Here is a 57,671-nt window from a genome sequence, read left to right as displayed (position 1 = left end):
TCTAGCTTACCGGTTAAACTTAGCACATTACCTGATTTAAAGATATAACCATTCTTTCCTTCCTGCACTAGGTCAACCGCACAACCTACATTATCACTCACTACTACAGGAAGTCCACAAGCCATGGCTTCGTTTACTGCTAATCCCCAGGTCTCACTTAAAGATGGCAACACAAAGACATCAGCAACTCTATAAATAGCAGGAATGATTTTTTGGTTTTGGAAAGGTAGAAAGTAAATATTTGATATCCCGGTTGCTCCTGATTTCAGTTCTTCCTCTAAAGGTCCATTGCCCACAAATAATAAACACAGGTTATCTTCTTTTAACTTCCGGAAAGCGTCTAACAGCAAAAGTGGGTTTTTAACAGTTTCAAACTTACCAATAAAAGCAAAAACAATATCAGATTCCTTGATTCCTAAATTTCTTCTTATCGATTTAGATTCGGACATGAACAGTATATCTTTACTAAACCTTTCATTGTCAATGGCGTGAGGTGCGAAAATCAATTCTTTCTCTTTTACCCCATATCTAAGGTAATACTGTTTATTATTTGTTCCTACGTAAAAAGCCTTATCTACAAAGCTATAGACCCAGGTTAGAAACAATTTTCTAAAAAACTTTCTAATCCCTGTTTTATCTTTAAACAAGGTAGAATCTCCCCTGAAGAAAACAGGTACTTTTCCTTTATAGTAACGCAGAACTTTTAAGTGACTGCTAAAACTCCAACCGTATACCAGAATAGCTGTTGGAGTGAAAGCATCAATTTCATCTATAATATCTGGATTGATTACTCCATTAAAATGAGCAGTACCAGGCTTAATAGAAGAATTTTTCAAAAACTTATAGTTATATCCATCCAGCAGCGGAACATCCCATTCAATTTTTTTCCCAAAACCTCTGTCTTTCAAATCAGCATATGAAGTACCTAAAGTATAAAAAACCTTTACATCTAGTATAGGTTGTGATGCCAACAAATTAAATAATGGGGCATTGTATTGGATGGGATGAGTTGAAATAATAGCTATTCTTTCCTGCTTCAAGTTATAAGTGATATTATAATTTATATAAATTGAATTGCTCCCTTACAGCCTTATCCACTAATTTTCCTTTAAGTATATATTTTAAATAGGTCTTAAGCTGAAACCTATTGATTATATCCGAAATAGCAGACGTATTATTTTTATGGATAGTGTACACAGTACCATAAAAAGGCAACACCTGTAAATGCAAATTATATAGGTCTATGATCCTTTGCCTTAGATATCCATGAGCTTCGAAAAAATTAAAATGCTTAAGCTTATTGACTTGTAAATCAGGAACAGGAACAAGATCACTTTTTATAATGTGTGTACTTCCATTTATTCCATGTAAATTATTCGATTTTATCAAAAAGTTTGACCCTTCTAGATAAATATAGCCTCTTTCAACAACCCAACCAGGGCATTTAGTATCAGATGAATTAATAAATTCAGCAATCTTATTAGATATTAGATCGTCACTGTCTATTGCCATTATATACTTACAACCGTCATCAATTGCATTCTTACAACCATATGTAATCTTCTTGCTTTTATCAAACATATACTCCGCATATTGCCTTCCATAGTACTTTAGAGCATAATCTTCCAAATCTTCTATATCTTCACTTAAAGTATATTCAAATGGGAAAAATATATACCTTATATTGGGATGTTCAAATTCCACAACAGGCTTTTCATGATAAATTACATATGCTATAAAATTATTATCAGTTTGATTACATATAGACTTTAACGTTCTAGATAGAAGTTGATTATCCTTTTCCCAGTCGTTTGAGTTAATTTTAGGTTTTATAGGTACTACAAAAGCTAACATTTTTCTTTTCTTCTAAAAATATGGAATTCTCCACTTGTGCTTACATAGAAATTATCCGAAGTAATTTTTATGATTTTGTTTATCAAGCCTGGTTTTAAATTCTCATGAATCTCTACAAATATCAAATCGACCTTTGATTGCCACTGATCATAAGTTTCCAAAAATATCTGTTCTTCACTACCTTCTATATCTAACTTAAGTATGTCTATCTGCTTAAGGTTATAATCTTTTATGATATCATTAATAGAGATAGTTTCTATACTGTCTACTTCAGAACTTCTAGTTTCTTGTACTGTAAACCCTGCATTTCCCCATCCATTATCTTTTATTACAATATGCCCTTTCTTGTTCCAGACAGCTTTGTTTATCAGTGTAACATTAGGGTATTTACTTAAATTTTGTGTAAGCATATTAAAGTTACCCATTTCAGGCTCTATTACGATATAGTGACTATACGGAAAATACCTCATAAAAAAGAGGGTAGCTAATCCTATATTTGCACCACAATCAATGATGATATTAGGTTCTATGGATGAATCAGTCTGATATTCTTTGTCAATGAAAATCTGACTGAATACTTGGAAATCTGAATGGTTATTTCTTAAGAACACCTTATGTTCCAAATTCTGTAGATTTAATGATAATATTTCTTTTTTTAGAATAAAACGCTGAAAGAGATAGCTGAAAGTAAATGAAAATCCAAGCCTACTTATATACCTACTTAAGATCAGGGGCTTTCTAATAAAATTATTATTCAATCTCATTCAGGTTAATTGGAAATTTTATTTTACAAAACGCATAGCGGCCAATATAATTATTTGCTAAGTGCCGGACGGCACATCTAGCATCTGTCTCATAATGGCCTGAATCATTTTTAATAATTGGTATAATGGTACCCTTATACCTACTCATGTTTATACCATGCCAGCCAATCGCTGCCTTTTCCCGAATTCCATAGTAATCAAATCTAAATTTCCATTCGTTACTTTTAACAAAAGTCCTCAATTCTTTTTTATCATAAATCCAGAACCCACAATAAGGATTGACATCATTTATTAAGTAAGGCTTTCCATCGAGTTTTAATATTCTGCCGGGATAGCCTGTAAGATCGGTAATGAAAGCTTCCCCGTTTCCTGTAGTTTCAATCCTTAAAAACCCCAGATTATACCCATGTTTTAGACAAATATCTTTATGCTCTAACCAATAATTCAATGAATTTACATCAAATCCTATATCATCTTCCAGGTATAGCTGTACATCAAAGTTTTCAATATTTTTCAGAACATGAGTTCGGCTTTCCCATGCCAGATAAAAAGGATGAACTAAGCTAACTAAGCCAATTTTTTTAAGATATTCATTATGCAACCCTTCTAACATGAAGAAGGCTCGCTTTTTATAATTATAATTTAAAAAAATGATGTTCTCATCCTGAATAAATTTATTTACCTTGCCATTTGAATAAATAAATATAGTTTTATCATGCGGTAACATCTGCAGGTTATGAACAACTTCCTTCAAGTAGCTAATGCGGTCTTCAACAAAAAAAAATGTTATATGGGCTGCTATATGCATATGCTAAATAGTAAAAGTCTTCTATATAATTTTATTAAGACAACTTATCAGCTCATAAGCAGATGCTCTGCCAGAGTATTTGTCTAAGTTATAAAGATTTGGTTGCCAGTGTTGTTCATTGTTGATCAACAGGTCCAATTTATCTGAAAGCTGTATTTCAAGTGCTTCGTTACTAATATCAGGATCATATTCTATAAGGTAATCAGTAGCATTACATTCCTTAAGTATAGTAACAGCACTACTTTCTTTATGAAATATACTAAATACTGGTCTTCTGCTTAGTAATGACTGAAATATTTTAGAAGCCGTATAATGCCTTTCTGTGCTGCCAATGGACATTACAGCAAAAGCACTTGACAGGAAATTCAGCACATGCAGGTAAGGAAAACGTTCCCTTGTTTCATGTACAATGTTTTTTATTTCATACTGATCCGCATAATCTGCAATTGTAGTACCAGTATAGTACCCTGTCCCCAAGAAGTACAAGTGCTTATTCATATCCCATTCCCCATGGGCTACCATTACTGATATAACTTTGAAAAGTGCAGTAACAAACAAATGAGCATTTGGTAAAAAAGCACCAGCATATACCAGTGGCTTACAACCCTCTATATCATCCCACGGAAGCTTAAGATCTCTGATCTCTACTGCATGATCTGCGGGATCGAAACCATACGGCATACCAACGTGAGCAATACTTTTCCTTTTAAAATTTCTTGTGAGTACAGGCTTATAATAAGCTTCTGAGACGCCCGAAATTAAAGAAGCATTCTTCACAGCTATTGGTTCCAGCCATTTAGCGGCAAGTAAGCTTAACTTTGACCGTAATCCTGGTCTGTTACTGATATCCCGAATCCAAGGATCAATGTAGTCAATACCATAAGGTACAGCAGTTTTTTCGTGCAACAGCCGGCCTAATAAAGCTGTATAAAAAGAAGGAATAGGAATCCAGATAAAATCTATCTTCTGCTCCGGAATAATTTTAAGGGCTGCCTTGTATAGAAATGGCATTGCCCTTATACCAATGTCTCCAATTATCCGTGGCTTTCCAACTTTTAAGGCTTTTGAATAAAAAACTTCAACATCAAAAGAAACTGTCCGGTTCAAGTCTAGGTCTGGTGCTTCTTCATAATATTCAGAAGATACAGTGAGCACATTTGACTTCCAGCCGAACTCTTTTGTAAAATTAGCGATCAGCCTGGGCCTGTGTACACCTGCTAAGTTAGAAGGTGGCCAGTGGGGGTATATGATAAGCAGGTTTTTCATGTTTACAACAAAAGACTCCAAGCGTTTAATAACTTCTCAGATTCATGTTCCCATGCCAGCTGTTTAGAGGTGGTAGAGCGGCTCTCTCGACCTCGTTTAATCTCATCAGCCTTGGCTAAAACTGATTGAATTGAAGTTTCGAATTCTTCTGCAGATTGTTTTACTACTTCACCTACATTTTGATACTGATTCATAAACAGTTGCTGTGCGTTGGTATCTGTTGCAAGAATATATAACCCTGCCTGACAATAGGCAAAAATCTTATTTGTAAGGCAAAGCTCCCTGTTCAGATCGACAGCACTTAGCTCAATGGCCAGCCCAATATCAAAAGCTGTTAAAGCAATATGCAGCTCCTTTTGAGCCATGGATGCAGTAAAAGATATTACTTCATCGTACTCTTTCAAGAAGCTTTGATAAAAATTCTTATTCAGGTTGCCAATCAGTGTCAGACTCAATTGGTCACGATATTGATAAAGTATGGGGACCACTAGCTCCAGTCCTCTTCCAAATGAAATGTGCTGCGAAAACCAAACAAAAGACAGCTTTTCTGAAGCAGGCTCCAGTGTGATATTGAAATCTTTTGAAAGAAAGGAATTATTAACCAAAAAATGTCTTTTCTTAAAGTTATCGGTAAAAAGACTCAGAAAAGCATCTCCAATTAGAGGACTAGCATAACTGACATACAATGTTTCAGGAAGAAGCTTTGCCATTAAGTATTTTCTTCTTGAGATCTCATTTTCAGGATTTGATCCTATCGATTCACCCGGATGATAATCTTCCAGATCAAAAGCAAAAGGAATATTATTTCCCATTGCAAAACTAAAAGCCGGATAAAGTGATGCCAGGTTATGAGCTATCACCAGATCGTATTTTTTGGTATGCCTCATTAAAGCAGTCCATAACAAGAAGCTTCTTTTAGAATGCGCAAAAGAATTTAATAAGAGATTGTTCCTGAAAAGCGGGTATAAAATCTGCGACAGTCTCACCGCAATCGAACTACAAAGCCAGGGAATCAGTGGTTTTCTACCAGCAGATAGCTCCCTGAATGCTACATTAGGAAAGAATGTCTTTATTTCATCATCCAGTGCATCACTCCAGTTGTAAAATTTAAAAGAGATTACCGTACATTCAAACTGCTTAACAGCCAGCGCGAGCTCTTTTACCAAACGCGGATTTGTTGCTAGACTATTAGATGTAAGAAAAAGTATCCTTTTCATATATTCTTTTCCCGCAAATAATACCTGATGAACCGGGCTGCTTTCCAGCCAAGCGTATACTTTATTGCTTCCACTATCTTGCCACCTAACTTAGGGACAATAGCAGGTGTATAAAGTAATTTATACTTCTTATAAGCAAGCTCTGAAAGCTGTTTATGCTTAGGAAAAACAGCTACAGCAAACCGGAGATACTGAGTGGCCATTGCCTTTTGTAGTGCAATGCTATTCTTATGCTGCAGCAGGTATTGATATTTAAGATCAATGGCAAGCAACGAATTCTGTAGATACTTTCTATTCGAATTGTTACTTAAGCGTGACTCACTCACAGATCTTCGGTAATAATTGAATATACCGGGTACATGTACGATACCTTTACTAGCCAATATTACGCGGGCAAAGAATTCGCCATCGTCATCAGGGCACCTGAATTCCCTCCAGCCTCCTGCTTTATCGATCAGGTGGCGTGGAGTTAACCATGAATTGGTTTGTATAAAGTTTGCGCTTCCATTTCCACCATACAGGTTTATAAGAAAATCTGCTGGTGAATCGGATGAGTGTATAAAAGCAGAATGATCGATAATTTTAGGTGCCTGTAACTCACTCTCTTCAAAAAATTCAATATAGTCGCATACGGCTACCTTGTCGGCATGCCCCTCTAATGCCTTAACTTGCTTTTCAATTTTGTCTTTAGATAAATAGTCGTCTACATCCAGAAATTGCACATACTCTCCAGACGCGTGTTTTAACCCGTTATTACGTGCAATGGCAGCACCACTGTTTACCTGCCTTACTACTATTAAGGTATCAGACTCAAAGCGCTTTGCTATTTCAAAACTTCCATCTACAGAGCCATCATCAACAATAATAATTTCCATATTAGGGTAGGTCTGCTCCTGCAAAGCAGCAACAGCCGGAGCTATAAAAGGCAGGCTATTATAAATAGGAATTATAACGGATACCAGTGGTTGCTGCATAAACAGTTAAATAAAAATTAGTGGAATATTGCTGCCAACAGATCTCTGATATTAAACTTTGCTGTTTTTAATGCTGCAGTTGTTCTACTCCAGTCTTTCGTTTCTAAATAGAAATTAACAATATTCGTCAGGAAACGGCGCTTATTTTTTTTAATAATAAACCTTTTTTCGGAAGCCTTAAGATGCAACTCTATGTTTCTTAAAGCATCATTCAAGTAAAGGTAATTATTATACAAATAAGCGTATTTGTTGTTAATCTCCTGGCCTTCATGTCTCCTATAATAAACCAGTTCAAAAGGGATTAATACTGTATGAGTTTGAGATGCCGCATTTAAATTATAATAGCCATCATTTGCCGGGCCATACTTGGTAGGAAATCCTCCCAATTGCTTAAAAAATTTATTTTTTATGATTGTACCTCCTGGACCAATAAGTAAGAGCGGCTTTTCAAAAAAATGCTTGGATATAGCCTGTACTGGGCTTAATAAATGATCTGATGAATAATTCGGACAGTATATTCCAAAAGAAGCAAGTGGATACTTTCTGAAAAGATTTAAGCATTTATCCATTGTACCCTTATGTAGCAGATCATCTGAATCTACGTTCATTAAATATTCTCCCTTAGCATAACTTGCAGCTCTGTTTCTATTGGGATAATCACCTAAGTTAGCTTCATTTTTATAGACCTTGATTCTCTTATCCTGTTGTTCATAACTCTGTGCAATTTTAAAAGTAGCATCTGTTGAACAATCGTCAGTAATAATAAGCTCCCAATTTACATAGTTAGAAGCTAATACACTTTTGATTGCCTCACCAATATATTTCTCCCGGTTAAAAGCCGTCATCAACACGCTTATTAATGGCCTTTCATGCATAGACTTTTAAATTGTGATCTTGCTAATCAATTCAGTTTTAAGAACAAAAGCAGACCTAATTAGAAAATGGAGCTAATCTGTTACTGCTACTAAACTCAATGGCTTTATAGAAGCTGTAATATCGATTCCTGCAGGAAAATAACTTTGGCTTTACTAAGGTGTATATCTGCACCTTTATCTATGTCTTTTGTTCTCAAAAACTTGTCTCCAATAATTCTTATATAATGCAGCTTTTTTAGCTCACAGATGTCTTGAAAACAGTTATTTATCCATTCCGGGGCTGCAATATCAAAAACTGTTGTATCAGGTTTACAAAAAACTATATTTGTTAAGGCACTCCCATGCACTCCGACTATAATTTGGGCATTTCTAAAGATCTCTGCCTGCTCACTCACTGTATGGTTTTCAGGAAATATTTCTTCAAAACCATGCATCATTAGAAATGGTAAAATATCCGATTCATTAAGTAGCTTTCTATTATTAGCCTTTGTCCGTCCTAAGTAAATCTTCTTGGGTAAATCTTCAATTCTGGAATTCGTTTCTAAAGAAGGAAAATGCTTTTCTATTGACAAAATAGTTAGCAAATCAGAGCGATTAGGCTCAGACACAAAGGATGGCACAATAAGCTGATCAAACTGATAATGTGTATTCCATATATCTTTTACCTGTATGGTTTTACTCAAGGGAATACCAATCTTATTTAGTACTACTAGTTGAAAATCTTTTTGTACTTCATTAATAACTAAGTGATCTATATTCTCAAATAAACCTGCCTCTTTAACTAATTCTAACCGAGGAAGGACATCCACCATCCAATGATAATAAACACTACCCCATGGTACTGCAACAACAACTGCACAACCATCTATTTTTACTGGCTTAATTATAGACTTTTGGTAGAAGATTATATTTTTACTACCATCATTTGAGTTTCTGTTTATTTCCTTGATAAAAGTATTATCTTCTGTAATGATAGTACCGTTGCTACTCCATACTCTGCCATTTGGTAAAGTAAGAATGAATTTATCTTCGCCTAAGTCTCTAATTTTGGATAACCTTCCCTTCTTGAGATATTCTTTAAGACTAATTTCTTTTGATGGGTAATAACGAAGCGAGGGCAAACGTAATGCTTTTAATGATTTAATAGCGCTGTATCTTAATTGATTCTTAAGTTTAGTTGTTGCCATCAATAGTTAAAGTTTTAATAACTTAAAAATTATCTTAATTTAGGAAGGTCATTTTACAAATGCATCTAACTTACTAAACTATAGCACGATCTATATTCTTATACTAGATCAAAATGGTTTATCCCAATCCCACTTCCTTTCATCGTCAGATACTTTTTGAAATACAAGACAATTATAATCAAGTCCTAAATCTATGTCACTCTCAAAATCCGAAGTAGGGTGGATCTTATCTTTAAAAGGTATAAGCTTAATAAATTTAGAGATTGCTAAATTAGCAAGCTTTTTCTTGAGAGTAAGATTACTTTTATTGTGAGCAGCCATCAGTTTATAATGTGGAAGAACATTAATAAACCTGGCAACTCTTTGTACACCTGGCCACTTTCCATTACAATCATCTAAAACTACAACACCTCCAACATCAAGGATCTTATCAATGAAGTAAAAATCTTGTAAGACAGTGTCAAAAACTTTTGTAGTATCTATATATGCAAATTGAATTCTAATATTATCGAAATATAACCTAGGCAAAACTTCATCTGATCTCTGATACCTTATCTCTACATATTCAGCGAGACCTTCCTTCTCAATATTATGTTCAGCTACACCTCCCCATGAAAATGGCTCAATAACTATATGCGACTTTGTCTTATTCTCAAACTCTCTATGTTTCTCTAATATGAATAATGTAGATATTCCATATGCTAATCCTACTTCTAGTGACCTCTGGGGCCTGATCTCCTCAAGTATATTCTGAAGAAACAGTCCTTGCTCCTTAGAAGTATGGGAATGAAGCGGAATATACTCACCTGATGGTGATTCTATTTTAAATTGATTATAAGCTTCTCTTAGAGTTAAAAGCATAAAGCACTATTGTTTAAATGAAAGAGACAAATATTTTTATATTAATTGAAGTAATGATAGATTAAACTCAGTACTAAAGGCAAGAAAAGGAATAGAAAGATAGGGCTACTAAACACCATTAAAGTATGGATTTTATAAGCTGGTTAATTTACTAATATTATAATTAGCATATTTCCCTATTTTCTTCCAGTTATAAGTAGTTTTCACCAATTTATAAGCTTGAGTTCGAATCGTATTAAATTTTATACTGTTGCTTAATAAATTAGCAATATGTTCAGCAAATTGCTCTGGGATATCTGCTATCAATAGATGCTCCCCTTCCTTATATAATATACCCTCCGCTCCTACTGTAGTAGAGACCACTGGATTCCCTAAGCTCATGGCTTCTAGTATTTTTAGACGTGTACCGCTCCCGCTTAGTAAAGGTGCAATAGAGATAGAAGACTGATGGTAAAAAGACACAACATGCTCTACTCGCCCCACAAAATTAACTGCGGTGTCTTCCATTAGTTGTTCATAGGCATCTGGTTGAGAATTACTTCCTATTACAGTTAAGCTAACACCAGGAACTTTGCTTTTCACCAGAGGAAACACATTTATATAAAACCAAAGCAGACCTTCTCTGTTGGGCAAATAATCTAGACTTCCACAAAATATGAGCTGCTTACTTAGATGTTTATCACTCCGCTCATCAAAAGAATTTTTAGCAATGTCTACTCCATTTGGAATAACAATACCCTGTATTCTATTCCCATTCAGGGATGTTAGTTTAATAAGATCTTCTTCACTGCAACAAAAAAAAGCATCTACTTTCTTATAAAGCATTTTTTCAAGAGAGAGAGCACCTTTTGCATATGATTCCAGCTTTTTACTTTTTTGTGCTTCAGCCTGCTGCAGCCATAACAGAGAATCAACATTATGGGCATCGTATAGATGGAAAACAGCAGGAACGTTCCGCCTGATAATATCCCTGAAGAGCCCCAGAGCGTTTAGGCTTTCATAAAAAATAATATCGAACCTTTGTTCATGAAGTAGTTTCTGCAGAGTAGAGTAAGAACTTAACAGCGTTTCATTGGCTGTAGCAGACACAGATCTTACAATATACCTGAAGTTCAAGGCATCGGCAACTCTGGCTGGCAATACATTGAAAATAGAACGGTATTTTTTAACACCATGAGTACTAACAACTTGAATATTTTCAGGAAACTCGGGCTCCGCATGTAGTTTAAAATCTTCGGATTTCTGAGTAGTGAGCACATATATGGTATGATACCTGGACATCTCCCTGAGAAGGTAGAAACAGCGTAGCGCGCCACCATTTACCGGGGGGTAAAATGAGTATGGAATAATGGTTAGAATTGTTGCCATCTGAAATTGAATTGATTTACCTGAGCGACTTTAGGTAAAGAAATGGGCTTAGCAACAGTTTACCAATTTTATATCGGGTACTGCTTTCATAGGATAATTTTAGCTTATTTATCTGTAAAATACTTTTCGTAAGAGCTTCTTCACAGGCCTCTAGCTCAACACGTTTCATAAAATCGAATTGAATAGGGTCTAGTACATCGATTCCCTTCTGTATATCATAATAGATAACCTTTGAAAGTAATTGCCATGAATAAGCTGCCTTAACATTCTTTCCGGTAAACTGCAAACTTGTTAATGAACCCTCTCTCACTCTGATATTATATAAAGTCTCTTCCACTGCAGACCCTTTATATCTCTTTAAGATTCGATACACCCAGTGAATATCTTCAGCAACTCTTCCGGTAAAATAAGGGTGATAGCCACATGTGTCATTCAGAGCTGCTTTGGTAATCATCATTGTTGCACACATTGTTGGTGCAAGGTGAGTAAAGCTTCGATTACCAAATTTCAAAAATTCGTCTTTTAATTCTTCGTCCGTAACGGAAATGCTAGCAGGCTCTGATGGCTTTGCACCAGTATATCTATACTTTGTAAAACAAATTCCGAGATCCTCAACACCAGCAAACCTAGATACTTGTTTCGCTATTCTTTCAGGTTCAGACCAATCGTCTGCATCCTGAAAAGAGATAAGATCACCTGTAGATAACTTTAAAGCCGCATTAACGGCTTCTATCTTTTTAGTATTATCCTGAAATTCTAGTATTTTGATTCTTTTATCCTTAAATGACTTAACCTTCAACAAAGTATCATCTGTAGAGGCATCATCTACTATAAGTATTTCCAGGTTTGTATAGGTTTGACTTAGAATTGACGATACAGCTTTCTCTACGTAATCCGAAACATTATAACAAGGTATAATTACAGAAACCAGGGGAGTACTTTTCATTATTCGGATATTGCTCTTATTCCTATTTTAATAAGACTCTTGAACATGAAATAATCGAAAGCAATATTAAGTAACAATTGTTTGGTACCCCACTTTGCTTTTTCTATGTTTCGATGGTGAAAATGATGGTTTACATACTTCCTTAAGAAATAGATCCGAAGCTTTCGTTTAGAAATAATATTTTCATTTACCTCCCATTTCCTGTTCAGATTTAAAAGTTTGGGAGTTTTGTAGACATGGTGAGACCAAAAATTTATAACTTCAGTGGGTAAGCCAACAAAACGTTGCAAATCTGTAATAATGCTGCTTCTTTCATACAAAAAGTTGTTCTCTACTGCATTACTAACCGTTTTAGACCCTTCATGCAGCCTGAAGTTTACCAATGGTTGAGAAATCTTTAAAAAGTACTTTTGACCGTACATTAGAAGGAACCTTACCCAGATTTCACCATCCATGATATAATGCATATCTTCTGGTATAGGGGCGATTTCTTTTAAGATGTTCATCCTAAAGAATGTGGATGGTTGTGCTATCTGGCACCACTCTATAGTTGCTTCGAGCGTATCTTCTAAGAAAGTACCCTTACATAACTCAGTTGTACCATCTTCAAACAGATGGTTCTCGAAACCTGAAACAACCTTAACAGAGGGGTTATTTATAAATTGGGTTGCTACTTCAAATAAAGAATTAGACATATACCAGTCATCACTGTTAAGCCAATTGAAAATATCACCTGTGCATCTATCTAAGCCTTTATTAATCGCATGGCTTTGTCCATTATCTGGTTCACTTATCCAATAAGATATCCAAGGTTCGTATTTCTTTATAATATCTACTGTTTCGTCTGTACTGCCACCATCAATAATAATATATTCTAGGTTAGGATAGTTCTGTGCTACCACAGATCTTATTGTTTCCTCAATGAATTTACCTTGGTTAAAAGAGGGGGTGACAATGGAGATTTTTGGCCAACAAACGTTCTTATCGCAACGGGATAAACTAGTACTAATATCCCAAGGCCATCCAGTTCTATCTTCTTCTGGTTTAGGTAGTATTTTTTTCTCTAAATTAAGCTCATTCACAATAAAACTCATCAAAAGAATTAAATCTTTAATTATGTAATTCTCTACTATGTAACTAAATAATTTTCATCGATATAATATCTCAATGCTTCCTCAAGTTAATAATTCTTCAAATCACTATCAATCTTTGCACTCTCTACTATGTTACTTAATATCTCATGAACATTAACGATGAAATCAGAATGTAAATTTAATATTTCATCAGATCGTTCCTTTAAGACACCATTGACTTTCACATAGTTAAGATTTTGTACCATTGAAATATTTTTATAAATAGAGCTTTCGGAATTTGGGGGGAATATTTCTACAACTATTGTGTTAGGTTTGGCAAAAGTAAGATTGGCTAAACCTGCGCCATGCGGTGAGACAATAATGCTTGAACTTGAAAATAAGTAAACTTGATCAATAAAGGGAAAGTCCTCAAGAAAAACCTTTTCAAAACCAAGTATTTCTAACTCTTGAAATAGTAATTCTTCATTTATTATTCTTCTTGTCGATGCTTTTTTTCTGCTAATGTAGATTTTCCTTTGCTCAGAAGGCTTTATCTTTTCATCATTTTCTGACATGAATATTTCTCTTAGAAAAGAGCTACTCCATGCTGTACTTAGTATGTTTCTATTAGGATGGCCTGTTGCAATAACGTAGTCTGCTTTTAAATGAGGACAGTCTTTAGAATCTATTATCTGTTCTTCTCTTATATTAAGTACTGATAATGTTTCCTTTTTAAATGATGCTGCGTAGTTAGGAACAACATAAAAGTCTACCATTTCTTTATATGGGCTTTCATTAAGGATTTTTAGTCTTGTCACAGATTCAAAAAGCCAATGATAATAATTATGATATGCCCCTCCACCAGATAATAAGGAGAAAACGACTCCACTTATAGTTTTAGGCCGTTTAGTTTTTTCAAACCTAGAAAAGATATTGTTCTTCCCTTCCGCAGTATTACTTCCACATGTATATGTTATATCATTTATCAATTCACCTTTGCTAGTAATAAAGCAGTCGCTCACACAATTATCAGTATTGATACTACCGTTTGATATACAATAAATAGGTATGTAAACTCTATTTTTAATTATTTCTATGTCAGACAAAATATTTTTAGGAAGAAGATCATTCTCACATACTAAAAAAGAACAGAAAGATATACCATCAGAATTATTTCCATATATTACTTTTCTTGGTCGATACTTCTTTCTATAAACTTTTAAGAATAGGTTTAGCATTAACTGCATTCTTCTCCTAAGAAATATTTTTATCCTTACCATAAAAGTTAATAAAATTAGTTCGTAATTATATGGGTCAAGTGGACAAAGAGTTCTGCGTAAATTCGTGCTATTCCTTTTTTTGAACACGATCAACAAATGTATCTAATTGCTAAATGACTTAATTAAGTCAAGAAACCTTTCAGCTGTTGCCTTTGGCGAATAATTTTCAAGCACCCATGCTCTTCCTTGCTCCCCAATTTTATGCAAATGCTCAATACCTTTAGCTAATTGTTTTTCAAAAGTTGACGGATTATTAAAATCAACACCCAAATAGTGTATGCCATTTATTGGCATAACAGGTAGAACAGCTCCATATCTTTCCAAATCTATATGAAAAGTACAGCATCCCGCCACTAATGACTCCCAAAATCTCCAAGAATCATATTGGTACACTTTATTAAAGCTAAATATCTTGAATTTATAATCTAGGTGACTAAGGAAATATCCTATTTTATTTTGTTGAAACGGAATAGACTTTTGAAAATATCCTCCAAAGCATGCACACGCTGTTGAACTATTTAACCTTCTATAGTAACTAGCATAATGCCTTCTGCCGGTTTGTTGCCAGAACAGCCGATCAAGATTTGACACATTTTCTGTTAATGATTCAGTTGCTTCATTAGGAGTTAAATACTTACCTATTACAGGTAAGATCCATTTCGATGCAATTTCTCTTGTAGAGTGCTTAACTCGAAAGTTCACAAGTATATCATTATTCCTTGTAGTAACTCTTTCCGGTAATGTAGCATTGATAATTCTGTTTGTTAAACCAAATTGCCAAGGCCTGAAGTTTCTAGGGTAATTATATTTTAAATTATAATGTGATTTTAGAACAATATCTACTTCATTATGTATATCAAAACCAGGGGTAACTACCCCATCAGCCTGATCAATGAATATCAGCTTATATTTCCTTCCTTTATCAAATAATTTTTTAGGCAGATTACCAATCCCTTCAGTAGACAAAAAATTTGAACTAAAAACTACTACATCACATTCCTTAAAACTAATGCTTGGATTATTTTTTATTACATAGCTACATTCAGACTCTCTCTCCCTCCAATAATTTATGTTGCAGTAGGACATAACTCCCAAACAATTCAATCCTTCTGCAATACTTAAAATTTGATGTTCGTATCCTGTTCTTTCTGGTTGACTAGGTGAGCAGCAAATAAAATATACAGATTTAACCATTCCTTATTTCTACTAACTGTTTATAATTATTTTAGTGCTAACCCCTAAAAAATTTCTCCAAAACGTTTAACAAACTAATAAGAGTTTAATAAAGATTTGTAGACATGCATGTATTGCTCCACTATATTTTTTTCAGAGAAATTTTCAACAATAAATTCTCTGATAGCTTCACTACAAAAAGATTCTTTGACTTCTATAAATTTCATCATAGATAAGGAAAGGTTTTCTGAAGAAATCTCATCCAAGAATATTCCATTAAAGCCAGGTTTAATAACATCAACAAGCCCTCCTACCTTAGTACCAATTACTGGAGTTCCGCAAGCCATTGCTTCTAGCATTACATTCCCCAAAGCTTCCTCCCTCGTTGGAAAGATAAAGGCATCAGAAGCGCACATCACTGTACCTAAGTCCTTTGTACCTAAATGTCCAAAATGCCTATGAATAACTTGCAAGGGAAAAACAGGAGGAGTACCGCCACCAAATGTTAATACCTCTACATCTTCTAACATAGGCAAGCGTAGTATTGCTTCATAAAGCAAATCCAGTCCTTTCCTAGGATTTAATAAATCGTCACTAGCAAAAGAAAAAATTATTTTATCCGCTTTAATATTTAGCTTTCTTTTCGCTTCAGCCTTTTCAAGCAGGGGGAAATCATCAACATTGATACAATTAGGAATCGTATGATGTGGGAAGCCTTCAAAAATTTTATTACTCTTAGATTGTTTGGTAATCCAGTTCGAAATTCCAATCACAGAGATTGGCACTTTAGCCCTTTTTATGGCATCTCTTTTATAAGATGTAAACATTCCTTCTACATCACCTAGCGTATCAATATTTCTAGTTATATCCTCTTCATAATGAAATATTCCCTGTAAAGGAGAAAGATCACGAAGTGTCCAGGCAATGGGTTTATTAACTTTTTTAAAAAAGGATTTGTAATCAAGAAAGTCTGCTATCCAATGTATATTAATAACATCTGCATTTTTGTAATGGATGGAGTTGGTAATATCATAATCAGAAAATGGAAATGTTATTATCTCGTAATTTGGGGAATGTGTTGAAGAGTAAAAAGACTTTTTTTGACAGAAAGTTGTCGGAAATCCTAGTTTTGTAGTAAGCCTGTTGAAATAGGTAGTTTTAACTTTTGGTGTATTATAAATATGTACATTATCCAAATTAGCATTTATAGGTTCATGATTCACAAGAATTTTTGAATCAATACCACTAGACAAAAGCGCTTTGTGTAGTCTATATGTTCCATTAAATGCACCTCCCCATGGATAAGTACTAATGTGTAATACTTTCATATCTGTTTAATGTCAATCGTCCCATTCTAATTAAAAATTAATTGTTTCTCATCTCAAGAAAATTAGGAAAACCAAATTAGAAGTAAAGTATCAATGTAAAAGTAGCATATATTAAAACATTATCTAATGTTAAAACCGTTGCCTTTGATACAATAGGAGGATTTACCAGAGTCAATAAAGTCTAGTTTAAAAGTATTTTCCCAACTTTTGATTATCTCACTCTCTCCTAATCTATCTGTATCATGTAGAAGAATAAAAGAATTAACTGCCAAACTTTCGTTTAATTTATATAGCGCAGGCCTTCTTGAATCTTCTATTTCTTTACTATATGCAGGGGGGCCGTCAACTATTAAGCAGTCAATGAAACCAGGGCTTTTATTTATATTTGCAATAAACTTTTCACAATACCAACCACTTATGAGTGGCATAAGCTGTATCTCAACTATTCCTTCAAGACCCTCATTTTTTAGTAATTCTTTTTGAAGTATTATCCATTCAGGATCATGTTCTATTGATAAGAATTTACAACTTAAATTATTTATTTGAATAAGCTTTGCTATAACTATTGTTGAGAATCCACTTCCTAGTTCTACAATTGATTTTCTCCTATTAATAACAATATCATTTAAAATCAATGATAAAGACAAGAAATCTATAGATGAGGAATTATGCGGTATGTATTGTTTAAATTTAGTTAAAATTTGACCTGTGATATTTTTACTAAAGAATTCTGTTTGAGGCTCGTTTATCATATATGAATTTGGTGCGCGAGATAACAATTTTGATGAGGCACTCTTTAAATATTTTGCTATATTATTTTTCATTAAATTATAATACCCTTTTTGTGATTCAGGATTTGAGAGAGTGAATTTATTAAAAACCTGCAAATCATACTCTCTGTCTACATAAACAAATTCTGGCTCTTTGAATGCTGAATAATTAAAATTATAAGTCATCAAATTATCAAATTTAGAGTCCTGCGTTATCGTATGGGTAGCATCTTCACCAAAACCAATATTTATAATTAAGTTTTTAGAAGGTAGAATAGACAAACCCGAGTTGGCAAGCCTATAGAACGTCCATTTATAATCCCATGTATCAATAACACCTCTAAAGGTTAAATCAGTTACATTCTCTCTATGAAAAGCTTGAGCATCAGTCCACATAATGTTCTTTAAAACCTCCTGTTTGAGTGCTGTTTCCCAATCTGATTTAGAGTCCATATTTAAGTTCCAAGCCCTTTTCCAAGTTGCCCACCCCCAAATTGATCCTAATTGGGAGAAGAAGTAATCAGCATTTTCTGTTTTCCAATTCCCTAAGTGGTTGAAACCACTTACCATCATTATTCTTTTATCATCCTTAAATTTGTTTAACATTAAATCACAGAAAGTAAAAAAGGAAGGAGTAGGTAAGCAATCATCTTCTAAAATAATTCCCTGCTCAACATTATTGAAGAACCAACTTATAGCTTCGCTTACAGCTCTACCACAACCAAGGTTTACATCCCTAAATAATGTTTCTACTTTACAATCCCAATCTATATCTGTTGCTATCTTACGTGCTAAGTTGCAATTTTCTGCTTCACCCTCTTTATCAAACCGAGGCCCATCGGCAGCAACAAATAAAACTTTAGGCTTGGCTTCTCGAATTTTAGCAAATACTTGCCGAGTTAGATCAGGCCGGTTAAAAATTAGAAATAAGACAGGGGTATCGAACATATTGATAGCTAAAACTTCAAAGTAGACGAAAGAATTCTTCTATATTTTCCTATATGAAATCTAGTTCTTCTATAAAGTGTAATCCAATGATAGCGTGGGTAATAGACTGTCATTCCTTTATAGACACTAGAGTAATGACATTTTATTGTCTTATAAAAATCATTCTTATTAGCAATTAAGTTCTTGCGGTAATTCTCAATAATTTCTTGTAAATCAGGTCGGTCATTAAAGGAAATACTAGAATGCTTATATACATCGTTTTCCTTAGCTTTTACACCACTAAAATGATAGAAAATTAACTCATGCTCTTGGTTAATGATATATTTACCATTTTCTTTAGATGTTACTTCTCTCTCATGCAAATTCCAGCCAGCCATGTTATAACCAGGGCTTTTTTCAATATATACCTTCTCAAAAAAAACAGGAGCAAGGTTTAGCCACTTCTGATCATAAAAAAGCTGCAGCTGCGCATTTGCATAGCCCTGAGTAAATAGCCTTTTTTTCCACCATTTTAAAAACTTTCCAGTTTCATCACACTTAGAAACAGCTATAAAGCCTAAATTGTATATTCCAGTTGCTAAAAAGCTTCTCTCCGGGAGACCTGATTTTTCATCGCTGGGTGTCAATATATGAGGAGTAAGGACTATAGAATATACTAGTAAATGCTTTATTAACTCATTTAAACTAGCCAGCACCATTATGTCTGGATCAAAATAAATAATGTTCTTTACCCTAAATTCAGTTTTGAATATATGATCGATGATATATGGTTTAACAGAAGTATTCAACTCTGTAATATTATATCGTACACACATATCTTCAAAGCCGGCTATTGGCACATCCTCTATTTCTACCAAGGAATAAGGTATAAGTTCTCTTGTAACACCACTTGTAGTGAGCCTATCTACTAAGTAAATTCTAAACTCAATATCAGGATTAGATTTTTTTAGAGAATCACCAAGAGTGATAGCTTGAGCGAGATAATTAATTGAACATATGGTAAATGCAACAGTAGTAGACACAGCATTAAAATTGTAAAGGGGGCCAATAGAAATAACTTAAATATACATCAGCAGGTAATTATATCTCCTAGCTTAATAATGATTATTTATTCAAGTAATGTGATTATAGATACTTTTTTTGATAGCAATTGTATCTGCACCTCCATTTGTACCTATTTTAAATCTATTTTGCTTTAAGAGTTTTACAGCTTGTTTATAGTCTGAGCCGTTGAGATGTTTGTGTTCAAACATAATAAACTCAATATTTAAGTCAGAAAATGGCAACATCTTAAGTATTTCATAATCGTACCCTTCTGTATCTATATGTACAAAATCTAGTCTATCTATATTATATTTTTCTAATAGATCTTTAAATGTAATAGCATTAACATAATCTTCAAAAAACAAATCGAAAAAGTATGGGATACAATTTCTATGTGTCAATACTACTTCTTTATTAAAAGAACCCAATTGATCATAATATTCAGGAAGTCCAGGTAAGTCACTCTTCTTTAATCTATAAAACTTTAGTTTTCCATTTTTATTTGCAATTGCACTATTTTCAAAAAGCAACCTGTCTTGGAAATTGGAATAATTATTTTTCAACTCTTCGAAAAGATAAGGAACAGGTTCAATCAATACCCCTGTCCAGTTATTATTTTTTATGTAATCAGAAATAGGATCTCCAGTAATTCCATTATTAGATCCTATTTGAATGAACTCTACTTTACCTCTGTATTTTGCATATGCATTTACAGCATCAAATTTCCAAGGCTTAGGAAGCCAACGGTTTTCTAACGCAAGTAGTAAAGTAGTATTATAAGCTTTTATAGAGGCAACAGCTGTAACATATATTTGTGGTTTATAATTATATACAAACCTACATAAGCTGTAAAGTACACTATCTCTTGGCAGAACTCTTTTTAAAAACACTTTCATTAGCTTCAATATATAAGTAGCGAAAATCAAGCAAATCTGAATAATTAAACTCGTGATACAGCGCACATAACAGGCTTGTGGTTTATGCTGTTAATTGAATTATTCCCACTACTTATGAATGAAGTAGATTTTTGTATTAAATGTGTACAGCCGGCAAAGTGCATAAAGACAGATAGTTCATATATATTCTTCAGACACTTAACCTCTCTTTCCTCTAGTATATTTATTGGCTTCTGCTCTCTTGCCATATGTAATATTTTTTCTAGCAAAGATCTACTCCGAGCAGATGTTTCAGCCTTATTCTGTGGTTTCTCGAAACCTAATAAATCATCTGGATAATAAGCAGCAGCAACATATAAAACAGCAAAATTAAATCGGGGCGAAATCCAGTGCACCAAATTTGCTTTTACTAGCTCGAAGGATAACATTGGCATTTCATAGTTCCACTCAGCACCCCTTGCATCCTCATAATTGTTATATACATATTCAAAAATCTCCCGATGATACTTAGGAGAACATACAAACACGCCTGTATGTACAACTTCTTTTAAACTATTTTCAGGAAGGCCTCTATTTGTATAGTAACTTTTAGGCGTTCTATTGTCCAAATATTTTATATTTTCTCTGTCCCAATAACGATACATGCGCTCTAAAGTAATATCATGTATTTCTCGCGAAGGAATTGAATAAGCCTCAACTGCACCTACTTTATCTATAGGTACTCCTTCACAAATATCACTTGCGTAAGCATTATTAATAACAATGTCAGTATCAATCCATACTACCCTATCATATTCTGCAGACCAATCTTGAGACAAAATGAGTAACTTTTGCCATGCGGGAGATCTGAGATTTGCGCGTGCTGAACTGTCTAAAGGCTCTGTTATAACTATCAACTCATACCCAAAACGATCACAATACTGCTGCCAATTATCTTTGCAGTAATCTTCAAACATTCTCTCATATTTCTCCCCTATTGCTAGAGTTACAACAGCCTTTCTCATGATAGCTTATCTTTAACTGTAGTCTAATAAATAAATTAGCAGTATTTTTTATATTCCCTGAGAGCTTTTAATATAAATATCTAACAGTTTATCACTTAGAGTCTTTTGAAATCTCCCCTCCCAATATTAAAACTAAGTAGTTTAACCAAATACCTGTGATAACAATATTTCACGAAAAGACGGAAAGGATTCTTATGCTCCTTCTCGTAAAAAAGCTTTTTGTTGTAAAGTAAGTCATAATTCCGAAGGAGTAATTCCCTGTGTTTAATATGGAAATAATTTAATACTCTTTCCACTTTATTTCCTTCATTCGCATTAACAATTACAGAATTTTGCCTGATTCTATAATCATATAAAACTTCATTTATAAAATGAAACTTCCAGCCTTTTGCTCCTGTCATAATCCAGAAGTCCCAATCCTCATGACCTATTAATATCCTGTCTTCATCAAAACCACCTACACTATTCCAAACAATTCTTCTCACCACAGCGCACATATCGATGTTGTTGCCTTTATGTATGGTAAATAGATTAAAGTCTCCAGGGGTAAAGCGAGCTTCTGTAGAATCTCCAAAGAAGTTTGGAGCTCCATATACTACTCCAACTTCTTTATCTTGCTCCATAACCATTAGCGCCTTACTAATATAGGCAGGTCTAACTTTATTATCACTATCAAGAAACAATAGGAATTCAGACTGAGAGACTCTTACGCCTGTATTTCTTGCTGCTGCAGGACCTTTGTTTTCTTGGTGAATAACAGTGATATTTTCACGTTTGTACTGCTCTAAAAGGTCTTTAGTAACCTCATCAGTAGACCCATCATCCACTATGATTATGTCATATGGATGTGCACCTGTTTTCTGACGCACACTGTTTACTGCATCAGGTAAGAATTCCCCTGAGTTATAGCAGGGGATAATAACTGATATGACTGCTTTATCTGACATCAAGTATCTTATTTGGAATCAGCCTTCTGGCTCTTAAACCATACTTCTGAAGGTAGTCTTTAAATTTAATCTTATACTTTAGCCGATACCACGGATAGAGGAAAACAATCCTTTTAAGTTTAGGTAAATCTCGAGCAAAGCTTAAATACTCAAATTGAAGGTCATCATTTAAATTATCGCAAGTCATCCTTTTATAGGTTTTTGTATCTGTATGTAAGTCAAATACACCTAGCTCTTTTTGGGTCTTCATAAGTTTGGCTCCCCTGAATGCCCTCAACAAAAACCAATAATCCATGGTTTGATGATTATGAATGGGAAAGTCACCTGTTCTCTCTTGTAATCCTCTTTTATAAAAATAACTTACAGGATTAGCTGGAAACTTATGTAGCCAAAAATGTGAAATAAAAGTATAGTCATCTATAGGCTCTCTATATACAATATTATCATCTAAAAGTATTTTGAGTTTCCCACATACAACATCTGGTGAATCGGGTTTACTGAATAATTTGATTACTTCTTCGAACGCATTAATGCTATAATAATCATCTGAATTAAGGTAACTAATAACATCTCCCGTGGCCAGAGCAAAAGCCTTATTCATAGCATCAGATTGACCACGGTCTGGCTCAGAGATCCATTTAAGATGACTGTATTTATTTAAAATAGCTACAGTGCCATCAGTGCTACCACCGTCTACTACAATATGCTCCCAGTTAGTATAATTCTGCTTTAGCACAGACTTGATCGCCCTCTCAATATAGGCTTCTGAATTATAGCAGATTGTAAGAATGCTTATTTTCATACCACTGCGCTTTTATGTATAGCCGGTAAATCTTCAATGGAAGACATCACCTGCTGATACAAGTCCAGGTATGCTAAGGCCTGTTTATTTGCAGAATAGCTTTCTAAAAAGCTATCCCTTATCTTACTTTCACACCAGGAGTCATGCCGGTCAAAAAATAACCGGAGTGCTTCAAATAAAGATTCCGGAGAAGTGTCTTTTGCAAGTACACCATTGAAATTCTGAATAACTGCATCCGGGATACCACCAACAGGAGTTGCTACAACAGGTGTTCCACAAGCTAACGCTTCCAGCATAACATTTGGCAGATTATCCTCACGACTCGGAATTACAAAAACATCGCAAGCTGAATAAGCAATAGGCATTAAACGCTCATCTTTGATAATATCCAGGTAGACAACATTGCTTTGCGCATTATAATTATTTATTCCAACAGCACAGAACAATACATCCTCATAGCCCTGGAATATCTTTACAACCTCAAGTAATAGATCAAATCCTTTTCTAAAGACGCTTAGCTTTTCACTTACAAATAAAATTATATTTTTGTCCTGCGGCAGACCTAATACTTCTCTTGAGTAAGCTTTATCCAAAGGTTTATAAAGTTCAGGATCTATTCCATTTGGTATCAAGTAATGTGGAAAAGGCTTTAAGGCAGCACTTTTTGATGAAGCCTCTAATAGCCATCTAGACAAAGCAACAATATGAAGACTCTTTACTGATGATAGAGCAGCAATCTTCACTTTCAAATACTCCTGGTCAATGTCATTTAAATGTGGATTGGCATTTGCGTCGCCCTGATAATGAAAACCACCTTGGAACGGGTTCATATCATGCATTGTCCAGACAATAGGCTTTCTATTTTTGGCAAAAAAGGAAGGATAGTCTAAAAAGTCTGCCACCCAGTGCACGTTAATGATATCTGCCCTCTGATAGGCAGGATGTAATGTTATATCGTAGACAGAAATAGGTGAAGTGAAAGCTTCAAAATTTCCATCAACAGATATCTCGATCTTTTGACTTTCTTTCCGTTCAGAAGATGTCTTAAAGATCTTATTTATAACTCTTGACCAAACTCTCCTATAAAAAGGTAAAGGAGGTCGCGGTGCAGGCTCAGGCATTCTTGTAATATCCGCTGTATCAGCGCTCAGATATAGAAATTCTGATTCAACTCCAAGAGACTCCAGCCCTTTGTGAAGCCTGAAAGCAGCTATACCGGCCCCGCCAGTTTTATAAGTAGATATATGCAGGATTCTCATTCCTGAAATGCATAAATGTTCAGCTGCATGTCCATCCCATTATAAGTATTCAAGCCTACAAATGGCTGGGCAGAAGATAAACCTGGACTATTAATGTGGTACCTGAAGTTATTACGCTCCAAAATGCCAAGTAAAGTAGCTAAATCTTGGGTGCCTTTTACAAATGAATGATATTCTACGAAAATATTCTGTACTAAATGTAGCTTGCTTTCACATTCAGTTAGAACTTTCACCTCAGCTCCTTCAATATCAATTTTTAGAAAATCAACCTTTCTGTCCAGATAATGAGACAATTTTTCTGTAAGAATCTCATTTGTTTCTACTTTAGTGGGTAAAGCATTAACGCTACCCCCATCTGCACCTTCAGAGAAGAACTCCAGTTTAGTTTCTTCATTCCATAATGCTTTCTCTTTAATCTCTACATTTTCTAATTCACTGACATTTGCCTGCAGCACCTGGAATACTTTAGGATCTGGCTCAAACGCTAACATCTTGGCTCCTGGATATAATTGCTTAAAGTATAAAATACTTAAACCTATATTAGCTCCACAGTCAATTATGAACGGTTGATTATTTGTACTCCTAAAAGCATAAATCTTCTTCTTAAAAATCTCATCATACATAAAAAGAAATGATGCACTATCGACAAACCTTAGCTTCCTGTTTAGAAGATTTGTAACACCAGGTACATACCTGGGTATGCTTTTAATGCGCTCCAATTCATATTGTTCTGGATCAGGTTTTAAATACGGGTTTACCTCTCCAGATCCTAAAGATCTCTTAATTAGTATTTTTGCTGACTGAGGGATCAGTTTTTTGGATGATAAAAGCATCTGCCGAGATTTACAAGTCAAGCCATTATAATACTTTTGTATGAGAGCTAATACTGGTTCATCAGTATTCAAACTGAACACGACCCTGCTTGTATGCAAATCTGCTTTCTTATTTCTTTTCAAGATCCGGGGAGAAGTAATGCTCTTGAGTTCCTGTACTGGTAGATTACTGAACTTATTATTTACATCAAAGGTGTGCGTGGCATCAGGACCAAAACCTATATTTGATACCAAATTGACATTAGGATAAACACAAAGACCCTTATTAAGCCATATACTGAATGTCCATTGGTAATCCCAGAAATCCCACTTATGTTCAGGATGATTAGCTCTTCTACTAAATAAGGATTGATAGTAATCAAACCAACTTTCACTTATTTTTCGAGGGAAGTATAAATTTAGTGAGTGAACTAACCCATTTTTATTCAGTGAATGTAGATCATAGTTATACAGATTCCAGGCCCTGCGCCAGGTAGCCCATCCCCAAACATGATTATAGGCAGAGTAAAAGTAGGAATTACTCCCCCACCCCCTGCCAAGGAAATTATTACCCCCGATATGCATTATCTTTGGGTTATTTTTATACTTCTGCAGGCAGTATTCAGCAAACCTGAAAAAGGAAAGAGACGGCAAACAGTCATCTTCCAGTATAATACCAGCTTCTTCATTTTCGAAAAACCAAGTGATAGCGGATGAGGGTGCTACCCCACAACCTAGATTGTCTTCTCTGAGAAGCGTTTTAACCTCACATTCCCAATCAACATTACCTAAAACGATATCCCTGGTTACACTACAGAGATCAAAATCACCTTCTCTCCCTGCTCTAGGTCCATCTGCAGCTATGTATAGTCTAGAAGGCTTTATGGATCTGATTTGAGCGAAAACCTTTCTGGTAGTGTCAGGCCTGTTAAAAACTATAAATAGTATAGGAATGGCAAACATATTCTTAAATTAACCAGTCACCTTGTACTGCTACCATACCAGCAGAAATAGGACGGATATGTTTGTATATATTACCTTCTATTATATTAAAAGAGATGATGTTCTCTAATGCATCAACATATAAACCGCTGTTAACTAAATCACAGGATAATTTATACTCACCTGCTTTAAAGGGGAAACCTTTTAGAACAAAACATACCTTTTTGTTATTCACTATCTTCTCATTAGATAGCGATGATCCATCAAGGGACGATTGATGACAAAATAAGTGATTATCCTGTGTATCAAATAAATTAACAGAGAAATGCCCACCGGAAAAGTTGAAGTCTGGATCTAAGACTTCGTATTCCAGTTCTACTGTAACATCTTCACCTTGGGTAAAAATATCAGACTCAATGCCTGCCGTGTTCAGCAACCTTACTTTTGTAAACCTTAATTCTCCTGAACCTTCTCTATCAACTCTAGTATCTAGATTAGAATTAGTTACTGTAGTGTTTAATTGGATATATTTAGAAACAGTATCACTACTACTACCAGAAAAAATAATTGTACCATTATCCAGTAAAATACCTGTACTACATAGATTTCTAATCGAAGACATGTTGTGACTAACAAACAAAACTGTCTTACCTTCTCCTTTGCTTACATTTTGGATTTTACTAATAGCTTTCTTTTGAAACTCTACATCTCCAACTGCAAGAACTTCGTCTATAATTAATATGTCAGGGTCAAGATGAGCTGCAACACCAAAGGCAAGCCGCACATACATGCCGCTACTGTATCTTTTAACAGGCGTGTCAATATATTTTTCAACACCTGCAAAGGCAACAATCTCATCAAACTTATTCCTTACTTCTGCCTTACTCATTCCCATGATAGCTCCGTTCAGGAAAATATTCTCTCTTCCTGATAGCTCCCCATGGAAACCTGTACCAACCTCGAGCAGGCTGGCAATGCGGCCTTTCATTTTAAGAGATCCTATTGTAGGGCCAGTGGTACGTGAAAGAATCTTGAGAAGTGTAGACTTCCCAGCACCGTTACGACCAATTATACCTAACACTTCCCCCTTCTTAACTTCGAAGTTGATATCTCTTAAAGCCCAGACATAGTCTAATGTTGATTTACTTGTTCTATCATTTACTTCTCCGATTTTTAAAAAAGGGTCTTCCTTACCCATCATCCGGTAACGCCACCTTTTAAAATCATCTTTTAATGTTCCGGTTCCAACTTCACCTAAACGATACTGCTTACTGAGATTCTCGACTTTTATGACAACTTCACTCATCTACCTGGATTAAAGTAAAAATTTAATATTCTCATTTAATAAGTCTTTTTAGACGGTGTCCATAAAGTTTTTTTCTACCTTATTGAATATCACAATACCAACAAATAATAGAAAAACCATCCAACAAAAACTATACAGGAGAGAAAATATAGAAAATTCTCCAATACCAAACAAAGCAAATTTGAATGTCTCAACAGGAGCAACTAAAGGATTTAATGCCAGGTATTTTTTTAGCCCTGGATCTACGGAATCGTAGGAATAGATAATAGGGGTAGCATACATCAGTAACTGCATCACAAAAGCTACCAACATATTAAGATCACGATACTTGGTGGTGATGGCGGATACAATAATTCCAAACCCAAAACCTATACCGGCTAACAAAAAAAGTGATAATGGAATAAAGAAAAGCCCCCAACCTATTTCAGGCTCATAACCCTGTGCGACAATTACATACATATAAATCACCACAAATAGGCTAAACTGAATACCAAATTTGATTAGACTGGAAATAATACTTGCCAAAGGCATTATGAGCCTGGGAAAGTACACTTTACCAAATATTCCTGCATTTCTTACAAAAGCACCAGAAGAACTACTGTAGCACCCGCTAAAGAAGTTCCAGATGGCAAGCCCTGCATTGTAGAACAAGAAAGATGGTACTCCACCCGTAGATATATTGGCTATCTTATCAAAGATGAGCATAAAAGTAAGTGTCCCGGCTATAGGGGAAAAGAAATGCCACAGCGGCCCCATTATGGTTTGCTTATACGCTCCGATATATTCTCTCCGAACCCAAAGCCACAGGAGATCACTGTAAAGCCAAAGCTCCTTAAGTTTCAAATCTAAAAAAGAGGACTTGGGCACAATGACCAAGTCCCAATCTTCATCTTCTGTTAATTGAGACTGCATAAAGTATAACTAATCTATTATTCATGGTAATTCCAGTTTCTGTGATCAACTTCCAGCAAATAAGTGGCACGCTGAAAGAGTTCTATGTCAATCTGCATTATATCTATCACTAGTCCCTGCAGGTAACACTGCGGTTTCTAAAATATTTTAATCAATTAATATAAATTTAATAGTAGCATTATTTAGGTAGGACAGAAATAAATTGTATCCAGTCCAACACATTCGTGCCCTTGATAAACTGGAGCACTGGGTACGTAATAAAACACTTTGTCCCATCTAAAAACTTTCTATAATAAGTTTAATATTCTAACTTTTGCTCCAATCAACTTTCCATGAAGGTCTGTCACCTACTACAGATTGCAGATCACTTCTTTGATCAAAAAGAAAGTGTTTTGGACTAAAAGCTTTCATTTTTCCTTTTTTTATATAGTACCTAAATGTGAGATCGTCCGGAGCAAAAACCGGACTAAAGGCATCTATTAAAATTTTAGCACCTTCAAAAGAAACTCCATAAGCATACCCTCCATGGTGCTCACCAGCAATAAACCAGTTTTTGTTATATGGTCTCCTGAATGTATTGCGGATTTCTGATGGCTTTTTATGTTTCTTTCTGTTTAACAGATAACGTAAGGGGTATATAGTTAACATTCTTAATTTTATTCCAATAGGCATCTCCATAAACATATTAGTGTGTCCTAAATAGAGAAGATCCCAAGGAAATGTAACAGCAGAAAGAAGGCTTTCTGTATGTTTTATATTTTCTGATATAACTCTAATGTCGTCTTGAAGTATAAGTACCCTTTGTAAATTCTCTTTAACAATTTTTTTACAAACTTTCAATACTGAAAGAGAACAACCTAACTCTCCTGGTGCAATTGGCATTCGTGTAACTTCTAGATTCTTTTCTTTATCAAGCACATCGGTACCAATAGAATTTAAATCTAACTTCCAACCATCAACACCTTCAATAAAGCTATATTTAATATTATACTTACTAAGTTCCCGCGCAATTTCTTCATGCCTATCTTTTGATCGAGAAAGGGTAATTACAAAAATATTGTCAAAAAAGGCATTTAATGTTTCCCCAAAACTCATGTTAAAAGTGTTAATATGTGTTAAATATACAAAAGCCCCTGAAAAGTTATTCAGGGGCTTCCAAAATAAATACACAATCTTTAAATTTTACTCATGATAATTCAAGACCCTGTGTCCACCTTCCATCAGGTAAGTATCACGCTTGAAGAGCTCCAGGTCTGCCTGCATCATATCTTTTACCAGTGCTGGAAGATCATACTTCGGCTCCCAGCCCAACTTCGTTTTAGATTTGGTAGCATCACCAATCAAAAGCTCCACCTCTGTTGGTCGGAAATAGTTAGGGTCCACGCAAACAACATTCTTACCTATCTCTAATTGATATTCAGGGTTGTTGCATGCTGCAATATAACCTTTTTCCTCAATACCTTCACCTTTAAATTCCAGTTCAATACCTACTTCAGCAAAAGCCATTTTTACGAAGTCACGAACCGTAGTAGTAACACCTGTAGCAATCACGAAGTCTTCTGGCTCGTCCTGCTGCAGAATGCGCCACATAGCTTCTACATAGTCCTTTGCATGGCCCCAGTCACGCTTTGCATCCAGGTTACCGAGGTATAGATCATCCTGCAGACCCAAAGCGATTCTGCTGGCAGCACGTGTAATTTTGCGGGTAACAAACGTTTCACCACGTAGCGGAGACTCGTGATTAAAAAGGATACCGTTGGTAGCAAACATGCCATAAGCTTCTCTGTAGTTAACTGTAATCCAGTACGCGTAAAGCTTGGCCACCGCATAAGGAGAGCGTGGGTAGAAAGGGGTTGTTTCCGACTGCGGCACTGCCTGTACCAAACCGTAAAGCTCAGAAGTGGATGCCTGGTACACCCTTGTCTTTTTCTCCAGCCCAAGAATACGGATAGCCTCCAGGATACGTAGCGTACCCAAACCGTCAGCATTTGCTGTATACTCTGGCGTATCGAAGCTAACTTTCACGTGGCTCATGGCAGCCAGGTTATATATCTCATCCGGCTGCGTTTCCTGGATAATACGGATGATGTTGGTAGAGTCGGTCAGGTCTCCGTAGTGCAGCTTGAAGTTAATGTTCTTCTCGTGCGGGTCCTGGTACAGGTGGTCGATACGCTCTGTGTTGAACAAAGAGCTTCTACGCTTCACACCATGTACTTTATATCCTTTGCTTAATAGTAGTTCTGCTAAATAGGCACCGTCCTGGCCTGTTACTCCGGTTATAAGGGCTGTCTTCATTATCGAATTTTAATAAATGCTTTATTGTAATTTATCTTTCAAGTATGTCCCCCTTTGAAGGGGGCTGGGGGATGATTACACCTGAAGATCTTAAAGAAAACCTTAAGAACGATTGGCATCCCCCTACCCCCTTCAAAGGGGGACTTTTCTACCTATGCTGTTACGTATTTTACTTTAAAGTCGGCATATGCCAGAGCAATACCTTCTTTCAATTCAGTTTTATGCTTAAAGCCAAGGCTATGGAGTTTGCTTACATCCATAAGCTTTCGTGGAGTACCATCGGGTTTTGAAGTATCAAATTCTAGCTCACCCTCAAAGCCCACTACATCTTTGATCAATAGCGCCAGGTCCTTGATGGAAATATCCTCTCCTGTGCCGATGTTTACCAGTTCACGCTCACCATAGTTCTCCATCAGGAAAACGCAGGCATCTGCCAGGTCATCGGCAAAAAGGAACTCGCGCATTGGACTACCCGTGCCCCATACGGTTACAGCAGGTGCATTGTTTTCCTTTGCCTCATGAAATTTTCGAATGAGGGCCGGTAACACGTGCGAGTTGTTCAGATCATAGTTATCGTTGTAGCCATATAGATTAGTAGGCATTACGCTGATGAAATTACTGCCATACTGGTCGCGGTAAGCTTCGCAAAGTTTAATGCCCGCAATTTTAGCAATGGCATAGGGCTCATTCGTCTGCTCCAATGGCCCTGTTAGCAGGTACTCTTCCTTGAGTGGCTGTGGAGCCATTTTCGGGTAAATGCAGGAAGATCCCAGGAACATGAGTTTGGAAACCTGGAAGAGGTGCGCAGCATGAATGAGGTTCGCCTCAATCATCAGGTTGTCGTAAAGGAAATCTGCCCGGTAAGTATTGTTCGCGTGGATTCCTCCCACTTTTGCAGCTGCCAGGAAAACATAATCAGGCTTTTCAGCTTCAAAAAAATTAAAAACAGCCTTTTGGTTACGCAGGTCCAGTTCTTTAGATGTTCGTGTGAGTATGTTGGTATAGCCACTCTCCTCCAGCTTCTTAACGATCGCAGAGCCCACCATACCTCTATGCCCTGCCACGTATATTCTAGAATTTAATTCCATAGTTTATGTAAATGTAACTACTCAGTTAGTATGAATTTCAACCCAAGGCAGCTGGCGTAGTGCACTACCGACGATTTTTTGTCTGAGCGATCAGCGAGTTCAAAATCGTCTTGATTCTTTTGCCTACTTTTCTCTTAATCGAGGGCCCCTACCCCCATCAAGGAGAAAAGTAGGGCCCAGCCGGCAAGGCGAAAAGCCTATTAAATGTTAAAAGCTTTTAAATTACTACTGCTTATCTATTATTTTAAAACAAGTTAAGAAAACCCTTACCTAGTTTGCTAGAAATCTACTTGGCTTTATACTTCCCCTACTATATTTAGTTTTGCATATCCTCAGGAAGGATTATAAATTAAAAGTTATTCTGACTTTAAACCTTCGTCAACCTCTTCCACCATGGCTGAAGCTCCTGATCCTCGGCATAGTAACCGTACCCGTAACCGTAGCCATACCCGTAGTTTAGTTTTTTATAATCAACATCATTAAAAAGAATAGCCGTATTCTTTATCTTACCAGCCTCATACTGCTGCTGAATGTTCATCAGGAAAGATTTCAGGGTATAGTCCTGACGAACCATGTAAATACTGGCATCCGCTATTTGCATCAGTTCCATACCATCTGAGAGTATACCTACCGGTGGTGTATCCACTATAATGTAATCAAAGCTGGACTTTAACTGCTGCACCAATACGTTCATCCGCTGGCTTAACAACAACTCAGAGGGGTTCGGCGGAATCTCTCCCGAAGGTAGAATGTATAAATGCTCCTGGATCGTGGTATGGATAACATCTTCTATGGAAGTATGGCCTGCCAGGTAATTGCTTAATCCATGGTTACTGTTTACCCCAAAGTCAACATTATTGTTTGGCTTACGCATGTCGGCATTCACCAGTAAGGTACGCTCACCAGAGATAGCTAATATATAAGCCAGATTCTTCGCAGAGAAGGTCTTTCCCTCCCCACTTACAGAAGAAGTAATCACAATGATTTTACCCTCTTCAGCTGGGGTATCCACCATAAACTTCAAATTAGAACGTACAGTTCTGAAAGCTTCTGCTAAAGCTGACCTTGGACTTTGGTTAATTAAATTACTGCTATCCCGGCTGTTATGCCCCACCATTCCTAATACCGGAATGGTAGTATAAACCTTGAGGTCCTCTACGGTGGTGATTTTATTATTAAAGAACTCTTTTAGAAAAATGAGACCGAGCGGAATCGCTAAGCCCAGTAGAAAGGCAGTAAAGTAATTCTTGGAGGAATTTGGAGCAATTTGCCTGGCAACATAGGCATCACTTAATATAGTTACATCAGAAGCATTGGCTGCTTTGGCAATACCAGCTTCGGCTCGTTTCTCCATCAGGAACACGTAGAGTCCTTCGCTGATATCAAACAGGCGCTTCACATTCAGCATTTTCCTTTCTTCTGCTGGAATGCGCCTGAGTTCAGAAAGCGTCTTAGCGATCTTCTGATCCAGCTCCTTAATTGCCATATCATTTGTAGCCTTTATACTCGCCAAACTCTCAAGGATATTTCCTTTAAGTACAGCCAAGGCATCCTGCTTTAGTTTGATTTGGTTTATCAGCCTCGGATTCGCCTGCACTTCGTTCTTTTGAAGCACATTTATTTCTGATTGCAAGGTGATAAGCTCTGCGATCAAACCATTCAGAATCGGATCATTAATACCAAGACTGGACGGCACCACTACATGCTCCAGTTCCATCCCTTTAACAATATAATTCTTCAGGTATTTGTAATACTTGTCATTTGTAAGGATGGAAGCTCTGTCACTCTGTATAGCTTCCAAAGCTCCTGAAGCAGCACCTGCCGCAATATTACCTGCGGTAAGGCTTGAATTGTTCTTCTTGAGCATTTCCAGCCTGTTTTCAATGATGGCCAGAGAGTCACTTATCTCTGCTAACTGAGAATCGATAAAGTTTAGCGTATTTACGGCATTCGTGTTTTTGATAGCCAGGTTATTCTCATCATAGGTCCGCATATGGGCATTGAGAAAATCCATGTCTTTTGCTGGTGTTGGACCATTAAGCTTCATAGCCATTACCGAGGCACCTCCGGGCAGAGGCGACACATCTAAAGCCGAAGCATAATAACCTGCCAGCTGCTCGGGATCATTTACAATAAAGAGGATCTCGTTCTGATAAGCAGCCAGTCCCTCGCCATTGCTTTTTACAGTAAAGAAAAATCCGTTGATGTTATAGGTATTGCCGGTAACAAATAATTTATTGTCAAATAAAGGTTTCCAACCCGGATTCTCTGTGCTTATCTTGAAAGAATTATCGTTGGCAAAATCAACTTTGAACAGTACACCATAAGGAAAATTAACTGTAGCAGAGTCTACAACAACCTGAATTGGAGAGGTATTGTATGTCTCGGTTAACTTTACATTGCCTTGTTGGTAGTAACTAACCCCAAAGTTTAGCTTTTGGAGGGTTTTAGCAGCAAGTGCTTTTGTTTTCAGAAGCATAATTTCATTCTGAAAACTCTTGGAGCCTTTAAAAACCTCTGAGCCGTACAAAATGGCTGTTGCAGTCGCACCTTCATCAACAGGCCTGCTGATCATCACCGTAGACTGCACCTCAAATTGCGGAATGGTGTACCGGTTTACCAGGAAGGCCCCTACTAAAGAGATAAGTACAGAGGCAGCAATGAAGTACCAATGCATCAAGGCTTTATTCAGAAGCTTCTGAATATCCAGTCCGGGTTCTTTTATGGCGTGCTTCTTTTCCAATTTATGAGTCTGCTTTTACTGGGCTACCCGAAGGGCTATAAAAGTAAGTGCGGTAAGTACAGAGATACCTAAACTTAGCGTGGGAATTATACTTTCCTTGAAGTATTTAGCTGGCAAAGGATCCACCACGATCATATCGTTAGGTTGCAGGTAGAAATTTTGACTGGTAATAATGTCATCATCCAGCATACTAAAGGTATAAAGCTTTGCCTTATCGCCTTCGTAGCGCATCAGCCTGATTTTACCCCGGTTGGAGAAAGGGCTGAAACCACCTGCCAGGGCTATGGCCTCCACCACATTCAGGTTTTCCTGATCTGCTGTGATCTTACCCTGTGATCCAACCTCACCTAAAATGGTAAACTGGAAGTTAAGCAGGGAAACAAAAACATTGGGTTGAGACAGGTAAGGCTTGATTTCTGCTGTCAGTTTAGTGCGGGCCTCTGCAATGGTAAGACCAGCTAAAGATACCTGCCCAATGGTTGGCAGAAGGATGTTCCCGTCAGCATCCAGTTTGTAGCCTTTCTCCTTCGGGTTAATTCCGGAGCCCTCGCTTGAAGTAGAAGCCAGAAAATTATACTCTTGCTGCGTAGTGCTCTGTACCTGTAGTGAAATCACATCACCTGGCTTCAAGGTGTATACTGTCCGCTTCAGATCAAAAGTTTTCACCAGCTCATCAGCTCTCCCCTGATCTTTTACAGTGGACTCATCCTGCAGGAGCATTAACTTCTTCTGCGGAACACAGGAACCAAATACTATCATAGCAAATAGTATCTGAAATGCGATCAGGGCTTTGCGCATTGGCTTCGTACTCTCCAAATCTTCTTTATTTAAAACTTAAAGTTAAGCTTTAACCTTCAATAAAGAATCAAATTATAAAATTAATCTTATTTACTACCACTGCAGGAGCTAAAATTTAACAAACCCTTAAAAAGCCAGCTGAATTCCATTTGTAATAGCATACACAAATTTTGTTACGGGCACGATGGGTTCATCCTCGTAAGTGCAGCTGAAATTGGTGCGAAAAGAAAGCTTGTTGGTGAGTTTAAAGCTTAAAGAAACGTCCCCGCTCACCCGGTTACGAAACACTTCTGCCTCCTGGTCATACCCAACCTGGCAATAAGCGATTCCCTCCGTACTAACATTATCGGACAGTTTAGCCTTGGTGCTGATGTAGTTCGTAGACTTCAGAAGGTCCGAAGTAACCAGCCTATTCTCCTGCTCTGGGTTCTCCCACTCCTCATGTTCATGCATTAGACCTGTTCCAAAATACACATTCACGTCCTTCTCCCGGAGCAATGCAATCCTTAGTCCTCCACCGGCCAGTGTTCTCAGCTCCAGCCCACGGGCCTTGTCCGCCTGCACCTGTGTAAAAACCTCGTAAGACAGCTTTCTACGCCTGAAAAAGTTTATCCTAAAGTGAGAATAACCGGTACTCGCTACGGTATTTCGCAGCTCCTCCGAATCATAGTTCACCAACAGGTAGTTATAATAGTTCAGGAGCAGATAACTGTGCTGATTCGAAATATAAGCCAGGTCACCGTTGAATGTCAACTGCAGGTAGCTGTTAGGATTATTTTTGCCTGCATTACGGTTGAAAAGAGAAAAGTTAACTCCGGCTTTACCTGTCAGGTAGTTTACCGTATCCTGGTCCACCCTGGATCTTTCAATATTCAGTATCTGTGCTTTTGCAGGAATGACTGTAAAGAATAATAAAGAGATAAGTAGTATAGCAAGAGCAGAGATTAAAGTTTTACTGTGCATAAATGATGATGTTGCTTTTCTGCAGGTATTGAGAGTCACAAAAGTAAACATTCTGTCAATTTTAACGCTTATAATAAAAAGGTGCAAGCCTGTAAAGCTTAGATAAGCATCAGCGGGCAACATATTTTTAATAAACCTGCATGAGCCATGGCAAGATGTTCAATAGAAATGATAGAGGCACTGCGCGAGACTGCCAGCCGCCTGCATAAAGGAGCTAATTACCAGTGGGGCCATATGGGCAGTTGCAACTGCGGCCACCTGGCACAGACTATCACAAAGTACAGTAAAGGCAAGATTCATGGAGCAGCCATGTGGCGCTACGGCGACTGGCGCGAACAACTACGCGATTACTGCCCGCACAGCGGCTTACCTATGGATGAGGTGATAGACCAGATGCTTGATTTTGGCTTTACCAGGCAGGAACTTGCCCACCTGGAGACCTTAAGCGACCCCATCATACTTGACAATCTGCCACAGGAAAGAAGACATCTAAAACACAACCAGCGCGATGACGTGGTACTATACTTAACCACTTGGGCAAAACTACTTGAGACACAACTGCTTCCACAAATCAAACTGAAAAAAGACCTTGAAAAGGTGCAGGTATAGTCAAGCATAAAAACGGTTTTGCTTCTAAACACAGCTGCTTTTCTTTAGCTTTGGGAACCTAAGCTAAATTCTCAACTATGATAAAAGAAGAAACAGTTGCCGCCGCCGCAACTTATGTGCAGCAACTGCTTTCCGGCGAAGGATCAGGACATGACTGGTGGCACATTCTTCGTGTATGGAACAATGCTAAAAGTATAGCAGCGCATGAGCAGGCTGATATGTTTGTGGTTGAGCTGGCTGCCCTGCTGCATGACATTGGTGATCATAAATTTCATAATGGCGATGAGACCGTAGGACCTAAAATGGCACGGGCATGGCTGGAAAAGCACCAGGTAGAGGAAAAGACAATTCAACACGTTTGCCAAATTATAAAAGACCTCTCCTTTAAAGGTGCTAACACTTCCTCAGCCATGCATAGCCTGGAGGGGCAAATTGTTCAGGACGCGGACCGTTTGGATGCTATTGGAGCCATTGGCATTGCCCGCACCTTTGCCTATGGTGGTCACAAAAGCAGGGAACTGTACAACCCGGAAATTAACCCTGTGCTGCACGATTCGTTTGAAGCCTACAAAGCGAGCACAGCTCCTACCATCAATCATTTTTATGAAAAGCTTTTACTGCTAAAAGACCGTATGCATACTAAAACCGCTAAAAAAATAGCAGCAGACAGGCACCTTTACATGGAAAACTTCTTAAAACAGTTTTACAGGGAATGGGAAGGAGAAGCATAAACCACTCTTATAGATTTTAAACCTCATTGCCCATAGAACCTAAAGCATGGAGATACCATTACTCTCAGATGTAGTAATCATACTTGGACTGGCTGTAGTTGTGATACTGCTTTTCCAGCGGTTCAGACTTCCTACCATTTTAGGTTTTCTTGCAACAGGTGTTATTGCCGGTCCCCATGGACTCAGCCTGATAAACAACACCCACGATATTGAAATACTCGCCGAGATTGGCGTGATCCTGCTTCTGTTCATCATAGGTATGGAGTTTTCGCTGCGTCAGCTTGCCATGATAAAACGGACCGTTTTGCTGGGAGGCACTACCCAGGTGATGGCCACGATAGTTTTGGTAGCGGGTATTATGCTAATGCTAAATTTCACAAAAGGCGAGGCGGTTTTTATGGGCTTTTTGATTGCATTGAGCAGCACGGCTATTGTTCTCAAGCTATTGCAGGATAAAGCAGAAATAAACAGTCCGCAGGGAAAAGTAGTACTGGGGATTCTGATATTTCAGGACATCATAGTAGTGCCTATGATGCTCTTGTCGCCATTAATGGCTGGCGGTACGCAGAATATAGCATGGGAACTCTTTTTAATGGTGTCTAAAGGGGTACTGGTAATTCTTTTTGTATTGGTGAGTGCCAGATACCTGGTTCCAAGGCTACTTTACCAGGTTGCACAAACGCGAAGCAAGGAGTTGTTTATCCTGAGCATTGTGGTTATCTGCTTTGCAGTTGCCTGGTTAACCTCCAGCTTAGGCTTGTCCCTGGCATTGGGTGCTTTTATGGCGGGGCTTATCATTTCTGAGTCAGAGTACAGTCACCAGGCTACCAGTAACATATTACCATTCCGGGAAATTTTCACCAGTTTCTTCTTTGTATCCATTGGCATGCTCCTGGATTTTGGGTTTATGCTGCAAAACCTGCCTGTCATCCTGTTATTCACAGTAGCTACTTTTTTTCTGAAAGGATTTGTAGCCACCGTAGCGGCAAGAATACTGCAGTACCCCATGCGCGTTTCCATACTGGTTGGCCTTTCCCTGTTCCAGGTAGGAGAATTCGCCTTCATACTCTCCAATACAGGCATTACCTATGGTTTGCTTTCTGCTGAGACGTACCAATACTTTCTTTCAGTGTCGTTGCTAACGATGGCTGTAACCCCCTTTGTGATACAATACTACCACCGTATCGCCTCTTCTGTAGATTCCCTGCTTTTTAAAGGGGGAGATCCAATGCCCTTTGAGAACCAGAAGGAGCAAGAACATGGAGAACTTTCAGATCTGAATGACCACATCGTGATCATAGGTTTTGGTATCAACGGCCGAAATGTTGCAAAGGCAGCCAAGCATGCGAATATTCCTTATGTGATCATTGAACTGAATGCCGTAACTGTTCGACATGAACGGCATTTAGGCGAACCTATCTTATATGGCGATGCTGTACATGGTACCATTCTTACTCATGTTAACACACAAAAGGCACGGGTAGCAGTTATTGCCATATCAGACCCGGAAGCCACAAAGAGAATCATCGCCGGTATTCGTCAGATTTCCGATAAGGTGCACATCATTGTCAGGACGCGTTTCTTACAGGAGATGGAAGAAAACTATCGTATCGGGGCAGATGAAGTTATTCCGGAGGAGTTTGAAACTTCCATAGAAATCTTTACCCGGGTACTGTCTAAGTACTTAATGCCCCGCGATCAGATTGAAAGCTTCACAACCATGATCCGATCTGACAATTATGATATGCTACGAAGCATGACCGGGCGGAACAGTAATATGGGAAGCTTTGAGGTAGACCTGCCGGATATAGAAGTTGCCAGCCTGCGGGTTTATACAGATGACAAAGAAATCATCAATAAGCCTTTACTTGAGGCAGACGTTCGTAACAGGTTCAGCATCACCATAGTTGCCATCAAGCGGGAAAGCAAAACAATTCTGGACATTAATGCCAAAACCATGATAAACCAAGGTGATATAATTTATGTCGTAGGCAAGCCAGACGATGTCATGCGTTTCAATAATTACTTAAGAGCTGATTAAAACTACAGTTTATTCAATACCTCCTCTACTTCCTGGTGAACCTTTTTATAGCCGGCATTGAAGTTTTCTATCGCTCCCTCCGTCCAGCCACGCCAAACCAGGACATTTGTTTTAGGATTGATAAGATCTATGATGAGCGTACCTGATTTAAACAAATCTACAGACCTGTAGCCAGGCAAACCGGCATTATTATAGCCGTAACGATAACCATGCATATAGCCGTAGCTATAGCCAAAGCCGGGAAGGAAATTTTCGGGTTTGTCCTTTTCAAGTGGAACTGAAACACTGACATCATAAGCCACCAGTAAATCAGGATTTTCTGTCACTTTCAGATAGCCTTTTTCTTCGAGCTCCTCCTCTACCGCACGTCGTAACTTCTCGTCTAATCCTGAACCAAAGCCAGGATCATATTCTGCCGCAGCTTCAGGTTTCTGCTGATACCAGCTATAAGTTTTGTAGCGCTTAAGATTTGCTCCTGGGGCAGATATGGCATTTGTGCTTTTGATACCAGATGTCACCACACAGGCACACATAAAAAGCGGCAACAACAGCAACTGCAACAGAGAAAGAAGTTTTTTATTAAGCATGTTTAAGTTTATACATTAGTTGGCTTAAGCAAAATCAGACCTAATGCCAGTTTTATTGATTGTAGTGGCAAGTTAAAAATAATATCCCTCCCATTCTATACTTTACAGCTGTCGCAACAGCTTCTGAAGCACCCTGAAATACCACAGACTTATCAAAAAGGCTCATTTACAACTATTAAAGTGCGTTTTACGTGTATGAGAGAAAAATAAATTAAGAACTTATATATAAGACTATGGATACAATTTCATCTCACGTACCAGCCCCACCACCAAAATGGGTCGAAAATTTTGCTAAAGTTGGGTTAACAGCCAAAGGAGTGGTCTATTGCCTGGTTGGCATCCTTGCCTTTATGGCAGCTTTTGAATTAGGCGGCGGCTCATCCCAGAGTGCGGGTAAAAAAGGAGTATTTCAATTTATACTGGAGCAGCCCTTTGGCAAGTGGCTGCTTGGTGCGGTTGCACTCGGATTAGCCTGCTATGCCATCTGGCGATTTATTCAGGGTTTCAGAGACACAGAAAATGAAGGCCATGATGCAAAAGGCATTGGCAAAAGAATCCGCTATATCTTCAGTGGATTAGTATATGGTGCCCTTGCCTACCTGGCAGCAAACATGGCTCTGGGAAACGGAGGCAGCGGTGGCGGCGGAGAATCCCGTGAGACACTTGCCAGCCAGCTACTACAGCAGCCTTTTGGTCAGTGGTTAGCCGGTATCGTTGCAGTAGCTATTATTGCAACAGGATTGTACCAGATCTATTATGGCCTTTCCGATAAGTATAAGAAGAAAGTGCAACAGGTTGGATTAAAACACGATATCGAGGAAAAAATGATCCGGATGGGTAAAATTGGCTATGTTGCCAGGGGCATTGTCTGGATTGTAATCGGATATATGTTTCTTCAGGCTGCACTTCAGTCAAATCCGCAACAGGCCGGAGGCAGCAGCAGTGCCTTTCGGTTCCTTGAGAACTCCTCCTATGGATCCTATTTATTGGGAGCTGTGGCAATTGGATTGGTTTTCTACGGCATCTTCATGTTCATGCGGGCCAAGTACCAGCCTATCAATGTAAGATAATCAGGAATCAATAACTTTTGAGGACCTGCCTGTAAGTTGTGTAGCTTACAGGCAGGTCTTTTTTGTTTCCCTTTAAAGAGCAGGCATCTTACATTAGGCATTATATTTCTAAAAAAGGACATAGCAGGAAAAGGGAGTGACAAGATTAAGGTGGTATAAATCTAAGTTAAAAATTTATACGTAAAATGCTATTTTAAAACCTTCCTGAAAACCCTCACATTTAACACAATAACACCCTAGTTAACAACCGCTTAAACAGCTTACAAAAAGTTACTATTCAGGTCGTTCAAAATATTTTTTCTGCTAATTATTTTATATACTATCTTTGAATGAACTGAGCCTGATTTTGGAACATTAACTTAATGAAAAACACCCCTTTTAAAATCTTTATTCTGGATGATGATGTTTGGTACAGCGAACTGCTGGAATACCATTTGTCCCTGAATCCCGATTACGAGCTTAAGAAGTTCCATTCTGCGAAAGACTGCCTTGCCTGTATGCACGAGCGCCCTAACGCGGTAACCCTCGACTATTCCTTACCAGATAAGAATGGTGATGAAGTGCTAAAGCGGATAAAGGAATTAAACCCAGACACCCAGGTTGTTATCATTTCTGGCCAGGAGGATGTAGCCACTGCTGTAGACCTCCTGAAGAAGGGGGCATATGACTATATTGTAAAAGACGAGGACACACCGGAAAGGCTCTGGAACACGATAAATAAGATCCGTGAAAACGCCTCCTTACGCGAAGAGATAAGCCAGCTTCGTGAGCAAATCGGTCAGAAGTATGACTTCAGCAAATTGATTGTTGGCAACAGCGAAGCCATAAAGCGTGTCTTTTCCATGATGGACAAAGCTGCCAAGACAAATATAACTGTTTCAATTACAGGAGAGACCGGCACAGGTAAAGAGTTAGTAGCCAAAGCCATCCATTACAACGGAATAAAAAAGGACAGTCCTTATATAGCTGTAAACGTAGCCGCTATACCAGGGGAATTAATAGAAAGTGAACTGTTTGGCCACGAGAAAGGTGCATTTACAGGTGCCCTGGCCCGCAGAATCGGCAAATTTGAAGAGGCAAATAAAGGCACGATCTTCCTGGATGAGATAGGAGAACTTGACGTTAGCCTTCAGGCAAAGCTACTCCGCGTACTACAAGAGAAAGAAATTACAAGAGTTGGAGGAAACACAGTGGTACCAGTAGATGTACGCATCATTGTGGCTACACATAAGAACCTTGCTGAAGAGGTAAAGAAGGGGAACTTCAGAGAAGACCTTTACTACCGCCTGCTTGGCCTTCCTGTAAACCTGCCCCCTCTCCGAGAAAGAGGAAGTGACATACTGGTACTGGCGAAGCATTTTACAGATGCCTTTTCCAAAGAGAACGGAATGAGCAGAAAAACATTTTCTGAAAAAGCCCAGGAAAAGCTTCTCTCCTATTCCTTTCCCGGTAATGTCCGCGAACTGAAGGCTGTGGTGGAGCTTGCGGTTGTTCTCTCAGATGATGAAACGATTCAGGAGCAGGACATCAACTTTACTGCAAACAACTCAGATAAAGATTTTCTGGCTACAGAGCGGACTCTTAAGGAATACACAAAAGAAATCATTCAGTACTACCTGGAGAAGTATGATTACAATGTCTTGTATGTGGCCGATAAGCTGGACATTGGTAAGTCTACCATTTACCGCATGATTCAGAACAAAGAATTAACAACTTATTAAACAAAGTCTCTCTGAGATGAACCTTTTACCTCGGTAAAAAGAAAAATAAGCTATTCATCTCCTTTCCTTTATTATCTCAAAGAATGTCTTTTAAATGGAAGTTGTAAACGAAGTTGCGGAATTAAAAAGGCAACTGCAAGAAGAACGGGAAGCAAGGCTGGCAGCTGAGAAGCTGGCAGAAGATCTGAAGGCACAAGCCAGTTTGCAGGATGAAGATCTGATCTTTGTTCGTAATCTTGCGCATACCATTCCAAACATCATCTACATATATGATGTTGAAAAAGACAAAAGCATTTACCTGAACGACCAGATCAGGAACGTACTGGGATATACGAATGAAGACATTGATGCCATGAGCGGAAATGTCTTTCAATCCTTTGTAACCTCAGAAGAAGACCTGCAAAAGATACAAAAGCAGGTAGTGCGCATGAAGCAAGCGCAGGATGGAGAGGTAAGTAAAGTGGAATACCAGGTTCGCTGCAAAGACGGTTCAATCAAAAGCCTCTATTGCCGTGAAAGTGTCTTCAGCCGTGATTCAGAAGGGAGGCCTGTGCAGATCATCGGGTCAGCAGAGGATGTAACTACTCTCAGGCAACAGAGCCAGGAGCTCTTAAAGCAGAAGGAATTCTACGAGTCTGTTTTAAACCACATTTCTTCTGATATAGCTGTTTACAACAATAAGCTGGAGTACCTTTTTGTAAACCCCTTTGCCATTAAAGACCCGAAGTTAAGGCAATGGATTGTCGGCAAGACAAACGAGGATTACAGTTTACACAGAGGGATACCTCTTGAGCGAATGCAGCACCGGGCGCAGCACCTCAACCGGGTTCTGCAGGAAAAATGCCAGGTAGAATTTGAGGAATCTCTTCAAATGAAGGATGGCACAGTTACTCATCATATAAGAAGGCTTAACCCTGTGCTTGATGACAACAATGAAGTTCAACTTCTTGTAGGCCATGGCCTTAACATAACAGAGCTCCGACAGGCACAGGAAGAAATAGTAGCCAGCGAAGCCAAGAACAGGGCTATACTTGCCGCTATTCCAGACTTAATGTTCATTGTAGATAAAGACGGAGTATACCTGGATGCAATGAATGTGGTTGAAAGCCAGGTTTCCATTCCTGAACAGGAAATAATTGGAAACAGTGTTCAAAACCTTCTTCCGGAAAAACTGGCAACACAGTTCCTTGCTTGTATAACCAGAGTGCTTATTTCGGGTCAGTATGAGAAACTGGAGTATGAACTGGAACTGCACGGTGAGACACATTATTTCGAAGGTCGTGTTGTCAAGTATAATGCAGACGAGGTGCTTACTATTATTCGGGACACAACAGAAGAGCGCAAGGCAGCCCTGGAAGTTAAAGAAAAAAACCAGTTCATTCGTCAGGTTATTGACACGAGCCCTAGCCTGATCTTTGTAAAAGACGGGGATGGTAATTTTAAACTGGTTAATGAAGAGTTTGCTAAGCTTTTCAATTCCACAGTAGATCAATTGATCAACTCTAATATAAAGGATATTCACCCATCTCTTATTGAGGCTGAATTCTACGTTGAGATGGATCGGCAGGTGATTAAGGAAAACAGAGAAGTACTTGTACAGGAGCGTTTCACAAATGCCAGTGGCGAAGAAATGTGGTACAGCACTATCCGAAAGCCTTTCACCACTGCAGACGGGCAAGTGCATGTGCTGGGTATAGCCACAAATATTACAGATCAGCGCATTGCAAAGCAGCAATTGCAGGAAAGTGAGGAATTGCACCGCCTGCTTTCAGAAAACTCCCGGGACCTGATATGCCTGCATGATCTGGATGGCACCTATCTTTATATTTCGAAAGGTGTCCGTGAAATGCTGGAGTATGAACCAGAGGACTTGTTAGGAACATCGCCATACCCAATTTTACACCCGGACGATAGAGCGCACGTACTGGAGAATGGCCAGAATAAAGCCATAAGAGAAAAGTGTAATGTTGTAGTTGAACACAGGAAGCGTAAAAAGGACGGAGAGTATATTTGGGTTGAGACAATCTTAAAGCCCTTATTTAATGCAGATGGAGAAGTAGTACGACTGCAGTCTTCTTCCCGTGATATTACCCAAAGGCGACAGGTTGGAGAGGCTTTAAGAAACAGTGAACGTAAATACCGGGAGCTGATAAATTATAGCCAGGCATTTATTTGTTCCCATGATATGGAAGGGAGAATACTTTCTGTAAACCCGCACATTCTTGACATGCTTGATTATAAAGCAGACGAAATGATGGGTAAATACCTCCAGTCTTTTATTCCTGTTCACCACAAGAAAAGTTTCAGAGCCTACCTCAATGAGTTTAAGACAAAGAAGCTAACAGAAGGTGTCTTAACTATTTTAAACAAGGAGCAGGAGGAGCGCTCACTGCTGTATAAAAACTACAAGGTACAGGAGCCTAACTCAGAGCCTTATGTGATTGCCATAGCACAGGATATTACTGACCGTATGCGGGCAGAGCAGGAACTGAAGCAGGCAAAAGAGGCTGCTGAAGAATCTGCGAGAGTAAAAGAAAACTTCCTGGCCAACATGAGTCATGAGATCAGGACTCCCATGAACGGCATCCTTGGCATGGCAGGGCTATTGAGTAAAAGTACTTTAGACGATGCCCAGCAGAACTACCTGAGCATTATCAAGCAATCTGCTGATAACCTGCTGGTGATTATAAATGATATACTGGACGTAGCTAAAATAGAAGCAGGGAAGGTTGAACTGGAAGAAATACCATTTAACATTTCTGACACTATTAAGACTGCTTACCAAACGCTTATCTATAAAGCCGAAGAGAAGGAGCTCATTTATGTATCCCAGCCTATGGAGATTGAGCACCCTACCTTAGTTGGGGACCCTTACAGGTTGAACCAGGTGCTGCTGAATCTGTTAAACAATGCCATTAAATTCACAGAATCAGGCAGTGTTTCCTTACAGAGCCATGTGTTGGAAGAAGATGATGAGAAAGTAACCATTGAATTTGCTATAATTGACACAGGCATTGGCATTCCAGCTGATAAGCAGAACATTATTTTTGAAGGATTTACCCAAGCTTACTCCAGCACTACCAGGAAATACGGCGGCACCGGCTTAGGTCTTAGTATTTGCCGGAATCTGATTGAGATGCAAGGCGGCGAAATATGGGTTGAAAGTAAGGAGAACAGTGGCAGTACCTTTAAATTTAAACTGACTTACCAGAAATACAAGGATGCCGTGTTGCCAGATGATAAAGAAGAGCAAGTTGATTATTCAAGGCTGGGCAGAATAAGGGTACTTCTTGCGGAGGATAATGAGATAAATGTCTTCCTGGCTAAATCCATTATGGAGAACTGGAAGTTTGAAGTTGATGTGGCATACAATGGTCGGGAGGCAGTGGAGCTGGTGGACAAGAATAACTACGATGTTATTCTGATGGACATCCAGATGCCGGAGATGAGTGGCATAGATGCGACATACTTTATTCGCTCTCATGCTGATAAGGCTAAAGCTGGAATTCCTATCATTGCTCTTACTGCTAATGCCTTTAAAGGAGATGCAGAAAAATATATGAACGTGGGTATGAACGCTTATATATCAAAACCCTTCGAGGAGGAAAGCCTGTTCTCCAAAATTGCCGCTGTATTGCCGCACAAACTGGTCAAGAAAGAGGAGGCAGAAACTCCTCCATTAGCAGCTCCAGTTAAAGAAGAACCGCTGTATGATCTGAGCATGCTTTATAAGATGTCTCGGGGCAACGAAGCATTTATAAAAAAGACTAAAACTTTGTTTATAGAAACTGTTCCTCTAACCCTGGCAGACATGGAAGAAAGAAAGCAGGCCAAAGACTGGACAGGTGTTAGCGCCGCTGCTCATAAGCTGAAGTCAACTGTAGATACCATGCGGATACAGAAACTTCGGGAGGTTGTACGGACCATTGAAACAGATGCTAAGAAGCAGGAGAACCTGGATGTAGTGGTACATCATGTAGGGTATGTTCAGAAGGTTATGGGGCAGGTAATAGAACAGATGAAATCGGATATGTAATGTTGTAAGCTCTTTAAAGAAAGCCATGGAAGCCCAATAAGCTCCATGGCTTTTTAATTTAAACTCCTTCAGGAGAAAGAGTGGCATTCGAACATTTTATGCCTTTTTGTTCGTAATACGTTGTAATAACTCATACTCAAAGGAAAAATGCAACCCACCTCTCTTACTTCTCTTCCAGAAATAACATCTTTACGCCAGACGCTTCACCAACACCCTGAGCTTTCAGGTCAGGAATTCTCTACGGCTGCACGCATAGCAGACTTTTTACAGCAGTACGAGCCAGACAATATGTACACAGGAATAGGCGGTACTGGCGTGGTGGCAGCATTTAATGGAAAAAATGCAGAGGGCCCTACGGTTCTCTTCAGAGCAGAGTTGGATGCCTTACCCATCAGAGAGAAAAATAAGCTGCCTTATGTTTCCATTAAAGAAGGTATAGGGCACAAGTGCGGCCATGACGGGCATATGGCCATTCTTGCAGGTCTTGCTTCCCTACTCCACCAGAACCCGCTTAGAAGAGGAAAGGTACTACTGCTTTTTCAACCTGCTGAAGAGACTGGTACTGGTGCATGGGATGTACTGCAGGATAAGCAGTTTCAAGGCTTAACGCCTGACTATGTTTTTGCACTTCATAACTTGCCAGGGGTACCGCTGCACAAGGTTATCATAAAACATAATGTGTTTGCAGCCGCATCAACAGGTATGATCGTAGAGCTTCATGGCAAACCATCGCATGCAGCTGAACCAGAAAATGGATTGAACCCAGGTGCAGCCATGGCTGAACTCATTCTTTCCTTTCAGGAAATAATCAACAGAAAGGAAAATTTCCTGGACCTTACATTGCTTACTGTGATACACGCACGCCTTGGGGAAATTGCCTTCGGAACTAATCCTGGCTTTGCTACCGTGATGGCTACCCTTCGCTCCTACCAGCCAGCTGATCTACAGCTCTTAAAAGAACTTACAAGTACAGCAGCAGAGTCCATAGCAAATAAGTTTAACCTAAAGTATGAAATCAGGTTTGTAGAAGAATTTCCGGCCACTGTAAATAACGATGAAGCTGTAGATATGATAGAACGGGCGGCACAGTCTCTTCAACTAGAGGTAAAGGAAGCCGTACACCCCTTCAGGTGGTCAGAAGACTTTGGCCATTTTACCCATGCTTATAAAGGTGCTTTATTTGGTTTGGGAGCGGGTATACACCAGGCACAGCTGCATCATGCAGATTATGATTTCCCGGACACCCTTATACCCACCGGCAGCACACTTTTTTATACCATCGCCCAGGAATTAATGAATAGAAAATAATTTATGCTTCACAGCTCCTATATAGAAATAAGTAAGTCAGCTCTTCAGAATAACATCAATTTTCTAAAAAAAGAAATAGGCCCAAACGTAAGATTTTCCTCAGTTATAAAGGGCAACGCCTATGGGCATGGCATTGAACAATTTGCACCAATTGCGCAGGAAAGCGGAGTGGACCATTTTTCTGTTTTCAGTGCTGATGAGGCCAGTCGGCTTTTGGAAAGCCTTCCAAAGGCAGCAACGATAGTGATTATGGGTTACATAGATAACCCTGAACTGGAGTGGGCTATCCAAAATGACATTGAGTTTTTTGTTTTTGAATTAGACCGGCTAACAGAGGCGGCAAAGGTGGCAATGAAGTTGGGCAAAAGAGCTAAAATACACCTGGAGCTTGAAACGGGCATGAACAGAACCGGCTTTGATAAAGGAGCTTTAGAGCAGGCTGAAGCAACTTTACAGCAGTGCATTGCACATGTAGAGCTACAGGGGATTTGTACCCACTATGCCGGAGCAGAAAGCCTTCAGAACCATGACAGAGTCCTCTCCCAATACAGGTTGTTTAACAAAATGCTTCTGCAGTTACGGAAGAACAGCATCACCCCCACCCAGATTCATACCGCCTGCTCTGCCGCTATGGTCAGCTATCCTGAAACCAGAATGGATATGGTGCGCATAGGTATAATGCAGTATGGCTTATGGCCAAGTCCCGAAACTTACAGCCAATACATAGGTCAGCACGGGGACAAAACAGATCCTCTCAAAAGACTGATCAACTGGAAGAGCCGCGTTATGAGCCTTAAGTCAGTTACTCAGGGCAACTTCATTGGGTATGGCACATCATACCAGGCTCCACGCGACATGGTTCTTGCCGTTGTTCCGGTTGGTTATTCCTGGGGATACAGCCGTAGCCTGAGTAACCAGGGTCAGGTACTGATCAGAGGGCAAAGAGCAGCCGTGGTCGGCATCGTTAACATGAACGTTATGATGGTAGACGTTACAAATATTAAGGATGTGCAGAAACACGACGAAGTGGTATTATTAGGCAAACAGAAAGATCAGAGTATCACTGTTGCCTCTTTTGGAGAACTTAGCACACAGCTTAACTACGAATTGCTCACACGACTCCCTACTAATATTCCCCGCTATATTGTAGATTAGAAGACCTACAATTTATAACCACAGTTAAAACAAAAATTAGCATTTAAAGGATGCCCTTCCTGATGGCAATTGGGACAGACCCTTGTATGTTCTGCTTCTCTTTGGCTCCTCGTCATCTCTACGGTAACAATTCCGGTAGGCACCGCAATAATGCCGTATCCCATGATCATAACAAAGCTTGCCAGTATCTGGCCTAGAGGAGTAGCAGGTGCAATATCTCCATAGCCAACTGTAGTTAGTGTAACTATTGTCCAGTAGATGCTTTTCGGTATACTCGTAAAACCACTTGCTGCCCCTTCTATGATGTACATCACAGACCCTACAATAACTACTATTGTGAGAACTGTACCTATAAACACCAGGATCTTGGTTACGCTTGCTCTCAAGGCCCTGGAGAGCACCTGCCCCTCATTAATAAAACGTGTTAGCTTGAAGATACGGGCAATCCGAAGCAGACGCAGCACTCTTACTACTAGCAGGTACTGCGAGCCTGCAATAATCAGGCTCAAGTATGTTGGTATGATTGAGAGAAGATCAACCATTCCAAAGAAGGAGAAAATATACTTGATTGGTTTTGGCGTACTGTATATGCGTAATAAATATTCTATGGTGAAAAGAATTGTAAAGCCCCACTCCAGTGCCTGAAAGTAAGGCAAGTAAGCCCTTCTGAGCTCAACAACACTCTCCAGGGATACAACGACTACACTTGCTATTATAAGAACAAGCAGGATAATATCAAACACTTTTCCTCCGGCAGTTTCAGCCTCAAAGATGACCCTGTATAGTTTTTCTCGAAAAGTATTCTTCAACACTTCTGCCATAGGCATACATCAGTTTATTATGAATCAGGTATGGTTTACGCAAAATTCTGCAAATGGAAGGTTAGGCATAATTTATCATTTACAGAGACATTAATACTGCTGACTCCTTAACAGGGTAAGAGGTTCAAATAAAACGTTCATTTTGTTGACCTCCATTATCTGACTGTTTATCTTCTCACGGTCGCCCGGATTCTTTATTTCTTCGTTTGCATCGAAGATCAGCAGTTCTGCTTCCTTTCTTAAAATGGGGATCAGGTGAGGATACGGCTGCACTTTGAAGAGCAGGCTTCGCAACAGGTACAGAAGCCTTAATACTACAACACTACTTCCCTTACCGTAATGGCGAATAGGACTCAGAGAAATGGAATAAAGTACACCAAAGGTTTCATGCTCAAAACGTATACGGGCCGCACCGTCCTCATCATAAAGAATCTTCTCATCCGTTAACTGCATGCGTAGCGCAAAGAGAGCAGTAAGATAATCAATGGCCTTTATTGCTGTACCCGGATCGTTAATGCCGGGGCTTAAAGCTTTTACTGCACTTTCTGTTATATGCTTAAATCCGAAAAGGTAGTTTACATCTGGCCGCTCTTCTCTGTAGAAATTTACATGTTTGAAGAAATTTTTAGCAAAATCGCCTTCATTCTCAAGGTTTTTATTTATTCGCGCGAACGGCACCCCCTTCACCAGGAAAGCCCCTAAGGGTTGATCAAAGTAAACAACAATATCATGCTTTTTACAGATCGCTAACACCGCATCATTATCGAGGCTTTGCAGATAGCCCGTCTCAGGACTCTCCAGATTGTACCAACCACTTTTCGCAGAAAAAATATTTGGCACCTCAGATCCTTTATCCCATTCAATCTCTTGTTTTAAGGTATCACTGGTTACTATGAATATGCTCTCCAGAATACTCTCTATCTGTATAGATTGCGAAATGGAATGAATGAAATAAACAAAAAAGCCTAGGCAAACGATGGTGAAGCACATCGCCAGGAAAATAGAAAATCCCGGCAACTGAATATTGTAATACTCTGAACGCACATTTACCATGATCACCAGCGTGTAAATAAGGACCCCTAAATACAAGCCTAATACCCGTTGATTAGATTTATAAGATATTAAACCAGGAATAACCCGGGGTGTGAAATTAGCACTGGCTTGATTCAGCACCAACATCACCATAGTAAAGCTAAAGACAGTAAGGGAAATTATTCCTGCCGCGATGGTACTTAATACAAGTCGGGCTGTTTCACCATCTGTAATGATCATGAATGGCAGATTATCTTTAAACTTTACACTTAACCCATTTGCCTCCAGGTAAAGCATTAGGATTGCAAGAACAAAGAACAGGAGGGCAATTACAGTTGGATAAAAACCAATACTGGATACAATGTATTTAAAGCCAAATTTTATTCTGCTGAATAATTCTTCCATTCGCTAAAGGTCTGTTGATTCTACCCACAAAGGTAGCTGCTTTAGCCAATGTACTTACACCTGCCTTAGTAAGTTTCCCTTCGTAGAAAACCAGCCTCACAAAAAGTGCAGCCCTAACCAAAAAAGGAAATTAGAGATTAAGGTTTGTAGGCAACAAAGCTCTTGTCAGAGTAGAAGATTACGATTTGCTCAATCTTTTTACCAGGTGATTCCACAGCAGGAATTGGTAAAGAAGAGTTAGATGGCTCTTGCACTTTTTCAGTATCAACAGGTTTCTCTTCTTTCGGAACTGGCTCAACGTTCTTAGCGACAAAAGCAGTATTGGGATCCATTTCAGAATCAGTTTTTTTTACTAAGCCACTTAGCATATTGCCTTCCCCCATAAGCATCCAGTCCTTATTTACCTCAGGAAAAGCAGAAATGATTTTAATGATCACATCAAGGCTTGGCTTATTCCTGCCACTGATAATATGGCTGATCACGGCACGAGGCACGTCCACAGTATCTGCAAACTGTGACGAAGAAAGCTCTTTGAACTCCATTAATTGCCGAATTCTATCAACCATTTATACTGAAAACTTAAACCTGTAACTACTATAAACAAATGTAACACAAATTAGCAATCACTGCAAACAAAACCAATTATCGCCACATACATTATTAAAGCATTAATTTATCATACAAATACAATCTATTTATATACAGCATATTATCATCTGATTATTTCAAAACTCACATCACTGTATACATTTGTATATACATTTGTATACAACATCACAAAGCATATTTAAAGTTGATTTTTAGTTATCAATATTTTCTGTTTGCTAGAAGTATAACAGGCTGGTTCAAAAAAGACAGTATACATACTTGCTGCCATAGTGGCATACAAGCAAAAAGGCATTGTGGATAATTTGAGTTATCCACAATGCCTTAAATTGTTGTTTCTAAACCAGTTGAACCTTTGCTGTTAATTTTTTATTGCACCTGCCAATCGGGCTGAAGGAAGTGAGTTTTGTTTGTGCAAAAAATCATATATTGATCAAAGCATTCTCTAATCTTTGATTTTTGTACTTTTTATAATTCTTAAATGGTTTTTACTGATGGGACCAGCCTCAGGAAATCTGAAAGTATCGCGCAAAGCCATTGCTTCGGAGTAACAGTTTATTTGATTATGAATACCCCGTTCATCTTTTTCCAATGCCCCGGGTAGGTGCAAACAAAATCATATGACCCCGGTTCTGCGGGAGCAGTAAATTCCATTTCAACAGTTTGTCCTGGCAAGGCCATAGTTGAAGCCGCAATTACTTCAGGACTTTCTGGAACATAATTGCCCGGTGCTCCTACTTCAGCTCCACCTAAGGCAACTTCTTTATATTTCCCCGGCTTTGTGATTACTACATTATGAACCATGGGCATGTCTATACCTTCGTTCACCAGTGAAAGCTTTACCAGTGCACCTGCCTGTGCATACAATGTGTCTTCTTTATAGGCAATCTCCTCAAGGGTATTACCAATGGCAGTAAGGGTTAACTGCTGAACTGGTTGCAAGGTAGTGTCCGCAATTTCAACGATAGGGGCACTGGCTGCGACAGCTGTATCAGCATCTATTTCATTGGTAGCACCGCCAGCAGGATCAGTTTTTTCAAAACAGCCAGCAGTAAGAAACGCCAGGCAAAAGAGCCATATCCCAAGTATCTTATTCATAGTTAAAGCTTATAGGGTAAAACACACAGGAGCCTTACCCAAAGTATTCCTTCTGAAGTTTTTTATCATGCCCGTATAGGTCTTCTCTGAAATGAACATTACCCTGATCATCAACCCAGCTTGTAAAATACACCAGGTATACCTGCACACGCTTCGGTAATGTCACCCACTTCTCCTCTCCTTCCTTCATTGTTTGTCTGATGCGGGTTTCATCCCACTCAGGCATATCCCGTAAAATATACTTTGCCAACTCAACAGGTTTTTCTACACGCACACAACCATGGCTAAAGTCACGATCATTCTGGCTGAACAAAGCATCAGCCGGCGTATCATGTAAGTAAACGGCATATTCGTTAGGGAAAAGAAATTTGATCATACCCAAAGAATTGTCCGGGCCTGGTCTCTGGCGCACCATGTAGGGGAAATTCTTTTCAGTAACACCTGCCCAGTCTATGGAGTAAGGTGAAACCTGTTTCGGGTTTTTCTCCTTGGTTACTACTTCCATATTCTGACTCGCCAGCCAGTTGGAATTTTTAAGGATATTCGGCTTAATTTCTTTCTCCACGATGCTATTCGGCACGTTCCAATACGGCGCCATTACCACATACTCCAGCTTGTCGCTGAATATTGGGGTAGAGTTCATGGTTTTACCTACAATCACCCGCATGTTCATTACCTCTTTATACTCCCTCTCAGCTTCCGGGTCATTGTCCGGGTCTTCATAGATGTACATCTTGTATTCAGGTATGTTTACCCAGATATACTTCTGATCGAGGCTTTTTGGCACCATTCGCTTAGGAATCCAGCGCCACCGCTCCATGTTGATCATGATCTGGTTAATCCGGTCTTCTACGGGCACATTCATGATAGCAAGTGTATTTCCTCCAACCACACCGTCTTCTTTAAGGCCATGTAGCAGCTGAAACTTTTTCACCTGACTTTGTAAGTCTTCATCAAATAACTGCAGTCTTTTATCATTTACATCATACTTCTGATCGGGATTTAAGCGCTGACGGATTTGTACAACGGCTTTGGCAGTATCTCCTTTCTGAAGCATTTTTTTCTTGGCCAGTTCCACTTTGGTCCAGCCTCCTCTTTCCTGAAGCTCACGATACTCCTGTAAAGCATCTCTAAGCTTTACATAGCCTGCATGAAGCGCTTCGAACTCATAATAAGGGTAAGTACTTTCCCGCTCCTGTAAAATTGTCTGAAGGGCTTTGTGAAGCTTTATCTTGTTCTTTTTCACATCCCACTTCACCGCATTCTGTGAACGAGGATTTACACGGCCTCTATAGAAGTCAGAAGCGTAATTAAAATAAGAAGCTGTAAGAGCCAGGTCTATCTTTTGCTGAAGCTCCAACCTTGCCGAATCCTGAGAAGGCAGAGCTTTATACTCCTGCAGCATCTTGTTAATGTCAACTATCCTGTATTTCTTCGGATCAAGCCCTTCTTTGGCCGCTTTATCTATCACAGTAAGGAACCTCTCCGTTTCAGGCACCAACTCATTCTCCCGGAACCAGGCAAGGCTGTAGTCCCTGTCACCGTAAAACTTAAACATCCACTCCTCCTGCTCTTTAAACTCAGGCTTGTCACTGATGTAGTTCACCACAAAGGCACTATCTGTGTTTGGCTGTGGAAGCTCCTTGCCCATGTTAAAGAAGCCACCACTGCTGGCAGTAGCCTGTTCCTGTGTCTCACCTCCCGTTTGGTTGCAGCTAACATTCAGCATAAGGAAAGCTACTGCCAGAACAGAAATGCATTTTTTAAAATAAGGGATCATCATAATTTTATTTCTTAATGTGAAAACACACCTTCTCCATCTCGGCGGACAAGAAGTATTTTCAGCACAATACAATTCTTAGTTTATTACAAATAAAAAGCTGCTATATTGTTTTATAAGGCTTTATTGCTTTATGTACTTCAAAACAGTACAAAAAGTTATAAAGCGCCATTTCTCAAAACTGAGGCATATATGGCCTGTGTTAATACCATCAATATGTATCTGCAGCCTCTCATATTTTTAAATCTCTCAAAAATCATGTCACAATTCTTAATCTTTGCAAGCCAACTGCGTTTCCTGTATTGCACAAGAATTCCTATCTTACCAAAAAAGACATTACAAAACCTATGAAACTTTACCGACGTTGCTTACTTGGTTTAAGTGTGGCAGGCAGTCTTCAGTTTGCCTCCTGCACATCACAACCAACTAAAGATGATCAGAACATGACCACAGAACAATCCGCACTGGAACGTATGTCAGGAGATGTGCATAGCTATGCTCAGCCTGCTGAGGCTGTTGCCAAACACCTGGATCTGGATATTGATGTAAATTTTGACCAGAAGGTACTTAGCGGCACTGCGTCTTATAACATTGAAAACCTTACAGGTACTGATAGAATAATATTTGACACCCGAAATCTTCAGATTGAAAAAGTGTATCTGGGAGAGGAAATGGAGGAAACAACTTTTGAGCTGGGCGAGGAGAAAGAATTTCTGGGTCAGCCGCTTGTTGTCCAAATTAAACCAGACACAAAAAAAGTCACCATCAAATACAAAACTTCTCCTGATGCTGCAGCCCTTCAGTGGCTTAACCCCCAGCAGACTGCAGGCAAAAAAAATCCATTTCTTTTCACACAGTCGCAGGCTATTCTGGCCAGAACATGGATTCCGATCCAGGACAGCCCCGGCATTCGCATCACCTATAATGCGAAGGTAAAAGTACCAAAGGAGCTATTAGCTGTAATGAGTGCAGAGAACCCGATCCAAAAGAATGACACCGGTGTGTACACTTTCCAGATGAAGCAGCCTATCCCATCGTACCTTATGGCGCTTTCGGTTGGTGACCTTACCTTCCGCAAAATTGGACCACAGACTGGTATCTATGCAGAGCCCCCTACCATAGAAGCAGCAGCCTATGAGTTTGCCGAAATGGACAAAATGCTTGTTGCCGCAGAGAAACTCTATGGTAAATACCGCTGGGACCGCTACGACCTGCTAGTGTTGCCTCCTTCTTTTCCTTTCGGAGGCATGGAGAACCCGCGCCTGACGTTTGTAACTCCAACTGTTTTGGCAAAAGACCGTTCCCTTACCAGCCTGATTGCCCATGAACTGGCACACAGCTGGAGTGGAAACCTTGTTACCAATGGCACCTGGGATGACTTCTGGTTGAACGAGGGCTTTACTGTTTATTTTGAGCGTCGCATTATGGAAGAGCTGTATGGTAAAGAATATGCCGATATGCTTCAGGTTCTGGGTTACCAGGATCTCACCAACACCATAAACGACCTTGGAGCGGACAGTGAAGATACGCGCCTTAAACTGGATCTGGAAGGTCGTGACCCAGACGAAGGTCTGACTGATATTGCTTATGAGAAAGGAAATTTCTTTTTAGCTAACATAGAGCGTGCAGTAGGCCGTGAGAAATTTGATGCTTTCCTTAATAAATACTTCAGCACATTTGCATTCGAAAGCACTAACACTGACAAGTTCCTGAACTTCCTGCGTCAGGAGCTAATTAAAGGTGATGAAGAACTAGCTGAAAAGATAAACATTGAAGGTTGGGTATTTTCTCCGGGACTGCCTGAGGACTTTGTGAAGCCAACCTCTACCCGCTTTGCGAAAGTAGAGGAAGCTTTTAATGCCTGGAAGGGCGGAAAACCAGCCGCTCAGCTTAGCACAAAAGACTGGTCTAGCCACGAGTGGTTACACTTTATCAGAATGTTGCCTGAGAACATGAATCAGGAACAAATGGCTGAGCTGGACAAAGCCTTTAGCTTCACCAAATCCGGAAATTCGGAAGTGCTTGCTGCATGGCTTCTGCATGCCATCCGCAACAACTATACTACTGCTGATCAAGCACTGGAAACCTTCCTGACAAACGTAGGTCGCCGCAAGTTCTTAGTACCTATCTACAAAGCACTTATCGCTACACCCGAAGGAAAGAAAAAG

At 38.8% G+C, this 57,671-nt stretch carries 47 protein-coding genes (1 of these 47 cut by a window edge); 9 read left to right on the top strand and 38 right to left on the bottom strand.

From position 1 onward, the window contains the following. The 32 genes from ACFSRY_RS17400 to ACFSRY_RS17245 all read right to left on the bottom strand — a co-directional run. Positions 1-1,040, bottom strand: partial view of a glycosyltransferase family 4 protein gene (locus ACFSRY_RS17400; RefSeq protein ID WP_377510819.1) — the 5' portion only. Its footprint begins 121 nt before the window's first position; 1,040 of the gene's 1,161 nt are visible here — the first part of the coding sequence; its start codon is at positions 1,038-1,040; its stop codon lies off the left edge, out of view. A gap of 13 nt (positions 1,041-1,053) precedes the next feature. Next, complete coding sequence (locus tag ACFSRY_RS17395) at positions 1,054-1,854, bottom strand: hypothetical protein (RefSeq protein ID WP_377510816.1); 801 nt, start codon at positions 1,852-1,854, stop codon at positions 1,054-1,056. Then, entirely contained in the window at positions 1,848-2,618 is a 771-nt protein-coding gene (locus tag ACFSRY_RS17390) for an FkbM family methyltransferase (RefSeq protein ID WP_377510813.1), read from the bottom strand. Before ACFSRY_RS17390 ends, ACFSRY_RS17395 begins: the two co-directional genes overlap by 7 nt. Then, positions 2,605-3,426 (bottom strand): hypothetical protein, encoded by an 822-nt coding sequence (locus ACFSRY_RS17385; RefSeq protein ID WP_377510809.1) that lies wholly within the window; start codon positions 3,424-3,426, stop codon positions 2,605-2,607. Before ACFSRY_RS17385 ends, ACFSRY_RS17390 begins: the two co-directional genes overlap by 14 nt. A gap of 21 nt (positions 3,427-3,447) precedes the next feature. Then, entirely contained in the window at positions 3,448-4,692 is a 1,245-nt protein-coding gene (locus ACFSRY_RS17380) for a hypothetical protein (RefSeq protein ID WP_377510806.1), read from the bottom strand. Between the two features lie 2 nt (positions 4,693-4,694). Beyond that, positions 4,695-5,909 carry a hypothetical protein gene (locus tag ACFSRY_RS17375; protein WP_377510803.1) on the bottom strand — a complete coding sequence of 405 codons (1,215 nt, stop codon included), beginning with the start codon at positions 5,907-5,909 and terminating at the stop codon, positions 4,695-4,697. After that, positions 5,906-6,883 carry a glycosyltransferase family 2 protein gene (locus ACFSRY_RS17370; RefSeq protein ID WP_377510800.1) on the bottom strand — a complete coding sequence of 326 codons (978 nt, stop codon included), beginning with the start codon at positions 6,881-6,883 and terminating at the stop codon, positions 5,906-5,908. Before ACFSRY_RS17370 ends, ACFSRY_RS17375 begins: the two co-directional genes overlap by 4 nt. Before the next feature lie 17 nt (positions 6,884-6,900). Continuing rightward, positions 6,901-7,728 (bottom strand): glycosyltransferase family 2 protein, encoded by an 828-nt coding sequence (locus ACFSRY_RS17365; protein ID WP_377510797.1) that lies wholly within the window; start codon positions 7,726-7,728, stop codon positions 6,901-6,903. 134 nt (positions 7,729-7,862) lie between these two features. After that, positions 7,863-8,945: a glycosyltransferase family 61 protein gene (locus tag ACFSRY_RS17360; protein WP_377510794.1), complete on the bottom strand. Its 1,083-nt coding sequence runs from the start codon at positions 8,943-8,945 to the stop codon at positions 7,863-7,865. Positions 8,946-9,053: 108 nt separating this feature from the next. After that, on the bottom strand, positions 9,054-9,806 hold the full coding sequence (locus ACFSRY_RS17355) for an O-methyltransferase (protein WP_377510791.1): 753 nt from the start codon (positions 9,804-9,806) through the stop codon (positions 9,054-9,056). 132 nt (positions 9,807-9,938) lie between these two features. Further along, complete coding sequence (locus tag ACFSRY_RS17350) at positions 9,939-11,174, bottom strand: glycosyltransferase family 4 protein (protein WP_377510787.1); 1,236 nt, start codon at positions 11,172-11,174, stop codon at positions 9,939-9,941. Between the two features lie 16 nt (positions 11,175-11,190). Further along, positions 11,191-12,120, bottom strand: coding sequence for a glycosyltransferase family 2 protein (locus ACFSRY_RS17345; RefSeq protein WP_377510784.1), 930 nt, complete (start codon positions 12,118-12,120; stop codon positions 11,191-11,193). Beyond that, positions 12,120-13,214 (bottom strand): glycosyltransferase family 2 protein, encoded by a 1,095-nt coding sequence (locus ACFSRY_RS17340; RefSeq protein WP_377510781.1) that lies wholly within the window; start codon positions 13,212-13,214, stop codon positions 12,120-12,122. The genes ACFSRY_RS17345 and ACFSRY_RS17340 overlap by 1 nt, the downstream gene beginning before the upstream one ends. 86 nt (positions 13,215-13,300) lie before the next feature. Then, complete coding sequence (locus ACFSRY_RS17335; RefSeq protein WP_377510778.1) at positions 13,301-14,473, bottom strand: glycosyltransferase family 61 protein; 1,173 nt, start codon at positions 14,471-14,473, stop codon at positions 13,301-13,303. Between the two features lie 102 nt (positions 14,474-14,575). Further along, positions 14,576-15,667 carry a glycosyltransferase gene (locus ACFSRY_RS17330; RefSeq protein WP_377510775.1) on the bottom strand — a complete coding sequence of 364 codons (1,092 nt, stop codon included), beginning with the start codon at positions 15,665-15,667 and terminating at the stop codon, positions 14,576-14,578. 74 nt (positions 15,668-15,741) lie between these two features. Next, positions 15,742-16,974, bottom strand: a complete 1,233-nt coding sequence (locus tag ACFSRY_RS17325) for a glycosyltransferase (protein ID WP_377510772.1) — start codon at positions 16,972-16,974, stop codon at positions 15,742-15,744. Positions 16,975-17,093: 119 nt separating this feature from the next. Beyond that, on the bottom strand, positions 17,094-18,692 hold the full coding sequence (locus tag ACFSRY_RS17320; protein WP_377510769.1) for a class I SAM-dependent methyltransferase: 1,599 nt from the start codon (positions 18,690-18,692) through the stop codon (positions 17,094-17,096). Positions 18,693-18,700: 8 nt separating this feature from the next. Then, entirely contained in the window at positions 18,701-19,714 is a 1,014-nt protein-coding gene (locus ACFSRY_RS17315) for a glycosyl transferase (RefSeq protein ID WP_377510766.1), read from the bottom strand. Between the two features lie 90 nt (positions 19,715-19,804). After that, a complete protein-coding gene (locus ACFSRY_RS17310) occupies positions 19,805-20,632 on the bottom strand; it encodes an FkbM family methyltransferase (RefSeq protein WP_377510763.1) in 828 nt (275 codons plus the stop codon). A 44-nt stretch (positions 20,633-20,676) separates the two neighbouring features. Beyond that, on the bottom strand, positions 20,677-21,636 hold the full coding sequence (locus tag ACFSRY_RS17305; protein WP_377510760.1) for a hypothetical protein: 960 nt from the start codon (positions 21,634-21,636) through the stop codon (positions 20,677-20,679). Positions 21,637-21,731: 95 nt separating this feature from the next. Then, positions 21,732-22,583: a glycosyltransferase family 2 protein gene (locus ACFSRY_RS17300; protein WP_377510757.1), complete on the bottom strand. Its 852-nt coding sequence runs from the start codon at positions 22,581-22,583 to the stop codon at positions 21,732-21,734. Further along, entirely contained in the window at positions 22,573-23,385 is an 813-nt protein-coding gene (locus ACFSRY_RS17295; protein WP_377510753.1) for a glycosyltransferase family 2 protein, read from the bottom strand. The genes ACFSRY_RS17300 and ACFSRY_RS17295 overlap by 11 nt, the downstream gene beginning before the upstream one ends. Further along, positions 23,382-24,506, bottom strand: coding sequence for a glycosyltransferase (locus ACFSRY_RS17290; protein WP_377510750.1), 1,125 nt, complete (start codon positions 24,504-24,506; stop codon positions 23,382-23,384). Before ACFSRY_RS17290 ends, ACFSRY_RS17295 begins: the two co-directional genes overlap by 4 nt. Before the next feature lie 134 nt (positions 24,507-24,640). Then, positions 24,641-26,419 (bottom strand): FkbM family methyltransferase, encoded by a 1,779-nt coding sequence (locus ACFSRY_RS17285; RefSeq protein WP_377510747.1) that lies wholly within the window; start codon positions 26,417-26,419, stop codon positions 24,641-24,643. Positions 26,420-26,423: 4 nt separating this feature from the next. Then, positions 26,424-27,704: an ABC transporter ATP-binding protein gene (locus ACFSRY_RS17280; protein ID WP_377510744.1), complete on the bottom strand. Its 1,281-nt coding sequence runs from the start codon at positions 27,702-27,704 to the stop codon at positions 26,424-26,426. 48 nt (positions 27,705-27,752) lie between these two features. Then, positions 27,753-28,616, bottom strand: coding sequence for an ABC transporter permease (locus ACFSRY_RS17275; RefSeq protein ID WP_377510741.1), 864 nt, complete (start codon positions 28,614-28,616; stop codon positions 27,753-27,755). Positions 28,617-28,922: 306 nt separating this feature from the next. After that, entirely contained in the window at positions 28,923-29,711 is a 789-nt protein-coding gene (locus tag ACFSRY_RS17270; RefSeq protein WP_377510738.1) for a glycosyltransferase family 25 protein, read from the bottom strand. An 87-nt stretch (positions 29,712-29,798) separates the two neighbouring features. Then, positions 29,799-30,911, bottom strand: coding sequence for a GDP-mannose 4,6-dehydratase (gene gmd, locus ACFSRY_RS17265; RefSeq protein WP_377510735.1), 1,113 nt, complete (start codon positions 30,909-30,911; stop codon positions 29,799-29,801). Between the two features lie 152 nt (positions 30,912-31,063). After that, entirely contained in the window at positions 31,064-31,999 is a 936-nt protein-coding gene (gene fcl, locus ACFSRY_RS17260) for a GDP-L-fucose synthase (RefSeq protein ID WP_377510732.1), read from the bottom strand. 367 nt (positions 32,000-32,366) lie between these two features. After that, the gene (locus tag ACFSRY_RS17255; RefSeq protein WP_377510729.1) at positions 32,367-34,742 is read right to left on the bottom strand and encodes a polysaccharide biosynthesis tyrosine autokinase; all 2,376 of its coding nucleotides are present in this window, start codon (positions 34,740-34,742) and stop codon (positions 32,367-32,369) included. 15 nt (positions 34,743-34,757) lie between these two features. Further along, positions 34,758-35,558, bottom strand: a complete 801-nt coding sequence (locus ACFSRY_RS17250; RefSeq protein ID WP_377510726.1) for a polysaccharide biosynthesis/export family protein — start codon at positions 35,556-35,558, stop codon at positions 34,758-34,760. Positions 35,559-35,666: 108 nt separating this feature from the next. Next, positions 35,667-36,503 carry a DUF481 domain-containing protein gene (locus ACFSRY_RS17245; RefSeq protein WP_377510723.1) on the bottom strand — a complete coding sequence of 279 codons (837 nt, stop codon included), beginning with the start codon at positions 36,501-36,503 and terminating at the stop codon, positions 35,667-35,669. Positions 36,504-36,650: 147 nt separating this feature from the next. Here ACFSRY_RS17245 and ACFSRY_RS17240 point away from each other — a divergent pair, with 147 nt between their 5' ends. From ACFSRY_RS17240 to ACFSRY_RS17230, 3 genes are all read left to right on the top strand, one after another. Next, positions 36,651-37,112, top strand: a complete 462-nt coding sequence (locus ACFSRY_RS17240) for a hypothetical protein (RefSeq protein ID WP_377510720.1) — start codon at positions 36,651-36,653, stop codon at positions 37,110-37,112. Between the two features lie 77 nt (positions 37,113-37,189). Then, on the top strand, positions 37,190-37,843 hold the full coding sequence (locus tag ACFSRY_RS17235) for an HD domain-containing protein (RefSeq protein ID WP_377510717.1): 654 nt from the start codon (positions 37,190-37,192) through the stop codon (positions 37,841-37,843). Positions 37,844-37,889: 46 nt separating this feature from the next. Next, positions 37,890-39,884, top strand: a complete 1,995-nt coding sequence (locus tag ACFSRY_RS17230) for a cation:proton antiporter domain-containing protein (RefSeq protein WP_377510713.1) — start codon at positions 37,890-37,892, stop codon at positions 39,882-39,884. A gap of 2 nt (positions 39,885-39,886) precedes the next feature. Here ACFSRY_RS17230 and ACFSRY_RS17225 read toward each other — a convergent pair whose 3' ends face one another. Then, positions 39,887-40,471, bottom strand: a complete 585-nt coding sequence (locus tag ACFSRY_RS17225; protein WP_377510710.1) for a DUF4136 domain-containing protein — start codon at positions 40,469-40,471, stop codon at positions 39,887-39,889. A 233-nt stretch (positions 40,472-40,704) separates the two neighbouring features. On the opposite strand from ACFSRY_RS17225, the gene ACFSRY_RS17220 reads away from it, so the two are divergent. From ACFSRY_RS17220 to alr, 5 genes are all read left to right on the top strand, one after another. Beyond that, the gene (locus ACFSRY_RS17220) at positions 40,705-41,541 is read left to right on the top strand and encodes a DUF1206 domain-containing protein (protein ID WP_377510707.1); all 837 of its coding nucleotides are present in this window, start codon (positions 40,705-40,707) and stop codon (positions 41,539-41,541) included. A 362-nt stretch (positions 41,542-41,903) separates the two neighbouring features. Then, complete coding sequence (locus ACFSRY_RS17215; RefSeq protein WP_377510704.1) at positions 41,904-43,262, top strand: sigma-54-dependent transcriptional regulator; 1,359 nt, start codon at positions 41,904-41,906, stop codon at positions 43,260-43,262. A gap of 94 nt (positions 43,263-43,356) precedes the next feature. Beyond that, entirely contained in the window at positions 43,357-47,298 is a 3,942-nt protein-coding gene (locus tag ACFSRY_RS17210) for a PAS domain S-box protein (RefSeq protein WP_377510701.1), read from the top strand. 147 nt (positions 47,299-47,445) lie between these two features. Beyond that, the gene (locus tag ACFSRY_RS17205) at positions 47,446-48,606 is read left to right on the top strand and encodes an amidohydrolase (RefSeq protein WP_377510698.1); all 1,161 of its coding nucleotides are present in this window, start codon (positions 47,446-47,448) and stop codon (positions 48,604-48,606) included. A gap of 3 nt (positions 48,607-48,609) precedes the next feature. Then, positions 48,610-49,761: an alanine racemase gene (gene alr, locus ACFSRY_RS17200; RefSeq protein ID WP_377510695.1), complete on the top strand. Its 1,152-nt coding sequence runs from the start codon at positions 48,610-48,612 to the stop codon at positions 49,759-49,761. Positions 49,762-49,766: 5 nt separating this feature from the next. Here alr and ACFSRY_RS17195 read toward each other — a convergent pair whose 3' ends face one another. The 5 genes from ACFSRY_RS17195 to ACFSRY_RS17175 all read right to left on the bottom strand — a co-directional run bounded on the left by ACFSRY_RS17195 (position 49,767) and on the right by ACFSRY_RS17175 (position 55,506). Next, positions 49,767-50,582, bottom strand: a complete 816-nt coding sequence (locus ACFSRY_RS17195; protein WP_377510692.1) for an ion transporter — start codon at positions 50,580-50,582, stop codon at positions 49,767-49,769. Between the two features lie 90 nt (positions 50,583-50,672). After that, positions 50,673-52,019: a DUF2254 domain-containing protein gene (locus ACFSRY_RS17190; protein ID WP_377510689.1), complete on the bottom strand. Its 1,347-nt coding sequence runs from the start codon at positions 52,017-52,019 to the stop codon at positions 50,673-50,675. Between the two features lie 137 nt (positions 52,020-52,156). Then, positions 52,157-52,585 (bottom strand): helix-turn-helix domain-containing protein, encoded by a 429-nt coding sequence (locus ACFSRY_RS17185; protein WP_377510686.1) that lies wholly within the window; start codon positions 52,583-52,585, stop codon positions 52,157-52,159. A 595-nt stretch (positions 52,586-53,180) separates the two neighbouring features. Beyond that, positions 53,181-53,723, bottom strand: a complete 543-nt coding sequence (locus tag ACFSRY_RS17180; RefSeq protein ID WP_377510683.1) for a plastocyanin/azurin family copper-binding protein — start codon at positions 53,721-53,723, stop codon at positions 53,181-53,183. 34 nt (positions 53,724-53,757) lie between these two features. Beyond that, complete coding sequence (locus tag ACFSRY_RS17175) at positions 53,758-55,506, bottom strand: L,D-transpeptidase family protein (RefSeq protein ID WP_377510680.1); 1,749 nt, start codon at positions 55,504-55,506, stop codon at positions 53,758-53,760. Between the two features lie 344 nt (positions 55,507-55,850). Between ACFSRY_RS17175 and ACFSRY_RS17170 the strand changes: the two genes are divergently transcribed. Beyond that, positions 55,851-57,671 (top strand): M1 family metallopeptidase (locus ACFSRY_RS17170; protein WP_377510677.1); only part of this gene is annotated, 1,821 nt, incomplete at its 3' end.

This window comes from Pontibacter locisalis (assembly GCF_042684605.1).
Lineage (GTDB): Bacteria > Bacteroidota > Bacteroidia > Cytophagales > Hymenobacteraceae > Pontibacter > Pontibacter locisalis.
Note: the sequence above shows the minus strand (reverse complement) of the source record. Positions and strands in the feature narration are given on the sequence as shown.

Excerpts from the sequence above, each read along its gene's own strand:
- ACFSRY_RS17305 (WP_377510760.1), bottom strand. The coding sequence starts at position 21,636 with ATGAGAAAGGCTGTTGTAACTCTAGCAATAGGGGAGAAATATGAGAGA.
- ACFSRY_RS17185 (WP_377510686.1), bottom strand. The coding sequence starts at position 52,585 with ATGGTTGATAGAATTCGGCAATTAATGGAGTTCAAAGAGCTTTCTTCG.
- ACFSRY_RS17280 (WP_377510744.1), bottom strand. The coding sequence starts at position 27,704 with ATGAGTGAAGTTGTCATAAAAGTCGAGAATCTCAGTAAGCAGTATCGT.
- ACFSRY_RS17220 (WP_377510707.1), top strand. The coding sequence starts at position 40,705 with ATGGATACAATTTCATCTCACGTACCAGCCCCACCACCAAAATGGGTC.
- ACFSRY_RS17195 (WP_377510692.1), bottom strand. The coding sequence starts at position 50,582 with ATGGCAGAAGTGTTGAAGAATACTTTTCGAGAAAAACTATACAGGGTC.
- fcl (WP_377510732.1), bottom strand. The coding sequence starts at position 31,999 with ATGGAATTAAATTCTAGAATATACGTGGCAGGGCATAGAGGTATGGTG.
- ACFSRY_RS17375 (WP_377510803.1), bottom strand. The coding sequence starts at position 5,909 with ATGAAAAGGATACTTTTTCTTACATCTAATAGTCTAGCAACAAATCCG.
- ACFSRY_RS17240 (WP_377510720.1), top strand. The coding sequence starts at position 36,651 with ATGGCAAGATGTTCAATAGAAATGATAGAGGCACTGCGCGAGACTGCC.
- ACFSRY_RS17285 (WP_377510747.1), bottom strand. The coding sequence starts at position 26,419 with ATGTTTGCCATTCCTATACTATTTATAGTTTTTAACAGGCCTGACACT.
- ACFSRY_RS17215 (WP_377510704.1), top strand. The coding sequence starts at position 41,904 with ATGAAAAACACCCCTTTTAAAATCTTTATTCTGGATGATGATGTTTGG.
- alr (WP_377510695.1), top strand. The coding sequence starts at position 48,610 with ATGCTTCACAGCTCCTATATAGAAATAAGTAAGTCAGCTCTTCAGAAT.
- ACFSRY_RS17235 (WP_377510717.1), top strand. The coding sequence starts at position 37,190 with ATGATAAAAGAAGAAACAGTTGCCGCCGCCGCAACTTATGTGCAGCAA.
- ACFSRY_RS17355 (WP_377510791.1), bottom strand. The coding sequence starts at position 9,806 with ATGCTTTTAACTCTAAGAGAAGCTTATAATCAATTTAAAATAGAATCA.
- ACFSRY_RS17320 (WP_377510769.1), bottom strand. The coding sequence starts at position 18,692 with ATGTTCGATACCCCTGTCTTATTTCTAATTTTTAACCGGCCTGATCTA.
- ACFSRY_RS17205 (WP_377510698.1), top strand. The coding sequence starts at position 47,446 with ATGCAACCCACCTCTCTTACTTCTCTTCCAGAAATAACATCTTTACGC.
- ACFSRY_RS17290 (WP_377510750.1), bottom strand. The coding sequence starts at position 24,506 with ATGCCTGAGCCTGCACCGCGACCTCCTTTACCTTTTTATAGGAGAGTT.
- ACFSRY_RS17190 (WP_377510689.1), bottom strand. The coding sequence starts at position 52,019 with ATGGAAGAATTATTCAGCAGAATAAAATTTGGCTTTAAATACATTGTA.
- ACFSRY_RS17390 (WP_377510813.1), bottom strand. The coding sequence starts at position 2,618 with ATGAGATTGAATAATAATTTTATTAGAAAGCCCCTGATCTTAAGTAGG.
- ACFSRY_RS17370 (WP_377510800.1), bottom strand. The coding sequence starts at position 6,883 with ATGCAGCAACCACTGGTATCCGTTATAATTCCTATTTATAATAGCCTG.
- ACFSRY_RS17245 (WP_377510723.1), bottom strand. The coding sequence starts at position 36,503 with ATGCACAGTAAAACTTTAATCTCTGCTCTTGCTATACTACTTATCTCT.
- ACFSRY_RS17350 (WP_377510787.1), bottom strand. The coding sequence starts at position 11,174 with ATGGCAACAATTCTAACCATTATTCCATACTCATTTTACCCCCCGGTA.
- ACFSRY_RS17385 (WP_377510809.1), bottom strand. The coding sequence starts at position 3,426 with ATGCATATAGCAGCCCATATAACATTTTTTTTTGTTGAAGACCGCATT.
- ACFSRY_RS17330 (WP_377510775.1), bottom strand. The coding sequence starts at position 15,667 with ATGGTTAAATCTGTATATTTTATTTGCTGCTCACCTAGTCAACCAGAA.
- ACFSRY_RS17175 (WP_377510680.1), bottom strand. The coding sequence starts at position 55,506 with ATGATGATCCCTTATTTTAAAAAATGCATTTCTGTTCTGGCAGTAGCT.
- ACFSRY_RS17360 (WP_377510794.1), bottom strand. The coding sequence starts at position 8,945 with ATGGCAACAACTAAACTTAAGAATCAATTAAGATACAGCGCTATTAAA.
- ACFSRY_RS17335 (WP_377510778.1), bottom strand. The coding sequence starts at position 14,473 with ATGGTAAGGATAAAAATATTTCTTAGGAGAAGAATGCAGTTAATGCTA.
- ACFSRY_RS17325 (WP_377510772.1), bottom strand. The coding sequence starts at position 16,974 with ATGAAAGTATTACACATTAGTACTTATCCATGGGGAGGTGCATTTAAT.
- ACFSRY_RS17295 (WP_377510753.1), bottom strand. The coding sequence starts at position 23,385 with ATGAAAATAAGCATTCTTACAATCTGCTATAATTCAGAAGCCTATATT.
- ACFSRY_RS17230 (WP_377510713.1), top strand. The coding sequence starts at position 37,890 with ATGGAGATACCATTACTCTCAGATGTAGTAATCATACTTGGACTGGCT.
- ACFSRY_RS17300 (WP_377510757.1), bottom strand. The coding sequence starts at position 22,583 with ATGTCAGATAAAGCAGTCATATCAGTTATTATCCCCTGCTATAACTCA.
- ACFSRY_RS17310 (WP_377510763.1), bottom strand. The coding sequence starts at position 20,632 with ATGAAAGTGTTTTTAAAAAGAGTTCTGCCAAGAGATAGTGTACTTTAC.
- ACFSRY_RS17340 (WP_377510781.1), bottom strand. The coding sequence starts at position 13,214 with ATGAGTTTTATTGTGAATGAGCTTAATTTAGAGAAAAAAATACTACCT.
- ACFSRY_RS17225 (WP_377510710.1), bottom strand. The coding sequence starts at position 40,471 with ATGCTTAATAAAAAACTTCTTTCTCTGTTGCAGTTGCTGTTGTTGCCG.
- gmd (WP_377510735.1), bottom strand. The coding sequence starts at position 30,911 with ATGAAGACAGCCCTTATAACCGGAGTAACAGGCCAGGACGGTGCCTAT.
- ACFSRY_RS17345 (WP_377510784.1), bottom strand. The coding sequence starts at position 12,120 with ATGAAAAGTACTCCCCTGGTTTCTGTAATTATACCTTGTTATAATGTT.
- ACFSRY_RS17365 (WP_377510797.1), bottom strand. The coding sequence starts at position 7,728 with ATGACGGCTTTTAACCGGGAGAAATATATTGGTGAGGCAATCAAAAGT.
- ACFSRY_RS17380 (WP_377510806.1), bottom strand. The coding sequence starts at position 4,692 with ATGAAAAACCTGCTTATCATATACCCCCACTGGCCACCTTCTAACTTA.
- ACFSRY_RS17275 (WP_377510741.1), bottom strand. The coding sequence starts at position 28,616 with ATGCAGTCTCAATTAACAGAAGATGAAGATTGGGACTTGGTCATTGTG.
- ACFSRY_RS17270 (WP_377510738.1), bottom strand. The coding sequence starts at position 29,711 with ATGAGTTTTGGGGAAACATTAAATGCCTTTTTTGACAATATTTTTGTA.
- ACFSRY_RS17210 (WP_377510701.1), top strand. The coding sequence starts at position 43,357 with ATGGAAGTTGTAAACGAAGTTGCGGAATTAAAAAGGCAACTGCAAGAA.
- ACFSRY_RS17395 (WP_377510816.1), bottom strand. The coding sequence starts at position 1,854 with ATGTTAGCTTTTGTAGTACCTATAAAACCTAAAATTAACTCAAACGAC.
- ACFSRY_RS17180 (WP_377510683.1), bottom strand. The coding sequence starts at position 53,723 with ATGAATAAGATACTTGGGATATGGCTCTTTTGCCTGGCGTTTCTTACT.